We start from the raw sequence: 57,148 nt of genomic DNA on the forward strand, positions 1-57,148 counted from the left end.
GCCATTCGGAGCCAGAATATAGGCCTTATAGCCATCAAGATATTGGAGCAGAGCGATATTGGCCGAACGATTCGGATCATATTCAATGCTCGCGACTTTCGCCAGAACTCCGTCTTTATTGCGTTTGAAGTCGATTACACGGTACATGCGCTTGTGCCCGCCGCCTTGATGGCGCACACTCAGGCGTCCTGCATTGTTGCGTCCGGCTTTGTTTTTCAGCGGCTGCAGCAGAGAGCGCTCAGGCTCCACGCGCGTAATCTCTTCAAATGTTGATACTGTCATTTGACGCCGACCGGGAGAGGTCGGTCTAAATGCCTTCACTGCCATGGTTTTCCCTCCTTTGCACTAGCATTACAGCCCTGCGAATCCTTCGATCTTGTCGCCGGCTTGAAGCTTAACAATTGCCTTTTTACGATCCGGGGTTTTGCCTTTGTAGCGGCCTACCCGTTTCTCTTTTCCTTTAACATTCAAGGTGTTAACGTCTTCAACATGCACCTTGAACATTTTCTCTACTGCAGCTTTAATCTCGATTTTGTTCGCTGCCGGATTAACCCAAAAGGTGTATTTGTTCTCCTCAACGAACCCGACGGACTTCTCGGAAATAACCGGCCGGATGAGAACATCGCGCGCGTCACGCATTAGCCAACACCTCCTCGGTCTTTGCCACAGCATCCTTGGTGATCACCAGGACATCATGGTTCATTAGATCTAGCACGTTAAGACCCTCGACCGTTAAAGCTTTAACACCCTCGATGTTGCGGGCGGAACGCGCTACGGTTTCATCTGGATTAGCGGTTACGACCAGAGCCTTTTTCCCAACATTCAAGGCTTTAAGGACTTTGACCATTTCCCGGGTCTTAGCTTCCGGTAAAGTCAGATTATCGATTATAAACAGGCTGGCCTCGCTCGCTTTTGACGAGAGGGCTGACCTAAGCGCTAATCGACGAACTTTCTTAGGAATCTTAAAGCCATAATCGCGGGGTTTGGGTCCGAAGAGAACGGCACCGCCTCTCCAGAGCGGAGAGCGGCTGCTGCCCGCCCGCGCCCGGCCTGTTCCTTTTTGCCGCCATGGTTTGCGTCCGCCTCCGCGCACTTCCCCACGCAGCAAAGTCGAGTGGGTGCCCCGTCTCAAACTGGCCAGTTGTGCACGCACGGCTAAATGTAAAACATGAACGTTCGGTGTAATCCCGAAGACTTCATCACTTAAATCAATTTCTCCTATCGGAGAACCTTGCATATTCAAGACTTGAACTTTCGGCATTGCTTATTCCTCCTTTCCCGCAAACTACTTCGCCTTAACAGAGCTTTTAAGAATGAGCAATCCCTTTTTTGGTCCCGGGACGGCACCCTTAACCAAAATCAGGTTTTTATCCGCATCAACCCGGACAATCTCGAGGTTTTGGACGGTTACCCGCTCAACTCCCATACGACCGGGAAGGTTTCTGCCCTTGAACACGCGAGCCGGACCTTTCGCGCCGAGAGAACCTGTGCGGTGATGGTACTTTGATCCGTGAGCCATGGGTCCGCGGCGGGCACCGTGACGTTTGATCATCCCGGAAAATCCTTTTCCTTTGGAAGTACCGACCACATCAACTTTCTCTCCGGGGGCAAAGATGTCAGCTTTGATTTCCTGACCGACCTGAAAAGCTTCAGCATCCGCTACACGCAGCTCACGCAGAAAGCGTAAGGGTTTAAGCGATGCTTTTTGGAAGTGCCCCTTAGCCGGTTTGCTGCTAAGAGACTCCCTTTTCTCAGCGAACCCTACCTGAATTGCATGATAACCGTCTGTGGACACGGTTTTCTTCTGCACGACAAAGCAGGGGCCTGCTTCGACCACAGTCACGGGAAGTAAACGTCCATCTTCCGCGAAAACCTGGGTCATTCCGATTTTTCTGCACAGAATTCCTTTCGACACGAATTGCCACCTCCTGAACACTTTGAAGTGCACCGAGAGTATCGGCGCACGAGAGCGTTCTGTTTTTTATTTTTTAGGCGTTTTACCCTTTAGCTATTTTCCACGCCTCCGGGTGTTTCACGCCACAAACATAAATATTTTACCACAAAAGCTTAGATTATGCTAGTATGATTTTAGAGCTTAATTTCAATATCCACGCCTGAAGGCAAATCCAAACGCATGAGCGCGTCAACTGTTTTCGAGGTAGGTTCAAGAATATCGATCAAGCGCTTATGAGTGCGCATTTCGAACTGTTCGCGCGAATCCTTGTTGACGTGAGGAGAACGCAGAATGGTATAGATGCTTTTCTCCGTTGGCAAGGGAATCGGCCCACTCACCTGAGCACCCGTCCTTTTCGCAGTTTCTACGATTCTCTCGGACGACTGGTCTAAGATTTTATGGTCAAATGCCTTGAGACGAATACGAATCTTCTGGCTCATTATAATTACCTCCTTAAAATATTGTCCGTTCATACGGACTCAAACGCGCAAAAATTCCCCGGTCCAGGCGGAGTCACCTGAAGCGGCAACCTTTTGCGTTTTTCCTGGTCCTTAACGCAGGCATTCGGGCCTTAAAAGGCCCGAATGCCGCATTAGGAGAGGGCTTGTTAAGGCCCACCTTATTGCGCTTAAGTTTAGGCAATAACTGAAGCTACAACTCCGGCACCTACTGTGCGTCCGCCTTCACGAATAGCGAAACGAAGTCCTTCTTCCATAGCAATCGGGGTGATAAGCTCTACCTTAATCGTTACACGGTCGCCAGGCATAACCATTTCAATACCTTCCGGGAGTTCAACAACACCGGTAACGTCAGTTGTACGGAAGTAGAACTGAGGGCGGTAGTTGTGGAAGAAAGGAGTGTGACGCCCGCCTTCCTCTTTCGTCAGGATGTAAACCTCACCCGTAAACTTGGTGTGGGGCTTCACTGATCCGGGTTTGGCTAAAACTTGTCCGCGCTCAATATCTTTGCGGTCAACCCCACGCAGCAGAGCACCGATGTTGTCACCGGCTTGGGCTTGGTCAAGCAGCTTGCGGAACATTTCTACCCCGGTGACAACGGTTTTGCGGGGAGCATCCGAAAGACCGATAATCTCAACCTCATCGCCGACTTTAACCACACCGCGCTCAACACGGCCGGTAGCAACGGTGCCACGACCGGTAATGGTAAAGACATCCTCAACCGGCATCAGGAAAGGCTTATCCGTATCGCGTACTGGGGTCGGAATATAGGAATCAACGGCATCCATAAGCTTCCAGATTCCGCCGCACCATTCGCAATCACGGGAACCACAGCCGCACTCAAGGGCTTTGAGGCCGGAACCAGGAATGATGGGAATGTCATCACCCGGGAACTCATACTCATTTAAGAGTTCGCGAATTTCCATTTCGACGAGTTCCATGAGTTCAGGATCGTCTACCATGTCAGCTTTGTTAAGCCACACAACGATGTAAGGAACGCCTACCTGGCGGGCCAGGAGGATGTGCTCGCGGGTTTGCGGCATCGGGCCGTCAGCAGCGGACACAACCAGAATGGCACCGTCCATCTGAGCAGCACCGGTGATCATGTTTTTAACATAGTCAGCGTGCCCTGGGCAGTCAACGTGAGCATAGTGACGGTTGTCCGTTTCATACTCCACGTGAGCTGTGGAAATGGTGATGCCGCGCTCGCGCTCTTCAGGAGCTTTGTCGATTTGGTCAAAGGCAGTGGCCACAGCGCCGCCATGTTTGGACAGAACATAGGTAATAGCTGCAGTGGTGGTCGTTTTACCGTGGTCAACGTGACCGATGGTTCCAACGTTAACGTGGGGTTTGTTACGCTCATACTTTTGTTTTGCCATTGTAAACTTCACTCCTTTAATAAACTAATTCTATTTCCCCGCTGCAACTCGTAAGTCAACAGCGGTAATATACCGGAGGCCGGATGTCAGAGGCCGGATCCACTCGAACCTCGAACTAGCCTTGCCGTTTGGCAATGATGCCCTCAGCAATATTTTTGGGTACTTCTTCATAATGGTCAAATTGCATGACATAGGTTCCGCGTCCCTGGGTGCGTGAACGCAGGTCGGTGGCATAGCCGAACATTTCAGACAGCGGTACAAACCCACGAATCACCTGGGCACCGGCATGGGCTTCCATACCTTCAATGCGGCCCCTACGCGAGTTTATATCCCCGATGACATCACCCATATACTCTTCCGGCACCGTAACCTCTACCTTCATGATGGGCTCCAGAATGGCTGGATCCGCTTTTAAGGCCCCTGCTTTAAATGCCATCGAACCGGCAATCTTAAAGGCCATTTCTGAAGAGTCAACATCATGGTAGGAACCGTCATAGACCGTGGCTCTCATGTCAAGCACCTGATACCCGGCCAGAATACCGTTCTGCATGGCTTCTTCGATACCGGCCCCGATCGGGGAAATGTATTCTCTGGGAATTACCCCGCCTACAATCTTGTTGACAAATTCAAAACCACTTCCAGGCTCAAGGGGTTCAAGCTCAATCCAGCAGTGTCCGTACTGGCCGCGGCCACCGCTCTGGCGTACAAACTTGCCTTCTGCTTTAACCGTTCTACGGATCGTTTCTTTATAGGCAACCTGCGGGCGTCCGACATTGCAGTCGACCTTGAATTCACGTTGCAGACGGTCAACGATAATCTCCAGATGAAGCTCGCCCATCCCGGCGATAATCGTTTGTCCGGTCTCCTGATCCGTATACATCTTGAAGGTCGGGTCTTCTTCTGCCAAACGGTTGAGGGCCCCGCCCATTTTCTCCTGATCCGCTTTCGTTTTGGGCTCGATGGCCACGTTAATAACCGGCTCAGGGAACTGCATGGACTCCAGTACAATCGGACTCTTCTCATCACAGAGAGTGTCCCCGGTAGAAGTATCTTTCAAGCCGACCGCGGCAGCGATATCCCCGGCGCGCACTTCCTCGATTTCCTCACGGTGGTTGGCATGCATTTGCATAATGCGGCCAATGCGCTCACGTTTGCCTTTGCTTGAATTGTAAACATAGGAACCCGAAGTCAGGACCCCCGAATAAACCCGGAAAAACGCCAATTTACCCACATAAGGGTCAGCCATGATCTTAAAGGCTAGGGCAGAGAAAGGCTGACTGTCGTCAGACTCACGCATGTCTTCAGCACCCGTCTCCGGATGTACCCCTTTAATAGCCGGTACATCAAGCGGGGATGGCATATACTCCACAACCGCATCCAAAAGCGGCTGTACCCCTTTGTTCTTGAACGAAGAACCACACAGAACCGGGATAAACTTAAGCGCGATTGTGCCCTGCCTAATCCCGTTGCGGATTTCTTCTTCTGTCAATTCTTCACCTTCGAGATACTTCATCATGAGTTCTTCACTGGTTTCAGCAACTGCCTCAGCCAGTTTCTCACGATATTCGTTGGCCAGTTCGACTAAGTCTCCGGGGATATCGGCAGTGTCACTGGTAGTGCCCAAATCATCAGTGTAAATAGTTGCTTTCATGCTGACCAAATCCACAATCCCTTTGAAGGCATCTTCAACCCCAATCGGGAGCTGGATCGGCACAGGATTGGCACCCAGCCGCTCAGCAATCATAGATACGCCGCGGAAAAAGTCGGCACCCATCCGGTCCATCTTGTTGATATAAGCGATCCGCGGAACTCCATATTTGTCCGCCTGCCGCCAGACTGTTTCGGACTGGGGCTCGACACCTCCTACCGAGCAAAAGACCGCTACCGCGCCATCCAAGACGCGTAAAGAACGCTCTACTTCCACAGTGAAGTCAACGTGCCCGGGTGTGTCTATAATGTTGATACGATGGTTTTTCCACTGGCAAGTGGTAGCAGCAGACGTAATGGTGATCCCGCGTTCCTGTTCCTGCACCATCCAGTCCATCGTTGCTGCTCCGTCATGCACCTCTCCGATTTTATGCACACGTCCTGTATAGAAAAGAATACGTTCTGTTGTCGTCGTCTTGCCGGCATCGATGTGCGCCATAATGCCGATATTCCGAGTCCGCTCTAATGGAAATTGCCTTGCCACAGATAATCCCCCTTTCTGTCAAAGTTACGCGGACAAAATTACCAGCGATAATGAGCAAAGGCTTTGTTCGCTTCGGCCATTTTATGAGTCTCGTCCTTTTTCTTAACAGAACCACCCGTATTATTGGCTGCGTCCAAAAGCTCTCCGGCTAATTTCTCCTGCATGGTCTTTTCTCCACGTTTACGTGAATAGAGCACGAGCCAGCGCAAGCCCAAAGTTTGACGGCGTTCCGTCCGGACTTCAATCGGAACCTGATAGTTCGCTCCGCCGACCCTTCTGGCTTTAACTTCTAAGACTGGCATTACATTTTTAAGGGCTGTTTCAAAAACCTCAACCGGGTCTTTACCGGTCTTATCTTTTATGATATCAAACGCATTATAACAAACGGATTCTGCAATCCCCTTTTTACCATCAAGCATGATCTGGTTAATAAACTTGGTCACGACTCTGTTATTGTAAATCGGATCAGGCAGAATTTCTCGTTTGGCGATATAACCTTTACGCGGCAACAGGTTTCCCCCCTTTACATACTGATATAACTACTGCTTCGGCCCTATTTTTTAGGACGTTTGGCCCCGTATTTCGAGCGGCTTTGATTACGTTTGGCCACACCTGCAGTGTCAAGCGCGCCCCGAACAATATGGTAACGCACGCCCGGAAGGTCTTTAACCCTGCCACCCCGCACGAGCACTACCGAGTGCTCCTGCAAATTATGCCCAATCCCAGGGATATAAGAAGTAACCTCAACGCCGTTAGTTAAACGGACACGGGCCACTTTACGCAAGGCCGAGTTAGGCTTTTTAGGCGTGGTTGTGTAAACCCTGGTGCAAACTCCACGCTTTTGCGGCGATCCTCCCGAGGGAAATTGCTGACGTTTGAGGGCATTATAACCCCATTGCAAAGCAGGAGCTGTCGATTTTTTCTCGACCGCGCTACGTCCTTTGCGGATCAATTGGTTAATCGTCGGCATATCTACACCTCCTTTCCCCGGCAGAAACAATATACCAGGAATTGCTTACCTAAAGCATCAGGCAAGCAATTCCAAAACTTGCATTATGCATCATGCCGATTCGTTAAATCTAATTAGTCTGCGAGAATTGCCACTACCGCTGCTCCGACCTCAATCCCGCAAGCCTTGCCTAATTCGGCCATGCTTGCTACTTTAACCAATTCCACGCGGCGGTTCTGGCAAAGTTCGATAATCGGGCGTACAACAGGGGCTTCCGCGTCTTGAGCAACATAGACCCGGCGGGCGAGCCCTTTTTCCAAGGCTCTTTGCGTCTGTTTTACTCCTACCGTTTTCTGCTTAGCACTTTTAAAGGCTTCATCAAGCACGAAGCTTTCCCCCTTGATCAGAGCTTTCTTTCCTTGTTCTCAAGGACGCACGCTTATATATTCTAGCATTCACTATTAAACGTGTCAAGACTTTACAGGCTCCGCAGCGTCAATTTTGATGTTGCGATAACGCGACATTCCTGTTCCGGCCGGAATGAGCTTGCCAATAATGACATTCTCCTTCAGCCCTAGCAGTGGATCCACTTTTCCTTTGATCGCAGCTTCGGTCAGAACCCTTGTTGTCTCCTGGAAAGAAGCTGCCGACAGGAAGGAGTCCGTAGCTAAGGAAGCCTTCGTAATCCCCATCAAGACCGGGTGCGCAACGGCAGGCTCTCCGCCGGTAGCGATGGTCCGCGCATTTTCTTCCTGAAACTCAAAGACATCAATTAGACCGCCAGGCAGAAAAGCAGTATCTCCCGCTTCTTCAATCTTAACTTTCCTCAGCATCTGACGAACCATGACCTCGATATGCTTATCGTTAATATCAACCCCTTGCAGGCGATAAACACGCTGCACTTCGCCCAGAAGATACACCTGAACGCCGCGGATTCCTTTGACTTTCAGCATATCATGCGGGTTGACACTTCCTTCGGTGAGTTCGTCCCCCGCTTCCACTTTCATTCCTTCTTTCACCTTGAGCCGGGAACCAAAAGGAATGGTGTAATTAACATGCTCATCATTGGGGCCGGAAATTTCCACTTCGCGCCTTCCTTTGACTTCACGCACTGAGGCACTACCGTCTATTTCCGCAATAATTGCCTGCCCTTTAGGCTTACGGGCCTCGAACAATTCCTCGACCCTGGGCAAACCTTGCGTAATATCATCTCCGGCAACGCCACCGGTGTGGAATGTCCTCATCGTCAGCTGGGTTCCAGGTTCCCCAATGGATTGGGCCGCGATAATGCCAACCGCTTCCCCCATCTCAACTTGCCGCCCGGTAGCCAGGTTGCGGCCGTAGCACTTCTTGCACACTCCGTATCTCGTCTTGCACGTGAGCACGGAGCGAATCCAGACATTGTCATAAGCGGCGGCGATTGCTTTGGCCTGGTCTTCCGTTATTTCCTGAGCCGGAGAGGCTAATACTTCTCCCGTCTCAGGATGGAGCAGATCTTCCAGCACGTACCGCCCTACTAAGCGTTCTTCCAGTTTCTCAATGACTTCAGGACCGTCTTTGACATCCTCGACCATGATTCCGTCCCTGGTCCCGCAGTCCTCATCGCGTACGATCACATCCTGAGAAACGTCCACCAGACGGCGGGTAAGATATCCGGAGTCGGCGGTCCTCAGGGCTGTATCTGCCAAACCTTTACGAGCACCATGGGAAGAAATGAAGTATTCCAAAACCGTAAGCCCTTCACGGAAATTCGCTTTAATCGGGAGCTCGATGGTACGCCCGGACGGGTCAGCCATCAATCCCCGCATCCCTGCGAGCTGGCGCAGCTGCTGAATATTACCGCGGGCTCCGGAAGTAGCCATCATGTAAACCGGGTTAAAGCGGTCCAGCGTATCCATCAAAGCCTTAGTTACAGCTTCCGTTGCTTTGGTCCAAGTATCAATGACCAGGTTATAGCGTTCCTCATCCGTGATCAGACCGCGTCGGAATTGCTGCTCAGTCTTGGCCACAAGGCCGTCAGCCTCTGCCAGGATGCGCTTTTTCTCTTCCGGAACCTGAATATCTGATAAACCGACGGTCATACCCGCTTTGGTCGAGAACCTGAATCCCAGGCTCTTGATCCCATCAAGCAGGGCTGCTGTTTTGGCATATCCGCCTAAACGGTAAGTCTTGGCCACGATGTTGCCCAAACCCTTTTTCCCGGCAACTTCATTAATATACCCAACTTCTTCCGGAATGACTGTGTTAAAGATTAACCTCCCCACAGTGGTCTCCAGGAGTCCATTATCACGGCGCACTTTAATCTTGGCCTGCAAGTGAACCGCTTTAGAATTATAAGCCATAACGGCTTCATCATCATCTTTGAAGATCTTACCTTCACCGAAGGCTCCAGGGCGGTCCATAGTAAGATAATACGAGCCAAGTACCATATCCTGAGTCGGGGAAGCCACCGGACGACCGTCTTTCGGATTCAGGATATTATGCGCCGAGAGCATGAGCAAACGCGCTTCCGCCTGAGCCTCCGCCGACAGCGGGACGTGAACAGCCATTTGGTCGCCGTCGAAGTCCGCATTATAGGCTGTACATACCAAGGGATGGATTTGGAGAGCCCGGCCTTCGACCAGAATTGGCTCAAAAGCCTGGATCCCTAAGCGGTGCAGGGTTGGTGCGCGGTTCAGGAGCACCGGGTGATCGGAAATGACTTCTTCGAGAACATCCCACACTTCAGGCCGCACTCTTTCCACCATGCGCTTGGCACTCTTAATATTATGGGCATGCCCTTCATTAACAAGTTTTTTCATCACAAAGGGCTTAAACAATTCCAAGGCCATTTCTTTAGGCAGACCGCACTGATGCAGCTTCAGGTTCGGTCCCACGACGATAACTGAACGTCCGGAGTAGTCAACCCGCTTCCCGAGGAGGTTCTGGCGGAAACGCCCCTGCTTCCCTTTAAGCATATCGCTCAGGGACTTAAGCGGACGGTTCCCCGGTCCGGTAACCGGACGGCCGCGGCGTCCGTTATCAATTAAAGCGTCTACCGCTTCCTGCAGCATTCTCTTCTCATTGCGCACAATGATGTCCGGCGCTCCCAGATCGAGCAGGCGTTTTAAGCGGTTATTGCGGTTAATAACCCTGCGGTAGAGGTCATTTAAATCAGAAGTAGCAAACCGGCCGCCGTCCAGCTGCACCATCGGCCTCAGTTCAGGCGGAATTACCGGAACCACATCAAGGATCATCCAGGTAGGAGAGTTGCCTGACTTCTTAAAGGCCTCCACGACTTCCAGCCTGCGGATGGCGCGGATTTTGCGCTGTCCGGACACCTCCTTTAACTCAGTGCGCAGTTCATCATTGAGCTTTTCGAGATCCATCTCGTCCAGCAAGAGCTTGATCGCCTCAGCACCCATCCCCGCTTCAAAGCGGTCACCGTACTTTTCGCGGTATTCCCGGTACTCAGTTTCCGTGAGCAACTGCTTTTTCATTAAAGAAGTATCTCCAGGCTCTGTAACGATATAAGAAACGAAGTAAAGCACTTTTTCCAGGGCACGGGGGGACATATCCAGGAGCAGCCCCATACGGCTTGGTATCCCTTTGAAATACCAGATATGAGAGACAGGGGCAGCCAGTTCGATATGGCCCATGCGTTCCCGGCGAACTTTGGAACGCGTTACTTCCACACCACAGCGATCGCACACGATTCCTTTGTAGCGAACCCGTTTATATTTACCGCAATGGCACTCCCAGTCCCGCGTCGGGCCAAAAATTTTCTCGCAAAACAGTCCTTCCCGTTCCGGCTTCAAGGTCCGGTAATTGATGGTTTCAGGCTTTTTGACTTCTCCGTAAGACCAGTCGCGGATCATACCCGGAGATGCCAGTCCAATGCGCATCCGGTCAAAGTTGTTGACATCCAGCAAGGTTCGTTCTCTCCTTTCGCCTAACGGGGACTACTCGAGATCATCGACCTCTATAATATCTTCAGTTAAATATTCTTCTTCATCAGAATAGTCATCGTCACCCTCATCCGCAGAGTGCTCTTTGGCAGCGACAGGCGGCTCTTCATGTAAATCAATCCCGAGCTCTTTGGCAGTTTCCGTGACATCTTCGTCTATTTCGCGAATCTCGATCTCTTTATCATCTTCAGAGAGTACACGCACATCAAGACCCAAACTCTGCAATTCCTTAATGAGCACCTTAAATGATTCGGGTACTCCCGGCTCCGGAATATTTTCCCCTTTCACAATGGCCTCGTAAGTTTTGACGCGGCCCACGACATCGTCTGATTTGACAGTGAGAATTTCTTGCAGGGTATAGGCCGCACCATATGCTTCTAAGGCCCAGACCTCCATCTCTCCGAAGCGCTGACCGCCGAACTGAGCTTTGCCGCCCAACGGCTGCTGGGTAACCAGAGAGTACGGACCTGTCGAACGGGCATGGATCTTGTCATCGACCAAGTGGTGCAACTTCAGGACGTACATATAGCCAACTGTAATTTTGCTGTCAAAAGGCTCCCCGGTACGACCGTCATAAAGCATAGACTTGCCTTCATCCGGCAGTCCGGCTTTCTTCAGGGTTTCGAAAACATCGTTTTCCCTGGCACCGTCGAAGACAGGAGTCGCAACCCGGATGCCTAAAGTCTTAGCCGCCCAGCCCAAGTGGGTTTCAAGAACCTGACCGATATTCATCCGTGAAGGGACGCCCAGTGGATTTAACACGATCTCAACCGGAGTACCGTCAGGCATAAAGGGCATATCTTCCTGCCTCATGATGCGGGAGATAACTCCCTTGTTACCGTGGCGACCGGCCATTTTGTCTCCGACCGATATTTTACGCTTCTGCGCAATATAGACACGCACCAATTCATTAACCCCAGGTGCGAGTTCATCCCCATTTTCCCGAGTGAACACTTTGACATCAACGATCTTACCCGCTTCTCCGTGCGGAACCCTGAGGGATGTATCCCTGACTTCGCGCGCTTTTTCCCCGAAGATCGCTCTTAAGAGGCGTTCCTCGGCTGTAAGCTCAGTCTCCCCTTTGGGAGTTACTTTTCCTACCAAGATGTCCCCCGGCCTGACCTCAGCGCCAATCCGGATGATCCCGCGTTCGTCCAGATCTTTCAAGACGTCCTCGCCCACATTCGGAATATCACGGGTGATTTCCTCCGGCCCGAGCTTGGTGTCGCGGGCATCTGCCTCATACTCCTCAATATGGATGGAAGTATAGTAATCTTCCCTCACCAGCTTTTCACTGATGAGAATAGCGTCTTCGTAGTTATACCCTTCCCAGGTCATAAAGGCCACGAGCACATTACGGCCCAGGGCCAGTTCCCCATTGTCGGTGGACGGCCCGTCAGCAATAATCTGCCCGGCTTCCACTCTCTCTCCTTTGCTCACAATCGGCCTTTGGTTGATGCACGTTCCCTGGTTGGAACGCAGGTATTTGAGGAGCTTGTGTTTCTCGGTGGTTCCCCCATCATGGCGGACGATAATTCCGTCAGCCGTGACGCGCTCCACTACACCGGCTTTTTTGGTGATCGCGCATACCCCGGAGTCACGCGCAGCCTTGTACTCGATGCCGGTTCCTACATAGGGAGAATCCGTGCGCAAGAGAGGTACTGCCTGTCGCTGCATATTGGAACCCATAAGGGCACGGTTAGCGTCATCATGCTCCAAAAACGGTATCAGAGCGGTCGCAATTGAGACCATCTGTTTCGGGGATACGTCCATGTAATCAATACGGTTCGGGGCTACCAAGACGAAATCCGCTCCATGCCTGGCGTCAATCTTCTCTCCCAGGAAACGCCCTTCTTCATCCAGGGGGGCATTAGCCTGAGCCACAATATATTTCTCTTCCTCATCAGCGGTGAGGTAATGGATTTCATCTGTAACCATGCCCTGCTCTTTATCCACTTTGCGGTAAGGAGCCTCGATAAATCCGTATTCATTAATACGTCCATACGTACTTAAGGATCCGATCAAACCGATGTTCGGTCCCTCCGGAGTCTCTACCGGGCACATCCGCCCATAGTGGGAGTGGTGAACGTCCCGTACCTCGAACCCGGCGCGTTCCCTGCTTAACCCACCTGGGCCCAGGGCGCTCAGACGCCGCTTGTGCGTGAGTTCAGCGAGCGGATTGGTTTGATCCATAAACTGGGAAAGCTGACTGCTGCCAAAAAACTCTTTGATGGCAGCCACAACCGGCCTGATATTAATTAATACTTGAGGGGTGATAACATCAACGTCCTGAATCGTCATGCGCTCGCGCACAACCCGTTCCATCCTGGACAAGCCGATGCGGAACTGGTTCTGCAAAAGCTCCCCGACCGAACGCAGGCGGCGGTTCCCTAAGTGGTCAATATCATCTTTGTGCCCCTCGCCATTCATCAACTGCAGCAAGCGGCGCATCGTGGCGATAACGTCCTCTTTGGTAAGATGGCGAATCTCAATCGGAATCTCAAGCGTAAGTTTTTTATTTAACTTGTACCGGCCCACTTTGGCCAGGTCATAGCGCTTAGGATCAAAGAACAAAGCATCAAGCAGGGAACGGGCACTGTCCACCGTCGGCGGTTCCCCCGGACGTAAGCGTTTGTAAATCTCAACCAAAGCTTCTTCCACAGACTCGGAATTGTCCCGCTCCAGAGTCATGCGCACATGTTCATTGTCGCCAAACAGCTCTAAAATCTGACCATTGCTGCCATAGCCAAGCGCACGAATCAGGACGGTGGCCGGCAGTTTGCGGGTGCGGTCAACCCGGACAAAAAGGTTGTCATTAATATCCGTTTCGAATTCCAACCAAGCCCCGCGATTAGGAATAATGGTGGCACCGTAAAGCTTTTTGCCACTAGTGTCAATTGATTCAGCGTAATAGACGCCGGGCGAGCGCACAAGCTGGCTGACAATCACGCGCTCAGCACCGTTAATGATAAACGTGCCTTTATCAGTCATGAGTGGGAAGTCTCCCATGAAAACTTCCTGCTCCTTAACTTCTCCCGTTTCCTTATTGATAAGGCGGACCTTAACCCGTAGAGGCGCAGCATACGTTACATCACGTTCTTTACATTCCTCAACCTCGTACTTGGCCTCACCCAAGCTGTAGTCAATAAACTCCAAAACGAGGTTTCCTGTGAAATCCTGAATCGGGGAAATATCACGAAACATTTCGCGCAACCCCTCATCAAGAAACCACCGGTAGGAGTTCTGCTGGATTTCGATGAGATTCGGTATGTCGAGAACCTCACGGATTCTGGAATAACTCCAGCGTTCCCGTGTCCCAACCTTAACTGGATACATTTACGCTTCACCCCTCAAGTGTGATTTCCTCCCAAGGAAAAAAAATAATAACATAAACAGCCAAAAGCAAGGCCTTTTACAAAACCTCGCTTCCCTGTTTATGGATCTCCCTCATAGAGATGCACACATCCAAATTATTATCTCCCCAGTGTGATAAGCTTATGTCTCAGGGTATAAATTTCTAAAGAAAACTTGGCTTGCGCCCGTTAGTCCGTGAAGGACTAACGCACTTGTTAGCCTTAAGGCGCAGGCGGAAGCCTTAGTTGCACTTATGCGCCTTGAGACATATACTTTCTGACTAGCCTTAAAAACTGGATAATCCTTACCAATTACTGACACAGTAACGATTATTAAGTATACCAACACTTAAGGGAAAGGTCAAGCAAAAAAGGACTTTTAGGGTAAATTTTTTTGAGATATTAACAAGAATCCTGTCCAATTCAGCAATGATTGGATTAACGTCAAAGGACTGCCCAGAATATCTTCTGAGCAGCCCCCGTTTATCTCAGTCTAAAATTATCCGCTTACTTCACTTCGACAGAAGCACCAGCTTCGGTAAACTTGGCTTTCAGAGCCTCGGCATCCTCTTTGGAAACCTTTTCTTTTACAGGCTTCGGAGCATTGTCCACGAGTTCCTTAGCTTCTTTAAGGCCTAACCCGGTTACTTCGCGCACTACTTTGATAACATTGATCTTAGAAGCGCCAGCACCGGTCAGAATTACATCGAATTCAGTTTGCTCTTCAACTACAACAGCGGCAGCGGCAGCGGCAGGAGCAGCGGCAACTGCAACCGGAGCAGCAGCGCTTACGCCGAACTCTTCTTCAAACGCTTTCACTAATTCAGAAAGCTCAAGTACGGTTAAGCCTTTAACGGCTTCAATGATCTCAGCAACTTTAGACATTTTAATTTCCTCCTAAAAAATTATTAAAGTTTATTATGCTTCTTTCAGCTTACGCACTTCTTCTAAAGCATAGCCCATCTTGCGAATCGGTCCCTGCAGGACATTGACCAGTCCAACCAGCGGAGCCTGAATTCCGGCAAGCACCATCGCGAGCAGAACCTCGCGTGACGGCAGATCCGCTAAAGATTTAACTCCGTCCGGACCAATTACTTTTCCTTCAAGCACTCCGGCCTTGATCGCAAACTTCTTATTCGTCTTGGCAAAATCGACTAAGACTTTGGCCGGGGCTACCGGATCAGCTGAAAAAGCTACTGCTGTCGGACCTTCCAGGTAAGAATCAAGTCCTTGAATTCCTACTTCATTGGCCGCCCGGCGTACCATCGTGTTTTTGAGTACCCTGTAGTCCACTCCGGCTTGGCGCAACTGCACGCGCAGTTTAGTGACTTCAGCCACAGTCAGGCCGCGGTAGTCTGCTAACACCACCCCGGCAGAGTGTTCGAATTTGTCTTTAATCTCGGCTACAACCTGAGATTTAGCTTCGATATCGGGCATTTGTGTCCACCTCCTTCCGCACGTCAGAACAGAACATTAAAAAACCTCCGCTGCTGCAGAGGTTAAGAACGCCAAGGAAACATAGCAAGTTGCCTGTGCATCCAACCTCGGCAGGAAATATTAAGCCTTAAGGCTCCTGCTGTCTACAGCGGAAAAGTTATTCAGTTCTTTCGAACTATAGTTCTTTCGAAGTATATCTCATCTGGAAAGTGCCGTCAAGGCACTTGCTCAGTGAGCTTTCAAAGGATTGATGCTTACACCTGGCCCCATAGTCGAAGAAACAGTTACACTCTTGACATATTGGCCCTTGGCAGCAGCGGGCTTAGCCTTAATCAGGGTTTCTGCCAACACTCGGTAATTCTCAACGAGTTTGGTCTCGTCAAAAGAGACTTTACCAATAGGGGCATGAATAATCCCGGCCTTATCTGCCCGGTATTCGATCTTACCAGCTTTGACATCTTTAATAGCCCGGGCAACATCGAAAGTAACCGTTCCTGTTTTCGGGTTGGGCATCAGACCCTTAGGTCCGAGCAATCTTCCGAGCTTACCGACCATGCCCATCATGTCCGGAGTGGCAACAGCCACTTCAAAACCAAACCAGCCTTGTTCGATCTTGGCGATCATATCTTCAGCGCCAACAAAATCTGCTCCGGCTTGTTCTGCTTCTTTAGCCTTGTCCCCTTTAGCGAAAACCAAGACACTCCGTGTTTTCCCAGTTCCGTTAGGTAGCACAAGCGCACCACGGATCTGCTGATCGGCATGACGGGTATCAATACCGAGCTTGAAAGCTACTTCGACCGTTTCGTCAAATTTCGCTTTGGCAATCTTTTTGACAATCGCCAGGGCTTCTGCAGGCTCATAGACCGCATCGCGGTCATAGGCCTTAAGAGCATCCTGGTAATTCTTTCCTACTTTGGCCATTCTCTAACCTCCTTGTGGTTAACGGATTACTCCTCCCACTTAATTCCTTAACCTTCGATAATTTCTACACCCATGCTGCGGGCAGTGCCCTCAACCATGCGCATAGCTGCTTCAATACTGGCTGCGTTCAAGTCTTTCATCTTAAGTTCGGCTATTTCGCGGACTTTAGATTTACTCACTTTGGCCACCTTTTTGCGGTTAGGCTCAGAGGAACCAGACTCAATATTAGCAGCTTTTTTCAGCAGCACTGAAGCGGGCGGAGTTTTGGTAATAAAGGTAAAGGAGCGATCTTCAAAAACAGTAATTTCAACCGGAATAATCAAACCCGCTTGATCCTTGGTACGCTCATTGTACTCTTTGCAAAAGGCCATAATATTGACCCCGTGCTGACCAAGCGCCGGACCAACCGGAGGTGCCGGTGTAGCTTTACTCGCCTGAATCGCCAATTTTACCAGACCTACCACTCTTTTTGCCATTCTCTACACCTCCTTGTCAGGGTATACTCTAGTCAAGCTTTTCAACCTGATCAAAATCCAATTCCAAGGGAGTCTCGCGGCCAAACATGGACACAGATACCCGCAATTTACCCTTGTCTTCTAAAATCTGCCGTACGACTCCGATGAAATCCTTAAAGGGCCCGGAAGATACCCGGACATTTTCATCGACGGCAAAATTAATCTTGGTACGAGTCTCTTCAAGCCCCATCTGGCGCATAATGATTAAAACCTCGTGCTGTAAGAGCGGGATTGGTTTGGCACCCGTCCCGACAAAGCCGGTAACTCCCGGGGTATTGCGTACGACATACCAAGAGTCATCCGTCATTTCCATTTCTACCAGCACATATCCAGGAAAGACCTTGCGCTTAGTGATTTTTTTCTTCCCGTTCTTGATTTCGATTTCATCCTCCATCGGCACCAGAACGCGAAAGATTTTATCCTCCATATTCATGGATTCAACACGCTTCTCTAAGTTGGTCTTTACCTTGTTTTCATAACCGGAATACGTATGGATTACATACCAATTCTTAGCCATCTTTTATCTGGGAACCCCCTTGCAGTAGGCCCCAACCCTCCTATGGATTATTGAGAGCCTCATCCATAGACCCTGGAGAAGGCTGCAGACAGCCCGCTGTCAACAATCCAAAGCAGAAAAGCCACAATCGCAACGGAGACAAATACAACTCCGGTATAAGTAAGCAATTGTTGCCGGTTTGGCCAATGAACCTTTTTTAATTCACTCCAAGCCCCACTCAAATAATCTTTGGTTTTGATTGTTGTGCTTTGGGCATTTGCCGGTTTCTTTACTGCGCCCATGACATCACATCCTTATAAACATCGGTGTCCTGCGAAAACCAACAACGCTTCCTGGCGTACAATATAACTGGCGCAAAAAAAAATAACTATTTGGTTTCTTTGTGGACAGTTTGGGTCTTGCAGAACTTGCAGTACTTCTTGACTTCCAAGCGGTCAGGATTGTTTTTCTTATTCTTCATAGTAGAATAATTGCGTTGTTTACACTCTGTACAAGCCAAAGTTATTCCAACCCGCATTTCAACGAACACCTCCCCGGGCACTTGCAGGCTTCTGATATTTAGCACATTGCTCATAATAATTTAGCACAAGATAGTCACGATGTCAAATAAGAAAAAGACAGCCTAGCCGTCTTCTCACGCTTGACATTATTTACTCGCAAATTCACGTTTGAGTACAAAGCCGCAAATCGCGCTTTTACCCTCGAACCACGAATATCGAATATCGAATCTGGTGGGCAGGGATGGATTCGAACCACCGTACCTTTCGGAACAGATTTACAGTCTGCCGCCTTTAACCACTCGGCCACCTGCCCATATTCACCTAAATCGCGCTAACAGATTAGCACATATAACCCTTGGGTGCAAGAGCTGATATGTATTTTCAATCTTCCTCTTTAATCCAACAAGCATTAGCCATCGCGCCGTTCCAAATAGCGTTCGAGCTTTCTTTTGACCCGTTGAAGCGCGTTATCAATCGATTTGACATGACGCCTTAAGTCTACGGCAATCTCCTGATAGGATTTCCCTTCAAGGTAAGCCATTAAAACTTTCCACTCTAACGAACTGAGAATTTCGCCCATCTTTTCTTCGATATCGTCGAATTCTTCCCTGCTGATAATTAGTTCTTCCGGATCGGTAATTCTGGTTCCGGAAATCACATCAAGCAAAGTGCGGTCAGAATCCTCGTCATATATGGGCTTATTCAATGAGACATAAGAATTGAGCGGAATATGCTTTTGCCGGGTTGCAGTTTTAATCGCCGTAATGATTTGTCTGGTAATGCACAGTTCAGCAAAGGCGCGGAACGATGAAAGCTTATCCCCGCGAAAATCGCGGATAGCTTTATAAAGTCCAATCATTCCCTCTTGAATAATGTCCTCACGGTCGGCACCGATTAAAAAATATGAACGAGCCTTTGCTCTGACGAAGTTTTTATATTTGTTAATTAGGTATTCCAGTGATGCAGCATCGCCTTCTTTGGCCAGTTCGACAACCTCTTCATCGATAAAGGTATCGAGTAATTCGCACCCTTCTGGAAGTTCAGGTTGGGCATTAAGACTCAATCAGATCCCCCCTGTTTCTTGGGATGAAGATGGTGCATTCCCGTTACTTCCTTGTCCGCAGGACATTCTAATTATAACTGACGGCAAAGATTAGCGTCAAGGCGAACTTTCAGAGGTTCTGTCGGCCACGCCAAGCCTTCGACTCAACGGGTGGAGGCTCTTACTCTGCAGCTTCTATACCTGACCTTCAGCTCCAGTTCTTCTTCGCTGCCGTAAGGCTTCATACAGCATAACCGAGCCCGCTACACTGGCATTGAGGGAACTGACCTTGCCCAGCATCGGGATGCTTACAATCTCATCACATGTCTCCCGCACCAGACGGCTCATTCCCTGGCCCTCACTCCCAATGACCAATACTCTGGATCCTGTAAGATCAGCACTGTAAATATCTGTGCCGCCAGCCTCTGCTCCCGAAACCCAACAGCCCTCTTCTTTCAGCTCGCGTAGGCTCTGAACCAGATTGCTCACCCTTGCCACCAGCACATGCTCCAAGGCCCCCGCCGAAGTCTTGGCCACAATTGCGGTCAAGGCCACATTGCGCCGCTTCGGAATAATCACCCCATGCGCCCCCACAGCATCTACAGTCCGCAGGAGTGCTCCCAGGTTATGCGGGTCTTCAAGCCCATCCAGGGCCAGAATAAAAGGCTCCTCCTGGCGCGTGCGGGCCAATTCAATAATATCTTCCACCTTGGCATATTCGCGGGCTGCGATGTAAGCCATAATCCCCTGGTGCTTAGCCCCTTCCGTAACCCTGTCCAGAACCTGGCGGTCTACCAACTGAAAAGGAATCCCACGGTCACGCAAACTGTTGATAAGATCATGACTGCGCCGATCCTCTCCTTCTTTTTGGATCAGGACCTTATTTACCGGTTTCCCGCTCTCGATCAATTCTCGGACAGGATTTCTCCCGTACACTATTTCTTCGTTCATGGCTACACTCCCAGAATCTTATTAAGCCAGGGTTCCCTTTCCAGCAAAAGCCCAGCCATCCTTTGCATCATCTCTTTTATCTCCCACTGGGCTCCCGGTGTCAACACCCTCTTCTCATACACATCCAGAAAAGAACGCAAATTTAGAGAAGTAACAAAATTAGTCCCGGCTGACCCTGGCAAGACAAAGCGGGCATCCTCTTTTTTCACGCCCAGGCTTAATAAGCGGTCATAAACCTCTTGGGCTTGCCCCATGGCTTTGCTAAATTCTTCCCGGAGTGCAGGGTTTTGCGTAATTTCCGGCGGCATCACAAAGTCGAACAGACTGCCGCTCTTTTTCCCAGACTGCTCTGACACATAACGCTGGCTTTGCACGGAGAGACTTACCCCAATGCGATGCCGTGAATACTGAGCCAAAAGAGTCCTGGAAACATCTCTCACCGCGAAAGTCATCGTGCAATGCTCCAGCACGCTTAAATGCCTGCTTTTTAGGATATGCTCAGCTATCCTTAGCATCTCATCTGTCGATGGTTCCTGTTCCATCAATTCAATGGGGGACATCGGGCTGTAACATGTCCGCGCTGCCACCCAGATGCTTTTCAAGTAGTGAGGGGAGGTCGTAAGCAGCTTAACTTCCATATATGCCAATCCTCTCTCAAGACAAATTCTATATGCTAAATTTTTTCCGTGTCTTTGCCAAAATATTTAGGTCTTTGAATAGCTATCTTCAGCCATTATCCCTTCTATTTGCCCGAAGGCCCATTCCATCCGTTCGAAACGCTCTGTCAGCTGCCAATACCCGACCAAGGCCTCAAAAGCGGTGGCATGGCGGTATGTCACTACATCTACATTTTTCGGGTGGCTCCCTTTCGTGTTGCGCCCGCGCAGCACGACCTGCTGTTCAACCTCATCCAAATCCGGCCACAGGCTGTGCAGCACTTTGGCTTGAGTGCCTGCCCGCACGTAAGCAACGGTGGCCTTGTGCAGCTCCCGCACTTTCTCATGCCCTTGGTCCAAGAGGTGGCTGCGCACCCACAATTCATAAACAGCGTCTCCCAAGTACGCCAAGCTTAAGGAATTTAATTCCTGCCAGTTACGTTTTCCGCTAAAGATAACCACTCCCTATTTCGATATTCGATATTCGATATTCGATATTCGATTTTGAGCCTAATGCCAGCGTGCTCCTTGGGGTGTGTCCTCGATGACTATTCCGGCTTCCTTCAATGCATCCCGGATGTAGTCTGACGTAGCCCAGTCTTTCTGCTGCCGGGCCCGCGCCCGCACTTGCAGCAGAATGTCCATAACCTGATTCAGTTTTTTGTCATCCTTGGCGCCACTTTGCGCCGGATGTGCCAAATCAAAGCCTAGAACTCCGGCCAGTTCCAGCAACGTGTTATACGCAAGCTGTAGCCCTTCAGAGCGAGCCTGGTTTTCCTGGACATGCGTATTTAGGGCTTTAGCCAAGTCATACAAGGCTGCATAAGCCAATGCAGAATTAAAATCATCATCCATCGCCTTTTCAAAGCTGTGGCGAGTATCTCTTGCGTTCTGCTTTAACTCCTCTTCCTTTTCCTGTGGGGGCAAAGTCCTGCTTTCCCTGTTTAGCGCCTCGGAAGCCAGACGTACGCTTGTCTGCAGGCGTTCTAACCCTTTCTGCGCCATCTCCAGTTTTTCATCATCAAAATCAAGCGGGCTGCGATAATGAGTCCCGAGCAGATAAAAGCGGATCACTTCTCCCGGGTACTCAGCGAGCATTTCTCTGACTGTAAAGAAGTTGCCGAGAGATTTGGACATCTTCTCCTGTTTGACCGTAAGAAAAGCGGTATGCATCCAATGACGGGCAAATGTCCCCCCGCCCAGGTAACCTTCGGACTGGGCAATCTCATTTTCATGGTGCGGAAACACCAAGTCCCCGCCCCCACCGTGAATGTCAAACCCAGCACCCAGATATTTCAAAGACATGGCCGAACACTCAATATGCCAGCCTGGTCGGCCCTGACCCCAGGGGCTCTCCCAGTAAGGTTCCCCAGGCTTGGCTTTCTTCCAAAGCGCAAAATCCATCGGGTTTTCTTTACGCTCGTCCACTTCCACGCGGGCCCCCGCCTGCATATCTTCGAGCGTCCGCCCGGACAGCTTACCGTAGCCGGGAAACCTGTTGACCGCAAAATAGACATCCCCTTCTACTTCATAAGCCAAACCTTTAGCTATTAATCCTTGAATAATCTCGATCATTTCCGGGATATGCTCCGTGGCCTTTGGGTGAATGGTCGCCGGAAGAATATTCAAAGCCTTGGCGTCTTTAAAATACTCGTCAATATATTTACGGGCTAAGGACAACGGCTCCATGCCTTCCTCTTGGCCACGCTTAATAATCTTATCGTCCACATCCGTAAAGTTTTGAATATAGTTGACTTCATATCCCTTATACATTAAATAGCGCCGGATCATGTCAAAATCTACCAGCATACGGGCATTCCCTAGATGGAAGAAATTATAGGTGGTAGGCCCGCAGGCATAGACTCCTACTTTCCCGTGTTCACGCGGCTTAAACTCTTCTTTTTGACGGGTCATGGTGTTGAACAATCTCAAAGACATCGCATCTGTCTCCCTTCTCCTGTAATTCCCGCTCAAGTCTATCTACCCTGTCCATGAGGCACTGTATCATCTCGGTCACCGGGTCCGGAAGAACCTCATGCCTCAGATCAAAATCCCGAACCGATTCGCCCCTTCTGATGACGACCCGTCCCGGAACCCCTACCACTGTGGAATCATTGGGAACAGGCTTAACCACGACTGAACCGGCTCCTATTTTGACATTGTCTCCAATTGTAACCGACCCCAGGATCTTGGCCCCGGACCCTACCACTACGTTATTCCCAAGGGTCGGGTGCCTTTTCCCTTTTTCTTTCCCCGTTCCGCCCAAAGTAACTCCCTGGTAAAGTGTGACATTGTCCCCAATTTCCGTTGTCTCCCCAATCACCACCCCGGTACCGTGATCAATAAAGAAGCCTTGGCCGATCGTGGCTCCCGGATGGATCTCAATCCCGGTCAAAAAGCGGGACAGCTGTGAGATCAGGCGCGGCAGGAGCACAAGCTTGCGCTTATACAGGGCGTGCGCCATCCGGTGCAAAAGCAAGGCATGAAAACCAGGGTAACAGAGGACCACCTCGATGATACTTTTGGCGGCCGGGTCCCGTTCGAATATGACCTGGATATCTTCGCGAACTTGCCGAAACACTTGCCATCACCCCGCTTTTCATTCTCCAAAATATGATTCCCGGTCTCAAGCTAAAATTTTACCCTCATGCATTACACAGGAATAAAATAAAAAAGGAACCCCTCGTGCAGAGACGAAGAATTCCCGTGGTTCCACTCTGCTTGAACAAGATACTTTTGCGCATTGCATCATCAATATGCACGTGCCTGTTCCGCTCATAGCCTTTAACGCAGCTGAGACGGGTTAAGGTACTCACTTCCCCTAACCGGTTCAAGGACGCACTTCCAGAAGTTTTTCGGGACGGCTCTCACCCTTCCGTCCTCGCTGCCGACAAATCCACTTCTGTACTCTTTCCTGTCATCACTTTTACGCACGATAATCTAAGCAAAATCTACATAAACCAATTTGAGAATTGCTTAGTTATATCGTTCAACCTGGAGAACAATTTAGGATTTATTATACGGATTATAACAAATCTTAAGAGGATGTCAACTAAGTCCATCCGCTTAAAAAGAAAATGGCATTGCTTCAATTATGACATGACACAAAATCTTTTTTAGAGAAGTGCCAGAGTTTCAAGCCTATGTAAAACATCGTCAGGGCCTAAGAGGGCTATGATTTTATCGAGATCCGGACCGTGCACCCGCCCGGTTAGAGCAGCCCTTACTGGCATAAATATGAACTTGGCCCCTAGCTTTAGCTCTTTGGTCAGTTGCTTAAGCATTGCTTTGGCATCTTCAGCCGTAACAGGCTTGCTTTCCGCCATCTTACTCTTAAAAGCCTCTAAAACTTGCGGAACCTGTTCCCCTCTGAGGACCTCCCGTGCTTCTTCGTCAGGCTCCAAGGCTTGTCCGCCGTAGAAATAATGGACATAATCCTTGACTTGAGCCAGGTAAGATACATGCTCAATAACAGCCTGCACAAAGGCGCTAGCCCAAGCTCTTTGCTCGGTCGAGATCTCTCCTGTCGGCATCACCCCAGCATCGCGCAAATGTGGCAGTGCAAGCTCAGCCAAGCGCTCAGGGGCAGCCTCTTTAAGATAATGGGCATTGATCCAATTAAGCTTATTAAGGTCAAATACAGCCGGGCTCTTCGACACGCGGTCGAGCGCGAACTTGTCCGCCAGTTCCTCCAACGTGAAAAACTGTTCTTCACCCGGCGGAGACCAGCCCATGAGCACGATGAAATTAATCACCGCTTCCGGCAGGTACCCTTTGTTCTGATAATCTATAACCGCGGTATCGCCATCGCGCTTGCTCATCTTGCGCCCTTCAGTGTTGAGAATGAGAGAGATATGGGCAAACTCCGGCACCGGCACACCCAAAGCCTCGTAAATCAAAACTTGGCGCGGAGTGTTCGAAAGATGCTCCTCCCCCCGAATAACCTGCGTTATACTCATGGAAATATCATCAACCACAACCGCAAAGTTATAAGTAGGGATGCCATCAGACTTGACGATGATATAATCTCCGATCCCGTCACTCTCAAATACCACGTCTCCGCGCACAAGATCCCGAATGAGAATCTGCTTGCCTTCCGGCACCTTGAAACGGACGACCGGTTGGCGGCCCTCAGCCTCGTATGCAGCCTTCTGTTCAGGGGTAAGGTGGCGGCATTTACCTAGATAACGCGGAGTTCCCCCTTTCGCTGTCAACTCCTGCCGCTCCTGCTCCAGCTCTTCCTCAGAGCAATAACAGTGGTAAGCATGCCCCTGGGCCAACAACTTATCTGTATACTCCCGATAAAGCTCAAGGCGCTCGGTCTGGCGGTAAGGTCCATTCTCCCCCCCGACCTCAATCCCTTCATCCCATTCTATCCCTAACCAGCGCAAGGCTTCTAAAATATTATGTTCGGATTCACGGCTGGAGCGCTCTAAGTCTGTATCCTCGCTGCGCACAATAAAAGTGCCGTTATGTTTACGGGCCAATAAATAATTAAACAAGGCCGAGCGCGCGCCTCCAATATGCAGAGGCCCGGTCGGGCTAGGGGCAAATCTTACTTTAAGCTTCATTGTTTTCCTCCCCGGGGTCTGACCCCCTAAAAATTCGACAGACCTCGCTAAATTCTACACGATGCCATTATACTAGGATTTAAGAAGCAGAATAAGCGCCTGGGCGCTGATGCCTTCTTCTCTGCCTTCAAACCCTAAGCGCTCAGTGGTCGTGGCTTTGACTGAGACTTGAGCTTCATCAATATCCAAGGCCCGGGCCAAATTCGTGCGCATTTCAGGTATATAGGGTGCCAGCTTTGGCTTCTGGGCCACAATGATACTGTCCAGATTTCCTACTGTGTACCCTTCTGTGCTAAGGAGTTCCTGCACATGTTTTAAGAGCAGTACACTGGAAATTCCCCGGTAGCGTTCATCAGTGTCCGGAAAATGCTTCCCGATATCTCCCAAGGCCAGGGCTCCCAGCATGGCATCCATAAGGGCGTGAATTAGAACATCTGCATCAGAGTGTCCCAGCAACCCGCGCTCGTAAGGGATGTTTACCCCGCCTAAAATCAAGGCTCGCCCTGGGGCGAAAGCATGAACATCATACCCTAGTCCTACTCTAAAAATTAATATCACCGTCCCTGCCAGCGAGAATCTGTTCTGCCAGGAGCAAATCTTCCGGAGTAGTAAGCTTAATATTCTCCGGCGACCCTTCCAAGACTTTCACCGGATGTCCCAGCCATTCTACGAGAGACGCATCGTCCGTACCGGCAAAACCCTCTAAGGCAGCGCGGCGGTGAGCTTCTCTTAAAATCAAAAGATCAAAGACCTGCGGAGTCTGAACGGCGCGCAGTTCCTCGCGCGCGGGGGTTTCCACCACCCACCCGTTCGCATCGATCCTTGTTATCGTATCCTTCGGCTCAACCGCCATCAGGGCAGCCACAGTCCCTTCCGCTGCTCCTAGGAAACGGTGCAACAACGCCAGAGGCAAAAGAGGACGCGCCCCATCGTGGACCACCACTCTCTTAGCATCCGAATGGAGAGCATTAAGTCCGGATGTTACAGACTCCTGACGTGTTGCCCCGCCAGGAGCTATGTCTTGAACTTTGCTAAGTTTATATTCTGCAACCAGCTCGCGAATCATGGGAATTTCTTCTCTAGCTCCCACAATAACAATCTCCCGAACGAATTCGGAAGATTGAAAAATACGCGCAGTATGCACAAGAACCGGTACCCCTTTAAGCATAAGAAACTGTTTATTTAAGGAAGTCCCCATCCTTGTGCCGCTCCCCGCAGCAGGAATGATGACCCCCACCTCATCCAATCGCATTCACCTCATCATTCGCCAGGGTCATCGACTTTTTTTCAACCATCCCCTTGGGCTTGGCAAAAATCATCCTGCCCGCTGCCGTTTGGAGGACACTGGTTACAAGCACAGTTATATGCTGTCCCATATAACGGCGGCCGGTGTCGACCACAATCATCGTACCATCATCAAGATAAGCAACCCCTTGACCCGGCTCTTTGCCTTCCTTCATGACCTGCACCAGCATTTCCTCGCCAGGCAAAACCACTGGCTTAACCGCGTTCGCTAACTCATTGATATTGAGAACTTTTACTCCCTGCAGTTCAGCCACTTTGTTAAGGTTATAATCATTGGTGAGAACCGGGGATCCCAGAACTTGCCCCAACCGAACCAATTTACTGTCAACTTCCATAATGTCATCAAAATCCTGTTCATGAATATGGACTTTGACCGCCGTTTCCTTGGAGATTTGATTCAAGATATCCAGACCGCGTCGCCCGCGGTTGCGTTTGAGTAAATCAGAGGAATCGGCAATGTGGCGCAGTTCTTCCAGCACAAAACCGGGGATAAGCAGAGTTCCTTCCACAAAACCGGTCTGCACAATATCTGCTATACGCCCATCAATAATGACACTGGTGTCGAGGATTTTATAATTGGGAGAACTCTCAGGCACCTTGGCTGTTCTGGCTTCTTTGTTCTTTTCCCCTTTTTCTCCTTTGTCACCCCTGTCCCGGAATTTAGGGAAAACATTAAAAAAGCTTAAAACCTCTTCTTTGCGTTTGGCACCGAGACTCAGTCCCAGGTATCCTAAGAATAAGCTTAAGAGTATAGACAAAAGTGGCCCCAGAAAAGGAATGCTGATGAAAGAACTGCTAAACAAACTAGCTATAATAAGTCCGATAATGGCCCCCACGGCCCCGCCCATAAGCTCGTGCGTTGGTATTCTCTGCATCCTGCTGTCAACCCAACTGATCAGCACTAAAAAGCCCCGAATGCTGGCCGGAGCGATGAGAAAACCGATAACAGCAAAGAGCACGACCATAGCGACATAAGTCCAGGCAGGATTAAAGCCCCAGCCTAAGGACTGTAGCAGATTGAGCCTGAGCAACACATAGTCTAAATAAAAACCAAGCCCCCCCAATAACAGGGTGATGATAGCGCGGATTAAATTGCGAATCATCGTTTCACCTCCTTACCTTAGTTTGGCAAAAAGCCTCTCCTATTATACCGTGAATTACCAATAATTTTCAAGGCAGGCGTGCTGCGCCGGTGCACTCAAGCAAGTATCCTTAATAGGCGTGCTCGAAGCAAGCCAATTTAGGCCAGTATTTTGTTAAGCCATGTCCGAACCTGTTCTTCCTCACTCTCCTGGGCTAAAACCAGTTCGCTGATTAAGATTTGGCAGGCGTTTTCATACATCTTCTTTTCCCCGGTGGAGAGCCCCTTTTCTTTATCGCGCAGAGCCAAACTCCGGACAACCTCTGCCACTTCTAAAATGTTCCCGCTTTTAATTTTTTCCAAATTGGCGCGATAACGTCGATTCCAAGCGAGAGGCGGCGCAGTCGGCTTAGTACTCAAGACGGAAAGAACCTGCTGAACCTCGGACCGGGAGATAACTTCTCTTAGACCCAAATTACCTACACTGCCAAGAGGTACAAACACTTTCATATTGCCTACGGGCAAGCGCATGACATAATACTTCCTCGTCTCTCCCAGAACTTCTCTTTCCTCAATGGCTTCAATTACTCCAGCCCCATGCATGGGATAAACAACCTTGTCCCCGACACTAAACACTGAGCCCACCCCCTTTCCCTTATTATAACAGGGATTCGGGAAGCGGTCAAAAATTTGTAAATTATATCATATTAAAATAAGGCCTGTCAATGTGTGAATTTCCTTTTTTTCTCTTCGTAATTTTGGCTCCTTTTCCTTTTCAGTTCTGTTGAAAATTGACAACTACGTTCAATGCCCGCTATAATAATAGCAGGCAGAAAGGAGTGAGGATACCGCATTATGGAACAACTCACTAACCAATTTCAAAGTACAGTCAAAGAATTGCTTATCCGTCACCAAAGCATTTTAGATATTTTGACTAAAGGACAAGAGGCTTCAGCACGCGTCAACCGCGCCGTTGTCAAATCAGTCACCAACTGTGGCTGTTTAGCAATTGAAGCTCAAAGACAGCCCATTCCGGAAGATGCGACTTTGCTTGATCTGAAGCAGCTTTTGAACAGCAACCTCAAGGGTAAACTGTGCGACAGCTGCCATGATATTATTGAAGCAGAAATAGGCAAACAGCTTTTCTATATCGCTGCTCTGGCCAACACCTTGGACATCTCTCTGAGCGAGGTCATCGTGAAAGAACAGAAAAAGCTCTCAACCTTAACCATCTTCAACATGACTTAAAAACTATAATCAAAAGATCGAATAAGCGGATTTGAAAGCTCCTTAATTAAGGAGCTTTTTTAGTTCCAACTAGCCCTAACTCAATGGCTTCCTCAACACTCTGCACCGCATAAATCATATTTTCGGCACCCTGGATTTGAGCAATATTGGCCTTAGGAATGATACAGCCCTCAAAGCCAAATTTTAAGGCCTCGCGTACCCTCACTTCCGGCTGGGATACTCCCCGCACCTCACCGGTAAGGCCAACTTCTCCGATAAAAGCCAATGGCCTCAGAGGGATCTCCTTTAAGCTCGAGGTAACCGCCGCAATTAAAGCAAGGTCAGCTGCCGGTTCCTCTACCCTTATCCCTCCGGCAATATTAACATAAACATCCTGAGTGCCCAAGTTGAGGCCAATCTTTTTGTCCAGGACAGCCAGCAACATTAAAAGCCTGTTGTAATCTATGCCGGTAGCAGTGCGCCGGGGCATACCGTACCCTGTAGGTGCCACTAAAGCTTGGATCTCCAGCAAGAGCGGCCTGCTTCCTTCCACTACTACCGCTGCTGCCGAGCCCGGGGAGCCGAGCGAGCTTTCTCCCATGAACACCTGCGAAGGATTGGGTACTTCAACAAGTCCGCTGCCGCGCATTTCAAATACTCCGATTTCATTTGTGGAACCGAAGCGGTTCTTGACTGCCCTGAGCAAGCGAAAAACGTGGTGTCTGTCCCCTTCGAAATAGAGCACTGTATCCACAATATGTTCAAGTACCCGCGGCCCGGCAATCGTTCCTTCCTTCGTGACATGTCCGACCAGGAAAATTGGGATGTCTTCTTCTTTAGCCAGCCGCATTAAATAGGCAGCCCCTTCCCTGACCTGGCTCACGCTGCCTGCAGCAGCCGGAATCTCCTCCAGAACCATCGTCTGAATAGAGTCTACTATCACTATGCCCGGCGGGTTGTCCATTATGGCCTGCCGCACTGCTTCCAGACGGGTTTCCGCCAGCACGTGCAAACGGGCGCTTCTGATTCCGAGACGTTCAGAGCGCAGTTTGATTTGTTTGGCCGATTCTTCTCCCGAGACATAAAGCACATCCATTCCCGCTGCCATTGCTCCCGCCATCTGCAGGAGCAATGTGGACTTGCCGATTCCGGGTTCCCCCCCGAGCAAGACAAAAGACCCGCTCACAACTCCCCCGCCCAGTACCCGGTTAAGCTCACCGCTGCCGCTGTCAATCCTTTCCTCTTCGCTCACGCGAATATCAGGCAAAGGGGTTGCCTTGACCGCAACCCCTTTGCTTTGGTGCGTAAAAGCACGCTCCACCACTTCTTCGACCATACTGTTCCAACTGCCACAGCCTGGGCAGCGCCCAAACCAACTGGCGCTCTCGTGCCCGCACTCCTGGCAGAAAAACTTCACTTTAGCCTTCGCCAAGATATATACCTCTCTCCCTAGTGTTTCGGCAACGCTCACACCGAAAGTACCTGATGCCGCAAACACTTTATCCCTAGCTTAGCTTACTAAACTCCATCTTATCCTCGACAGCTACAACCTGAATTTTGTCCCCAACCTTGAATTTACCTTCGAGGATTTTCTCAGAGAGTTCATCTTCGATCAGACGCTGAATGGCCCGGCGCAGCGGGCGTGCGCCGAAGGTCGGGTCATTCCCTTCTTTGGCAATTAATTCCAACGCACTCTTTGCGACTTCAAGTTCAAACCCCTGTTCTTTGAGGCGTTTATTAACATCTTTCATTAAAATTTCGCTCACTGTGAGCAGAGCTTCTGTCTCCAGGGAATGGAACACAACCAGTTCATCCACTCGGTTGAGAAACTCAGGCCGGAAAGTGCGTTTGAGTTCATCCATAATGTTGGAACGCATCTTCTTATATTCCGCGTCTTCATCACGTTTAGACGCAAACCCGAGCGCTTCCTTCCTAAGAAAAGAAGCCCCCACGTTTGAAGTCATGATAATCACGGCATTGCGAAAATCAACGGTCCGCCCTTTCGTATCAGTCAAGCGCCCGTCTTCAAGCACTTGGAGCAGAATATTGAATACTTCCGGATGCGCTTTTTCGATCTCATCAAGCAGGATTACACTGTAGGGCTTGCGTCTAATCGCTTCAGTAATCTGTCCGCCTTCATCATGCCCGATATAACCGGGAGGCGCTCCTACAAGGCGGGAGACCGCATGCTTCTCCATATATTCGGACATATCGATTCTGATGAGGGCATCTTCATCCCCAAAGAGTGCCTCAGCCAACGCTCGCGCCAACTCAGTTTTCCCGACTCCGGTCGGGCCTAAGAAAATGAAGGAGCCTACCGGTCGTTTTGGATCCTTAAGCCCAGCCCTGGCCCGGCGCACTGCCCTGGCAACCGCCTTCACAGCGTCTTCCTGCCCGACCACGCGCTCATGCAGGATATCTTCCAGGTGCAGGAGCCGTTCACTCTCTTCCTGGGCCAGTTTCTTCACCGGAATTCCGGTCCAGCTGGCCACGATCTGGGCGATGTCATCCGGAGTGACTACAGAACTCTCTTTGTCGCGTTTATTTTGCCAGGCTTCCCGCTGCTCCTGCAATTCCTGGCGCAGCTTGTGCTCTTGGTCGCGGATCTGGGCCGCTTTTTCGAACTCCTGACCGGAGACGGCAGCTTCTTTTTCTTTCTTAAGCCGCTCGATTTCTTCTTCTAGTGACTTCAAATCCGGTGGTGCGGTATAACTCACGATGTGCACTCGGGATGCCGCTTCATCGACAAGATCAATCGCTTTGTCCGGCAAAAAGCGGTCCGAAATGTAGCGGTCGGAGAGACGCACAGCAGCTTCAAGCGCTTCGTCTGTGATCTTGGTGCGGTGGTGAGCTTCATAGCGATCCCTTAACCCCTGCAAAATGTTGATTGCTTCCTCGACAGTCGGCTCCCCCACCTGAATTGGCTGGAAGCGACGCTCCAACGCCGGGTCCTTTTCAATATATTTGCGGTATTCATCAAGGGTAGTGGCCCCGATGCACTGCATTTCTCCCCGCGCCAGAGCGGGCTTTAAGATATTAGCTGCGTCAATCGCACCTTCCGCCGCACCTGCGCCGATGAGCGTGTGAAGCTCGTCAATGAACACGATAACATTCCCCGCTGTACGGATCTCCTCCAATACTTTCTTGAGCCTTTCTTCGAACTCCCCACGGTATTTGCTTCCTGCCACCATCGCCGAGAGATCAAGTGTGACCACCCTTTTGTTGGTCAGGATCTCCGGCACTTTGTTATTAACAATGCGCTGGGCCAGCCCTTCGGCTATGGCAGTTTTACCGACTCCAGGCTCCCCGATCAATACCGGGTTATTCTTGGTACGCCGGCTGAGTACCTGGATCACGCGCTCAATCTCGTTCTCCCTGCCGACTACTGGGTCAAGCCGCCCCTCTTTGGCTTGCACGGTGAGGTCGCGTCCAAACTCATTAAGAGCAGGAGTGTTTCCGGGCAGTGCATTTTTGGTAGTAGAAGCTGCGCTTTGCTGGCTTACGGAGGGCATATTGGTTTCTTCAGGCTCTCCGCCTAAAAGGCGTACAACCTGCTTCCAAACCTTTTCCGGGCTAACCCCTAGATTAGCCAAGACTCGTCCTGCAATTCCTTCCCCTTCCATAATAAGTCCGAGCAGCAAATGCTCCGTGCCGATATAATTGACCCCGTGCCTGGTCGCTTCTTCATTGGCAAGTTCCAGGACTTTTTTTACGCGCGGGGTAAATCCAATCTCTCCGCTGAATGGCTTACCTACACCTACGATCTGCTCAACTTGCGCCTTGATTTTCTCAAGATCAAGGCCAATAGCAATTAAGGCTTTGGCCGCGACTCCTTCCCCTTCCTGGATTAAACCGAGCAGGAGGTGTTCAGTGCCTACTACCTGGTGCCCCATTTTCTTAGCTTCATCCTGGGCTAACACTAAAACTTTCTGAGCTTTTTCCGTAAACCGGCGGTTCATCTATATCACCCTTTCCTCAATTGTAAGCTTGACGGATGAGACGGGCGCGCTGCTCATCTCGCTGACCCGCATCCAGTTCGTGGTTAAGAATATATTGCAAGCACCCCGGGTGGGTGTCCACCAAGAGGGTTGTAAAAGTTTCCTTCCCTTTGGGCAAAATACCCATGTCCGTACCTAGGCGGTCTAAAGACAATAAGTTAATGACATCTTCCGATGTCAGCAAGCGGGCGTTCTGCAAAGTGCCGCGGGCCCGCCACACTTTATCTTCTAAAAACAGACGCACCTGCTGGCGCAAGTTTTCCCGCGCCTGCAGCTCATGTTCCACTATTTGCCCTGTAACTGCTTCCAGGTGGGTCACTATATCTTCTTCACTCTTACCTAAAGTTATTTGGTTTGATATCTGGAAGATGTGCCCATAAGCCTGAGATCCCTCGCCATACAGCCCTCGTACAGCCAACCCAAGATGAGCCAAAGCTCCCAGGACCGGCTGCACTTGGTTTGTCATCGCTAAGGCCGGCAAATGCACCATGACTGAAGCCCTTAAGCCCGTACCCACATTGGTAGGGCAAGCGGTAAGGTACCCTTCCGCTTCCCGGTACGCGAAATCCAGGCTATCCTCAAGGGCATCATCAAGGGCATCGGCCAAGCGATAAGTTTCCGTGAGTTGAAGGCCCGGCATTAACACTTGCAAGCGCAAATGGTCTTCCTCATTAACCATCACCGCCAGACGGTGGTCGCCGGCAAGGGCCAAGCCCCGCGCGCCGCGCATATTAACTAAGGCCGGGCTCGCCAGATGTTTTTCAATCAATACTTGCTGCTCCACCGTTGTCAGGTCGCTTAAGGACAAGTAATTCAGTTTTTCCCCTTCCACTTCAAAGCTGGTCAAAGCCTTGCCCATTAACTCTTCGGCTTCTTTAGCGTCTTCCATGGACAGGGCATGGGGGAAAGGGAAGTTTTCCAAATTACGTGCGAACCTGATGCGGCTGGATAGTACGACTTCCGAGTCCCCGCTCTCCCGCATCCAGGCCCCATGCCTAAGTAAAATATCCTTGCGCTGCATTAATGCTCACCCCCCTGTTTTCTGTTCCAGCTCACGGATGCGGTCCCGCACTTCCACTGCTTCTTCAAATCTTTCCTGTTGAATAAGAGTCTGGAGCTTATCTTTTAATTTCTGAAGTTCTAGCTTTTCCCGTACGGTCGAACCCCGACGCTTTGGCACTTTGCCGACATGCTGGCCTCCCCCGTGAACCTTGCGCAACAGAGGCTGAAGCTCAGTGCCGAATTTTTCATAGCAGGTGTTACACCCAAGTTTGCCCGCCCGGGTGATTTGCGAAAAAGTCATCCCACAGCGGGGGCAGGCCTCTTCCTGCTGGATTCCAGGGGCAGCCGAAGCCGTGCTGAACCCAAAAAGGGCCTGGAGAAAATCCGGGACGCTTACCCCCGAATGAAAGACAAAGTTCACTTCCTGAGTTTTCTTGGCACACTGCTCGCATAGGTGGAGCTCATGTGTCTGCCCGTTAACAGTTTTGGACAGATGCACATTCGCTTCCCGCTGCTTGCAATTCTCACATAGCATAGCTCCATCCCTCCTTATTCCAGATCTTCGCGTGCCAGTGTAGTGAGAATGCGTTTCATAAGACGTGCTCTAATTACATCCGGATTGGCAACTTCTTTGTCTAAGCTTTCCCGAGAGAAAACGGTTTTCAGAACTGCTGCTTCCCGCCCGCTAAGCAGTCCTTCTTCCTGCAGTCTTTCAATTAAACCAAAAGCACGCTCCGGTGTAAGCTGATCACCCACGAGTTGGCGCATTACCTGCTCGAACTGGCCATCGGTACTCAGAACCAAGCGCACAATCCGAAGATGCCCCCCGCCGCCGCGGCGGCTTTCTACCAGATAACCTCGCTCCACCGTAAAGCGCGTGTCGAGGACATAGTTAATCTGAGACGGAGCGCAGGAAAAAACATCCGCCAGTACAGAGCGCTGGAGTATGATATACCCTTCATCTGTCTGCTCCAAAATCCGTTTGAGATATTCTTCGATCCGGTCAGCAAGATTACCCATGGCACGCACTCCCTGATGTTCATTGACTTTATGACCTTCTTTGACCTTCTATCTTTATCATATCCATTTTACGGAGTTTTGCAAACATTATTTTTGTGTAAAGGAAAAAAAGTCCGAGCTGCAGAATATACTAAATGTCTAGCGTCTAACATTTAAGGGCTTACAGAGGTTGTCGGCTGCACAGCCGAAACAGTTCACCTACTGTTTCGCACCACGCGCCGGAACTGTTTACTTGCCGCTTCACCTACCGCGCCCAACCTTAGGGTAATACCTGAAGTTAACCACTGACGCGGCTTAACGCTTCAGCGGCTGCGCTCACGACGCTCCTTTGCTCGGACGGTTCGCTTAGCTTGTGAAGCCTTCCAACCTTTCTAATCCTGTTTTTTTACGTCTCGCCGTGTGCTAGAATCTTATAATAAAAGTTAGGAGATATCCCCCCATGAGTAATACCCAGCCTGTACTACAAACGTTCCAGCTCTCAAAGCGCTTTGGGGAGCTGGAAGCTGTGCAAAATGTAAACTTGCGCCTAAGCCCGGGAGAAATCGTAGGACTCCTAGGCCCCAACGGGGCTGGAAAATCCACTACCATCAAAATGCTGTCAACCCTTCTGCGGCCGTCTGCCGGCAGTGCAGTTCTGGTAGGGTATGATCTAATAAAAGATCCCTTTAAGATCAGGCAGCATATTGGGATTATTTTTCAAGACTCCACCCTGGATAATAGGCTTACCGGCAGGGAGAATTTAGAGTTTCACTGCATGATTTATAAAGTCCCGAAACAGGAACGCCCCGCCAGGATCCAACAAATGCTTGAGATGGTAGATTTAACCGAGGCAGCCAACCGTTATGTCAAGACCTATTCCGGCGGCATGAAGCGGCGGCTTGAGATCGCCCGCGGCTTGCTGCACCGGCCCGCGATACTTTTCTTGGATGAACCCACAGTGGGACTTGATCCCCAGACAAGAGCCACTATCTGGGAGTATGTGCGGCGTTTAGTTAAGGAATATGGCATGGGGGTGCTGATGACGACCCATTACATGGAAGAAGCGGAAAACTGCCGTTACATCGCCATTATGGATCACGGCCGCCTGATTGCTGAAGGCTCTCCGGAACATTTGAAGTCCATGATGGAAGGGGACCGGATTCAGCTGGCAACAGCTGACAACAGTTTGGCTGCATCCTGGCTTGAGCAGAACCGCAGCTTAAAAGTTACAGTCAAACAAGACGGGATCGAATTCGTACTCCCTCACGGTGACACGCAACTCGCCCGTCTCTTAACTGAACTGCCTACGGAGGTGCACCGCTTGACCGTACAGCAGCCGACCTTGGAAGACGTCTTTATTAAGTTGACCGGCCGCCAAATGCGGGACAGCGAATCCGGTCTCATCGACCGCCTGCGCTTCTCAGCGCAACGAAAGGGGAGACTCTAGGTGCACTGGGAAGGAATTTACGCTATTTGGCTGCGGGATCTTAAAGCCATGTTCCGCGAACGCTCCCGCATTTATGGCGCTATCATGCGCCCAATCCTCTGGCTCTTTATCATGGGCAACGGATTACGTCCAGCGATGCAGGGCGTGGGCGTGGAATATACGACCTTTATTTTCCCAGGAGTCGTGGGTATGACTTTGATCTTTTCCTCGATTCAGTCTGCCACCTCAATCATTTGGGACCGTGAGTTCGGCTTTCTGCGCGAGGTGATGGTAGCACCCATGTCCAAAGCGGACATCGTTCTGGGCAAAGCTTTGGGGGGCAGCTCGCAGGCTACGGTACAGGGAACGATTACTCTCCTCTTTGCGCCTTTCGTCGGGATTTGGCCTACTCCTGAGCAGATCGTACGTATTTTTCTGCTGATGATCCTGATTTCTTTTTCCCTCACGTCGCTTGGAATTCTGATAGCTAGCCGCATGTCCAGCTTCGAAGGTTTTGGCGCGATCTCCAACTTTGTGGTTATGCCTATGTATTTTTTAAGCGGGTCAATCTACCCGCTTACGAACCTGCCGCTCTGGCTTAAACTACTCACCGCCATAAATCCTCTTTCTTACGGGGTTGATGCCATGCGCGGGCAAATTATTAATATTTATCATTTTTCGATCTACACAGACTTGGCAGCCATTACAGGCTTCGGCCTTGTCATGTTCAGCCTGGCCATACCTCTGTTTAATAAGCCTTAATGTTAATCATTAGTTAGTGCCACTAAAATACTATTTATTTACGTTAGCGTAATAATAAGTAAAACCACAGGGAAAATGTGAGCAAGCCTGTCCCACTGACCAGGGCGATTACAGGAGTACCTGCAAGGCGAAAGCCTCCGGCTCTCTCCTCCCTATGATCCGGGACAGCTATTTCCTCACGATCTTCTATCCCCGGATTCTCCAACGGAGTACCGCCTTCCGCTGATTGCGTCCTGTCACGCTTATTCTCAAGCCCGCGTTCATGAGCAATACAGGCTGTTTCGTCCCATGTAAGTCTGCCGTCAAGCATTAAGCGGATTTCTTCCTGCGTCAGCCACAGCTCGCTTGTGTTCATGCTTCCATCCTTTCCGTGCTCTTACGTAAAAGTCCCTGCCGCAGCAGGGACTAATCTTATTTAAGGATTATTTGACGATCATTACCGGGATATCAGCCCTTTGCAGCACCCTTTGGCTCACACTGCCCAGGACAGAGCCTACGATAGGCCCATAGCCATGGCTGCCCATCACCACTAGATCAACTTGCTCTTGCTCAATCTGATCGATGGTGACTGTGGCCGGGTGCCCGGCTTCCAGCTTCTGACTCACTTTGAGGCCGCTGAGATCAAAACCAGTCACCGTGGCCTCCAAAGCTGCTTCTCCGTTTTTGTACAAATCTTCCTGGGAAATAGTCAAACCATAGGATATCGTATAACCCCAATAGGCCTGCGGCGTATAACTGACATGAAGCAGAATAACTTCCGCATCAAATGTGCGCGCCATTTCCAACGCAGTGGCAAATGCCCGCCGCGAATACTCGGATGCATCGGTAGGAACAAGAATCTTCTTAAACATATTCCACCGCCCCCTTCGTATTTTTTTCCCTATTATCAGGATATACCGCAAATGCTTATTTGTCTATAACTATTGTGAATTGTGCTGCAAAGTTATAATTATTTTCTGCCTAGATAATCACTATTTCACGCGGCACTGGACACAAATACCGCGCTCCTTCCTGTCCTTCCACGACGACGGTATCTTCCACGCCCACTGCGCCCAGACCCGGAAACACAAGTTTCGGTTCGATCGCTACGACCATCCCCGGCTGTAAAACTTCCTTAGAGCCCTTACTGATTGTGGGTTGCTCATAGGAATTTTTTTGGTCTATCGCTACTACTTTTCCCGCAATTGGCGTATGCTGTGTGTGCAGCCTTTTTTTACAGCGTGCATCCTTGAGCATGCGGCTGAGCGTAGAAGGTGGTAAAGACTGTTGAATATTCAGGCACTTAAGTCCGGGGAAATTCCAAAGCCTATTCTGATTCTAGTCGCAGGCGGATTTATTCAGTCTCTCGGTAACTCCCTGATGTGGCCCTTGAACAGCCTTTTTATGCACAATGTCTTGGGGAGAAGCTTGACTGAAGCCGGATTGATTCTCGCCCTCCAATCAGGAGTCTCGCTCTTGGGCCAGTTTTGGAGCGGAGTTTTGACTGACCGCTTCCTGCCTAAAAGGATTATGCAGGGAGGGATTGCTGCTGCTATCCTGCTTTTGGCGGTGATAGCCCTTTTTCCGGTGTGGTCGGTGTATGCGCCTGCGTTTATTCTTTTCGGATTGGCTCAAGCTTTTATTTTCGTTCCGCTCAATGCTTTGATTCATGCCGCCTGGCCGGAAGGAGGGCGGCGTGGATATAACCTCCTTTACGTTTTTAACAATGCAGGGGTGGCCATTGGAACTGCGATCGGGGGCCTGGTCGCCACGGTTTCTTTCCGCTTCACTTTTATGATTAACGCCTTTTCATTTGTAGTTTATTTTTTCCTGGTATTATGGGGAATTTCCGAGTACCATCCTAGGATTAACGTGCTCCCTGATCAGCGGCATTCCGCGAAATTGAATAAAGAGCCCTCTTTTTCCGTGGTGCTGGCCTTGAGCGCCGGTATCTTCCTGGTCTGGAGCGCTTATATTCAGTGGACAACCGTGCTGCCGGTTGTAATGGGCAACCTCGGCTTCCCTTTGCCTGCTTATAGTATTCTCTGGACCCTTAACGGAGTGTTCATCGTCACGCTCCAACCCTTAACGGGCTGGATCATTAAGGTTTGGGCCTCTGGCTTTGTCAGGCAGTTTTACCTCGCCTGTCTGCTTATCAGTCTTTCTTTTATCATTTTATTAGGGCGTCTTCCCTATTTCTCTTACATCTTGGCCATGCTTATTTTAACCATCGGGGAAATGTTGATCTTGCCCGCTGTTCCGGCCGCCGCTGCCCACCTTGCTCCGCTAGGAAGAGATGGGGTTTACCAGGGAATAGTAGGTGGAGCAGGCTCCGGAGGGAGAATGCTCGGGCCTCTGCTAGGCGGACTCGCCTTTGACCAAGGCGGGGGCTCAGTCGCCTGGTTCCTGGCGCTTGTATTTATGGCTTTAAGCTTTACTGCTTTCGCGCTTTATCACCGGCTAGTGAAGAAACCTATCCTACCTTCACAAACGTAAAAATACAAACTCGAAAGGACTTGATGAAGAGATGTCTATGTTTGCTACTGAATATAAGTATTGCCCCCAGTGCGGGCATTCCTTACAGAACACTGAAGTCGCGGGCCGGGTGCGGGAAAATTGCCCGAGCTGCTCATTTGTGCATTGGGGAGAGTTCTCCTTGGGAGTAGGAGGAGTAGTGTGGAGAGGGGATAAGGTTCTGCTCGTTCAGCGCGCTTACAACCCCGGAAAAGGGGTGTGGACAATCCCCGGAGGGTATGTCGACCAAAACGAGCGCATCGAGGATGCTATCGCCCGTGAAATCCAGGAGGAGACTGGAATTCTTGCTGAACCTGTATCGATTATAGCGCTCAGGGATCGCCCCGGAGATAAGCACGACGCCTATATAGTTTTTCTGATGCGGGATTTAGGCGGAACCTTACAGGCAGAGCCTGCAGAAGTAAGCGACATCGGTTTCTTCACGCTGGAAGAGTACCGCCAGCTTAAGATTGCCGCTCTCAGCCTCAGTGTTATCGAAGCGTCTGACTCTGTTAACCAAGGGCTTTCGCTCAAGACAGGCGTGCAGCTTATCGGGGAACTCGCGACCCTCTATTCTGTTAAGTAGGTACTCAGGAGTCAGAAGTCAGGAGTCAGGAGTCAGAAACGTTAGTCTCCAGTGACAAGAATCTCCGGTGGAGATTCTTGCCGAAGGCGAATCTTCAAAGAAAGCCTGCCGCCTGAGGATGACTAACGCCGTGAGGCCAAGCCGTTAACGAATGCTTATGGCCGAACGGAGCAGAATGAGAGAATCGACGAAAGCATTTGAAGACTTATTGGTATGGCAGAAGGCGCATGTGTTCGTGCTTGCGGTTTATCGGCTTTCATATTCCTGGGAAGCATTCTGAATACTGAATACTGAATTCTGAATGCCTTAGCCGTAAAGAAATCATTGGCTAAAATACGAGTTCCTTTCCATGCTCCCGAAGCCACTTTTTCCAGACCTTATACTCGGGCATTTCTTGAGCCACTACTTTCCAAAAATCAGGAGAATGATTCATATGCTTCAAGTGAGCCAATTCATGAATGATTACATAATCCGTCACTTTTTCCGGAGCCCTGATGATTTGCCAGTTAAGGTTGATATTCCCCTTACCCGAACAGCTCCCCCACTTCGTCTTTTGTTCTTTAATGCGCACTTGCCCGTACCTTACTCCCATTGCAGCAGCATAATGCGCTAATTTAGCCTGGAACACCTTTCTGGCCTCATTTTTGTACCAATAAATCAGAACCTCCCTGATCAGGTGAGAGCGCTTCTCCGAGCTGGAACTTTCCGGCAAGTAAATATCTAAAGAATGCTCACTAAACTCAAGCCCAATATGGGTTTGTTTTTGTATATAGGTCTGATAAGAGACAGTGCCTTCAAGATAAGGAATCGTCCCTTGCATAGGGACTGAGGGCATCTCTGAATGTACTGTCCTGGCTTCTTGTTTCTCTTGGAGGTTTAACCAATGCTCTAAAATCCGCTGCTTATTGGCGTTTACAAATTCTTGTACTTTTTTGCTCGTTGCCCCTCGGGGCACAGACACGCGCACTTTGTCCACAAATACCGTGATGATGATGCGTTTGGCTCGCACGCTTTTCCTTTCCTCGTAAGGAATCACTTCCGTGCCGATCACGAGTTGGTTCACTATAATCTTCCCACCCTAATCTGTTAAAGTTATGCAAACAGTTAAACTCGATACACTAAGGCATAACGGTGTCCTCTTTCAACTTCAAGGGATTTCACTTTACCTTCTTAACGTAGCCACTAACCTGCGGGAGTTGAGGAGTAGACCTAAGGCATTCCGGATATCCTTAACTGCAATATCAGAACTCATGAGAGCCGCCGTGGCTGCTCCTTCAGAACCTATTACTGCTATCCCTAAAGCTGCCCGCTCCAACATCAGGCGATCATTAGCCCCATTACCCACTGCTGCCACCTCATCTTGTCCCAACTGTGCGATAAAATCTGCTTTTTCCTGTGTATGTTCTGCGCTCTCCAATACGTGCACGCGCACAGGCAGGCTGCGGCATTGTGCAGTTACACTGCCATAGGTATCTGAGGTTAACACATATATCTCTAACATCTCAGCCAAACGAACAATCTGCTCTCTTACCCCGTCTAACAAAACTCCGTCCACGGCCAGCGTCCCGTTATAGTCTAATACAAGCGCTTTGATGCTTAAAGACTCTCTGCCGGGAATATTAACCTCGAGCACACAAACAACTCCTTCCTTCATCTCACCAACCAGCGGCAATTCATTGATATTGTGTATCATTCAGAATCACTTTTTTACTTTTATCACATGCAAGATTTTTACCAGACAGGGCATTTTAAAAGCACAAGGAGGGATTTATCATGGCCAACGAATCTAAAAAGAAACCGTTCCCGCATCGCGAAAGCCAGCCGGGCGAGCATGTGCCCGATAAAGACGGCCGTACGGATTATGGCAGGGACGGCGAGACTACCTATAAAGACTAAAGATTAAGAGGATCAGGACTAAGGTTATTATCCTCCAAGGCTTTTAGCGCCAGCTTAGCTGTCCCTATATTCGTAGCGACAGGTATTGTGTGGACATCGCAGATCCTGATTAAAGCATTAATGTCAGGTTCGTGCGGTTGAGCGGTCAAGGGGTCGCGGAAAAACAGCACCAAGTCTACCTCTCCGTTTACAATTTTGCTCCCTATTTGCTGGTCCCCGCCCAAAGGTCCTGATGCAAGGCACGCTACCTTAAGTCCGGTTGCGTCCGTTACCCTGCGCCCGGTAGTACCGGTTGCTAAGAGATTTTGGCCGCGAAAAAACTCTTGATGTTTTCTTACGAACTCGATTAGTTCATCCTTTTTATCGTTATGGGCAATTAGGGCAATATTCATGATACATCTCCTCGCTTTGCATTTATTCAAGCGTAATCCTCATTAACTTCCATTCTCTACGGTGAAAAACCTCCTTGGCACACAAGGAGGTTCGTTGATTATATCCTAAGTTATTGCTTAATTTTGGCCCAAGAGTCCCTTAATGGCACCGTGCGGTTAAAGACCAGATGCTCAGGTGTTGATTCCACACGGTCGAGACAGAAATAACCGTTTCTTAGAAACTGGAAACGGCTGCCCTTTTCAGCTTTAGCCAGACTGGGCTCCATTTTACAGGCAACAAGTCTTACCAAGGAATCAGGGTTTAAGTTTACCTTCCAGTCCTGACCCTCCTCAACTTCATCCGGATTCTCCTTCACAAAGAGGTGGTCATACAAGCGCACTTCTGCCTCTATCGCATGAGCCGCCGACACCCAATGAAGCGTGCCTTTGACTTTGCGCCCGCTGGCCGGCCCCCCGCTCTTGGTATCAGGATCATAAGTGCAGCGAAGTTCGCTTATGTCCCCTGTCTTCTGATCTTTAACCACATCGACACACTTGATTATATAAGCGTGCTTGAGGCGCACTTCCTGACCTGGCGACAGACGGAAAAACTTCTTCGGCGGATCTTCCATAAAGTCATCCTGTTCAATATATATTTCCCGTCCGAATGGAAGCTGGCGTGTGCCCATGTCTGGGTTTTCCGGATTATTCTCTGCCTCCAGCCATTCCACCTGGCCTTCCGGGTAATTCTCGATCACAACCTTGAGCGGGTGCAGTACGGCCATAACGCGTGGAGCTCTGGTGTTAAGGTCATCCCGAATGCAGTGCTCAAGCAGGGCAATGTCCACAAAACTATTGCTCTTGGCTACGCCGATGCGGTCACTGAAGTCCCGGACAGCCTCCGGGGTATAGCCGCGCCTGCGCAGACCAGAAATTGTCGGCATACGCGGATCATCCCAGCCATTAACATATCCCTTTTCAACCAACTCGCGCAGCTTGCGTTTGCTCATTATCATATGACTAAGGTTCAAGCGGGCAAACTCAATCTGCTGCGGCCTCGCTTCTGTTTGTGCCGCTTGAATCACCCATTCGTACAGGGGGCGGTGATCTTCAAATTCCAAGGTGCAAATAGAGTGCGTCACACTCTCAATCGCATCCGAAAGCGGGTGAGCATAGTCATACATAGGATAAATGCACCAGGTATCCCTCGTTCGGTGATGGGATGCTTTAATGATCCGATAAAGCACCGGATCGCGCATATTCAGATTGGGAGAAGACATGTCAATTTTAGCCCGCAGAACCCTGGAGCCTTCCTCAAATTCCCCCGCTCTCATCCGTTCAAACAGATTAAGGTTCTCCGCAACTGAACGGTTGCGGTATGGGCTCTCTTTCCCCGGTTCTGTTAAGGTTCCCCGGTGATCTTTAATCTCCTGTGCGCTCAGATCACAGACAAAGGCTTTACCGTTTGAAATAAGGCTGACAGCATACTGATAGAGTTTTTCGAAATAATCGGAGGCGTAGAATTCCCGGTCATCCCAGTCAAAACCCAGCCAGCGCACATCCTCCCGAATTGAATCTACATATTCCATATCTTCTTTGCTCGGGTTGGTATCATCAAAGCGGAGATTGCACAGCCCTTTAAATTTGGCTGCGATCCCGAAGTTTAGACAGATAGATTTAGCGTGACCGATGTGAAGATAGCCGTTAGGTTCGGGTGGGAAGCGGGTGTGGACCCTTCCTTCATTTTTGCTCTGCTCAAGGTCTTCTATAATTATGTTCTCAATAAAGTTAGCTGGCGTAAATTCAGTAGTAATGGCGGTATCCCCCTCTTTAAGGTTCTAGTTATTATTTTCAAGGTTTAGGCCCGTCTTGTCAATGTTTGCACATTAATTAAAGTATTGCCTGTTTTCAAGAGGCTAACCCTGTGCCACACCAGAGTTCCTCTTAACTGCCGTGGTCATGACTGCCTTAAGCATGTTTCTTTTCCCAGCGCGTAAAGATCCAGGAAAAGGCCAGCATTTGCAGGGTTACGACAGTAGCAACGCGCTTGCATGTTAGCTTAATCTACACTACACTCTAAACAACTACAATCTATTTTCTATTATAGCTAAAACTTCGGGATTTTGTTGCCTGAGGATAAGTTAGCAAAATTAAAGTTCTTAAGCTGTCCGATGCTTTATGTAGTATAATTGGAAGTACTAGCCTAGCAGAAAGAGCTTTGGCAACATTTCCCCCAGTTGCTGGTTTGGGAGTAGTTGTGAGACCTCGAATTTTGTACTGGGAAAATAATAGTGTACGTGGAGGTTGCGCATGAAAAGAATTGCCTTGGTAACAGACAGTACGGCTGACCTAACGGAAGAATTGAAAAATCAGTGCGAAGTCCATATTATTCCGTTAAAGGTTAGGTTCGGGGAACAAGAATATTTTGACACTGAGATTAGCAATGAAGAATTCTATCAGAGTTTAGCTGCGGAAAAAGAACTCCCCAAGACATCACAGCCTTCTCCTGAAGAGTTTACCAGCTTATACCGCAAGTTGCTGGATAATTATCATGAGGTTATTTCTATTCATTTATCTTCCGGCCTAAGCGGCACCTTGAACGCTGCCCATCTGGCTAAAGAGAAGTTGAAAGGGAAAATTCACATCATTGATTCTAAGACGATCAGCCTGGGCATGGGTTTAATGATAATTGAAGCAGCCAAAAATATTAAAGAAGGTCTGGATTCCTCCCAAATCGTCGATAAGCTTGCCCAAGCAAGGAAAAACATCGAAACCATTTTCACCCTTAATACTATGGAATATCTGCAAAAAGGCGGACGAATTGGTCGCGCCCAGAGTCTGATGGGAGCGATTCTAAATATTAAGCCAATCGTTAGGGTCGGAGACGATGGAATATATCATACGTACGGAAAAGCCCGCAGTCAGGACAAGGCACTGGAAACCATAGTTACAGCCTTGCAGGAATTCACTAGAGGCAAAAAACACATCCGCTTAGCGGTTGCCCACGGAGCCGCTCACCAGGCAGGCTTGTATCTTAAAGAAGCCTTAGAAAATACTTTTGAAATGAAGACCAGCATCTTTACTCAGGTAGGACCGGTGATAGGTGTTCATACAGGACCGGGAACAATAGGGGCCGCCATCCAGTTTGAGTGAACAAGTAAAATAAAAAACCTTCCCCAGATTAAATCCGGGGAAGGTTTGCCAGCTCTTACTTACCAGCTGCGACGGCTGCGTGATTGATAGCAGTCGCGGCAGTATACCGGTTTGTCGCCAGTCGGTTGGAACGGAACAGTGGTTTCCTTGCCGCAGGAAGAACAAACAGCAGGATACATTTGGCGCTCGCCACGGTCATATCCTCCGCCTCTATTTGATCTAGTTTGTGCCTTTCTGGCAGAGCGGCATTCAGGGCAACGTCCCGGCTCGTTGGTAAATCCTTTTTCAGCATAGAACTCTTGTTCTGAAGCTGAAAAGACAAACTCACGACCGCAATCTTTGCATGTTAAAACCTTGTCACTAAACATTTGAAAAACCTCCGATTTGTTTTTTACTCGTTCCGGGAAGACATTCATTACTCCCGGAGCCAGGGCAATCGGAAGGTTTCTGTTACTTCACCAGTATTAACGAGTCTAATTTATTATAAGGATATAATCGGAATAAATCAAGTGGAAAATCGAAACTAATTGTGTTAACATCTCCCATTAGAGGCTTATTAACCGCTTTTACACCTTTTTACTTAAAAAAACTAGGCCGGAGGTGTTCACATGCCCGAAATTCCGGAAATGGAAACCTACAAGAGGTTTTGCTTACCTTAATTTCATTAAATTACAAAGGGGTTATTATGAGAATCAACGGCGAAACGGAAGGCCTGAAAAATTCAGTACTGGCAGAACTGGATGCCCTATTTGATCTGCTTATTCCCCAGGACTCCCTGTGGACAGAAGAGCTACTCCTGAAAATCTCTTATATATCAGCGGATATCAACCGCGAACTCGCGCTCTACCTTGACCGGAAGGGACATATTATCGACGTAAGCGTCGGCAACAATAGTACTGTAAGTTTATCAGCGGTCGAGGGCAAACGAAATATCAGTCGTCTTTCCGGTACCCGGTGTATCCATACCCATCCGAATGGAAGCGGTCTGTTGTCTGCTCCCGATATTAGTTCTCTCAAGATTTTGCGGCTTGATGCCATGATTGCCGTAGGGGTACGGAATCGAAGCCCACAGGACATATATGTAGGAATACTTTCAGCGCTAAGCCCTGACGAAGTTGAGATGATCGGGCCTTATAGTCCCGATCATCAAGATTTTGCCATCTTGCTCGAACGGATCGCCGATGCTGATAAAACTCTACGGAAAACGATAACTTTAAACAAACATAAGGAAGAGCGCGCCATTTTAGTTGGCCTGTATACGCGAGACTCTCATCATCAGAGCAGTGTCGACGAGGCAGATGTTTCAGTCTTTGAACTTGAAGAACTCACCCACACCGCCGGAGCAATTGTAGTCGGGCACCTTAGGCAAAAACGTGAAACCCGTAATTCCACCACAATCGTGGGTCAAGGTAAGATTGAGGAACTACGGCTACTGGCCCAAACGACGGAAGCAAATATTGTAATTTTTGATGAAGAATTGACCGGCGCTCAACAGCGTAATGTCGAGAAAGCGGTCGGACTGAAAGTATTGACCCGGACCAGCTTGATTCTGGATATCTTTGCCCAGCGGGCCCGTTCACGGGAAGGCATCCTGCAAGTGGAACTGGCACAAATGGAATACCAGCTTCCCCGGCTCATGGGAGTCGGACAAGCTCTTTCCCGTCTGGGCGGGGGCATCGGAACACGCGGCCCCGGAGAAACTAAATTGGAAACCGACCGCCGCACCCTACGCAGGCGCATCGCATACCTAAAGGAACAGCTTTCAGATATCCGTCGCCAGCGGGAAGTGTTGCGCAGTTATCGCAAGAAGAGTGGCATCCCGGTTGTATCGATCGTAGGTTATACCAATGCAGGTAAATCAACTCTGCTAAATACCCTGTGTGGGGCAGATGTACTCGCTGAAGACAAACTTTTCGCGACACTCGACACGGCCACACGCAAGTTAGGGTTGAACAACGGCAGTACGGTACTACTCACCGACACGGTCGGATTTATCCGCAAGCTCCCGCCCAACCTCCTTGACGCTTTCAAATCCACCTTAGAAGAAGTGGCACTGTCCGATCTCATCCTGATCGTTGTTGACGCGTCCGACCCTCAAGTAGAGGACCATGTGCATATCGTAGATAAAATTCTTGCTGAGCTCGGCGCGGGTTCGAAACCGGCTATGGTCGTATTGAACAAGACTGATAAGTCGACAGCAGACAACCCCGTCATCCTGCTGCATGAAGATCGCCAAATTGTCGAGATCTCCGCTAAACATGGCACAGGACTTGATAAACTTAAGCAGGCTATTGAAAGTGCACTCTACACCAACCGTGTCCAAGTTCAGTTATCTGTACCATTTTCAGATGGGGCGATAATTTCATGGCTCTACGCTCATGGCAATGTCCTTGATGTAGCCTATAGCCACAGCGCGACTTTGGTTAAAGTGGAATTGGACAAGCAGCTGCTGGTAAGGGTTGGAGCTTACCTTAGCAGTGAGTAATTTTGGAACCTCATGTCAATGGATTTTCCTTTTCGAAGCGAAATAAGCTTCAAATAATACTTCAAATCCAATTGCAACAATAAATACTATCTTATGAGAACTTCCATTCCTAATTAAATTTTGTACTGTCCGGTCAGTTTACCGTTAGTTATGATCTAAAATAATTGAGAACCCATTCAATATTATTTTTATCGGTTAAATCTGCATGTAATGCTCCAAAAAATGTTTCTTGTAATTCAACAACGACTTGTCCCTCACTACTTAGTGCTTGATATGCTTTTTTAATTTCATCTTCGTTCTCGAATTGTAAAATTATTTTTACGTTCTCACCTTTAGAAAATACCTTGCCCATAGAATCAGCAAAATGGATTAGGCTACTGCCTAAATGTAATTCGGCATGCATAAGTTTTCCAGCGTGTTCATTAAGAATTTTAACTTCTCCGCCAAAAATATTTTGATAATACTCAATTGCTTCTTTACAATTGTCAACAATCACAAAAGGACTTGCACTTTTCATGTTTTCCTCCTGGTCTTTACCCATAAATAGTTGGTCCTTTACTCTTTCTTTTCAAAAGACTCCTTAGTTGCTCCACATTTGGGACACTTCTGTGGCCTGCATCTTCCTTCCTTTTCTTCACCACACTGAGAACATTTCCATGTTGCCATTTTTTCCACCTTCTTCTCATAACATTTTTAGATTCATCTATTTCCGCTCGACGCGTGTAGGCCCTGAATGATAGCCGCTATCCGTGTCTTCGGTTTCCTATTCCTCATCCTTATCCAACTTGTCGCAGGGCCAAATTCCAGTATTTTGCAAGGTACGGGTCTGAAGTTGTGTTTACAAAGTGACATCACAGCCCTCCATTTATATGAATTCGGCAACCAATCGGTATCATATAATTATATGACACCATCGATTTTCACGTCAAGATTATTGGATTATTATTCCCGATGCGTCCCAACCTCATCCTCACACTTAAAAGAATAAACGTTAGACAGGAATGCTTAATTGGTATTTGGAACAGTATTGGAAGAACTTTTTCTTATACCATTTAACAGCTAAATAAAAATGATACCAGTGAGAATTCATAAAGTCATCCGCCAATTGAACTCCTTCTACTTTCCGACGATCAAAAACTTGCGGATTAAAATTAGCAAAAGCTTCTTTCAGCCATGTGTTTTCCTCGTAGATTATCAAATCAAGGTCATCCTTATTAAATAGTCCATGCTCTATTAGAAATGTTATCCAATTCTCTTCCCTTATTTTATCCGTGTTTTCCAATACAAGCGTATCCATAAGCATATCAAAGTTTCCAAACTTCAAAGTACTATCAAGATATTGATTATGTTTAATTAAATATACGTCTAAATGTTTTTTAATACTATTAAATGCTCGTTTAAATCTATCTTTATTATCTATCTCTACCATCGTATAAGAACCATTAAATTCATCACTATAGTCATATTCATACGACCACATCAAATAGGGTATATCTGGGAATTCCATTGCTTGTCCATGTCCGTAGGCAGGCATAATACGATCAAATAATTCCTCATATTTATCCTGACTAAATTGCCTAAGTACATACATAATTCTGTCGATTAACCCTAAGCGTGCTTCCGTTTTTGCTTCACAATACTTAATATCATTTACTTTACTTAATATCCCACTAAAACCTTGGTGAGAAAATGTATCTGCGTATGCGTGCAAAACGATACCTAGCTTAATTAAGTCATCCACAAGGAATACATCGTTTAATATATCTAAAATTACCGGTGATTCTTCCTTGCAACGAAGCTTTTTCGTGAAGTTCTCACCTTTACACCCTGGCACAAAATGAAAGGCACTTGTATTGTTTACCATAGCCTCGTAATTAAATGTTTTAATCCGAAAGTAAGAATGGCAAGTGGCCATATTAAAAAAAGCAGGCCGATTTTCAACAATATCATACTCAATATTAATTTTTGAATGATTAAAAAACATAAGATTTATTTTAGCATCATCCACAAATTGTGAAGCATACGCAATGACATGAGCACTGACTTTGTTAAAACCACAAGCTCGACATAATGCCAGAATAGCATAGTAATGGGCATCTCTTTTCATATGTGCCCTCCTCGTAACTTTTATCAGGGATTTATGTCAATTTACATAACAGCTTGGCATTCACGACGCCGATGAGCCGAACCCATGAGGAATACCCCCGGGGTGCTGTTAATTTCGTAGAAACATGTTTATTCCTTTCTAATGGGTGAACCATTTAATATATAAACCAATAATATATATTAAGGGGGCGACTAGTTATGTTCGTTCATACAATAAAAAAGTCTAAAGATAGAAAGCTTATCGTTAATCGCATGATTCTCTGTAACAAAATCATCTGCTATTTCATTGTAGTTATGGTCTAAAACTTTACGCCTGATAACGTTATGGCGCATGTACCCTCCCCACCATTCCTGGTTTATTAAATGTTCGCTCTCATAGATCTTATATTTGAATGGGCATGGTTGCTCACATCGCCATTCGCCCTCTAAGTCCGAATCTCCAACCCTGACTAAAAGTTGATAATTATGTGGTGTATCATCCTTGATCTGTAAATCCACATAATTGTGAACAACGGTTGCACCACTTCCGAATGGCTGAGTCCGATTTGCATCAGGAAAAACATCATGTGTGTGCCTCCAACGTTCCGTGACCGTTAACGGCGTGTGAAGGGCCATCCAATAGATGAGATTTGAAAGTTGATATAGGCCGCCGCCTACTCCAGCGGTAAATGAACCATTTGTTAGAACCATCCCGTCCAAAAAACCTTTTCTTTTTGTTGGTTTCCCAACCAAACGCCAGAAGGAAAATGTCTCTCCGGGTTTTAGCATGATCCCGTTAAGTTTTTCAGAAGCTAACTTGAGGTTAGTTACTTTATTCTCTTGTAACCACATATCAACGTTACGCAGCCGTCTGTACAATGGAGTTTTATGAGATGTCACTATGTTAGGAAGCTCTATCGTTCTTGAAGTGGATGCATATCTTATTGACCGATTAAATTTCCATATATAATAACGACGCCAGGTGAAGTATAACTTCCCCAGAAACATGCGAAAATTGGAACGAGATACTGGCCTTTCAGATTGATAGTTGTACTTTAATGCCAGAATAATCCACTCCTTCTGCTATATGTGCGGATATAGCATATAACGTTCCGCGCATTGCCAACGCGCCCGAACCACATACATCTTGGGCTAAGTTGGGAATTCTCGATGGAAAGGCCTTCTCCGGACTCCTTCGTAAACATACTGACTACAATCGACTTTGAGATTATAATTAAAGGCAAGATTAATGTTGAAATGGGGTTAATGCATGAAAGCTTTTATCAATCCACCAAGGAAAATACCATTCTATTTGAGAATAGGGATTTGGATTACCAAACTTGTTACAGGAAAGGACCTTCTTCCGCCTAAACTTCTTGCCTGGTATCCAAAAACCGCGATCGGTTCGGGAATCCTTGAATCCCTTGTGGCTGATGGTAAAAAGGATTTAGACAAGCGGATACTTAAGCTAGTTCGGTTACAATCGTCATTTACAGTTTCATGCCCCTTCTGTATTGACATAAACTCCTTCGAATTTGATAAGGTCGGGATAACCGAGGAAGAAATGTCAGTCCTCCAAGGACGTACTGAACAAAGTAAAGTAAAAACGTTTTCCGACCGTGAAAAACTTGCGATGGAATATGCAAAATGTGTATCAAAAAGTCCCCTTTCCTTTCCCGCACCCCTAATCGAGGAACTTAGGAAGAACTTTTCCGAACGGGAAATTGTTATACTAGCTTCTACTGCTGCACAGGTCAATTATTGGGCCAGGTTGATCCAGGCCTTAGGAGTCCCACCGGCTGGTTTCTCCGATAAATGCACTCTATAACCCTACTATGTCCTCAAAATAATGAGACGGGCGGTATTCGGCGGCCCGCTAAAACCAAGAAAGGCAATCGATACCTCAAAGCTATTTTGACCCAGTCTTGGTTATCCTTTTACAACTAGAATATCAAAGACAATACCACTAAAGCGTTCGGTTTTTATCCATATCATAGGCGTTGCTTACATCGATGACCCGTTAAAAATACAAGAAATATACACGGAATTTTTCTTTGTGAATCTGTAAGACCTCTACCAAGGGGGTCTTTTCTCATTCTCCAAAGACATTTCACACAAACTAGACCACAAAGCAGTTCAGGCATAACTAATTCAGGATTACGTGGGTAGGATATTTCGGCTAACATTCTGAGCATTCCCGACACGTCCCAACCGCTTGCATATTGGCAAAATGTTGCAAACACTCTGTTCGAAGCCGAACGCCCCCAAAGCTAGAGGCCGCCATGGACGGCGGCCCCTATAGCCGTCTCAAACGACTTGTTCGCTAATTCGACTTAATATTTCCTATGGTATATTGCAACAAAAAGGAAATATAGAACGGGCATCAATATCAGTGTGAAGATTGCAAACTCCTGCATTGACACGTTAACGGCATTGCTAAATACTGAAGCAAGGAAGATATACCAGTAGGAAATCCAAAAAGCCGTATGACCAGCTTAGAGTTAATATAGATATTCCGCTCCTCTTGTTCAAGTTGTAAGTTCCTAGCTGAACCCGGGTGCTTCTTGGCTATTTGATAAATTAAAAGCATACCTACTCCAGTTGGAATAAATCCGATTGCAAGTCCAAGCATTATCAATTGGCAAGTTAAAAACTCTTGAGATCTTATAAGCAACCTCTCATTAAAAGAAATGAGCCTTTTCTTTAAGATTAAAAAGGGGATAAACTCCCTTCTGTCGAAAATATAAAAAAAGTTCGACCGGTGGTGAACGCTTACAGTGATACAGTCGGGGCAATCTCTCCTCTTCACGACAAACTCTTCCCTTTATCAAGACACATACCAAGCTCAAGTGCGGGCAGTCTTTCCTGATCGAATCGAATTACTCCTTTCCTTGTATCGCGGTTATCTCCTTTTGCTACCCGTTGGTACGGAAATTCGTTGGTTATCACCCGGGCTAGAACACTGTGTTTCTACGGTTCTGTCCAGAGAAACCCAAAGTTGGAGCACCACTCTGCCTCAAGCCGTTTCTGCTCCTCACGCTACCAAAGTCGTTGCCGTGGGAAGTGGTAAAGGCGGCGTGGGTAAAACGACCTTTTCGATTAATTTTGGCCTGGCCCTAAGTCAATTAGGCCATCGCGTCATCCTCCTCGATGCTGATCTCGGCATGGCTAACATCGATGTACTTCTTGGACTTGAGAGCTCTCTAAACCTTGGCCATGTCATTGCCGGAGAGTACACCTTAAAGGAAATTCTTCAAAAAGGCCCCGGTGGACTCCAAGTTCTGGCTGGCTCCAGTGGTATTAGTAGTTTAACCCGGTTAGATCCCATTCAATTTAATCGTCTTTCAGCGGGCTTTCGAGATTTGGAAGCAGACTGTGATGTCTTAATATTGGATACAGGTGCTGGAATTTCAGAACTGGTTCTTATGTTTCTTGGCGTGGCTGATGAATTCATTCTCCTCTCTAATCCAGAGCCCCATGCACTAATGGATGCCTATTCCTTATTAAAAGCCTTAGCCTATCAGAATCCAGGGATTCGACCCCATATTGTCATGAATCGCTGTGAATCAGAATCTGAGGCACGAAAGTGCATTCGCTCACTTATGGATGCCTCAAGGCATTTTTTGAATTTGGAACCCGTTACCTTAGGCTGGCTCCCCGTTGACCCATGGATTACCCGTTCTATTAAAGAGCGCTTTCCTCTCTTTCTGTCCCATCCACATTTGGATTTTTCTCGTCGTATCCTCCAAATGGCCCAAACTCTTGGGGGAAAAACGTCTCAGCCTGTACCCAACGAAGGGATCCTTTCTTTTTGGGATAAACTTCGAAAACGTCTAGGGGCGCATTAAATAAACCTAAAGCCGTTAAAAATATCTCTCCAAAGCGTTCATCCGACCGTATTAAAAAAATATCTTCAGCCTGAAACTTAGTACAATTATTAATATAATTAGGCCAACGATAATTGGATTTTCTAAAGAAATTCTTTGCAAATTTGTAACCACATGCATCTTGGCTTAGTGTTAGGACGTCGGCAAATGCCTACTTGCACAAATCCATTTATACTTTTACACAGATTTCCCGAACCACACTAAACGTACCCACTCCTAGTGCAAACTTGTACTGTTGCTGATTTGTTCAGTCCGTCTAAGTATTGACTAGTTTTAGAAGTTTATCATTTTGCAGATTTCTTGCCTTTTTGGGCCTTAGAAGGCTTATTCTTGGATGCCAATAGAGCTTTCCGAGCCCAATCCGATAACCGCTCTTTGTTTTCTATAATCTCAACAGGTACTTCGTAATATGGCATTACCATGGGTTTGTCAGGAAATGGTTGGAATTGTTCCATTCCAGCTTGTTCATAGTCTGATTTATTGGAGTCGTTCACCTTAAAATACAGGACGTCATCTGCAAGTAACCCGAAAATTAAACCATCATAGTAAATACCGGCACCACCGAACATCTTTTTGATTGTAACGCAACCCAACTGTTCAAGTTGGTCGACGACGTAATCTTTGAAACCTTCACTTACTGCCATCCTTATTTCCTCCACAAATTAGTAGTGTCAAGTGTACGCAACTGCAAAAAGCGTGTCAGATACATACGAAGCCGAATAAGCCTCCAACCGCAACCATAAAAGGCGCGTCCCGAGAGGACTACCCTATAGGATCCGCTTTTAAGGCTCCTTAATACCTTGAAGTAATTTATCAATAGAGTTCCTAAGTCTCCTATCCCTTGTTTCCACTTTTTTCGCAGTTGTAATCCACTGTACATACTCTTTTCGATTGGTAAATGACAACTTATCGAAAAACATTTTGGCCTCCGGATTTTGGTTTAACAGCTTTTCAAAGTCCTCTGGTAATTCCACCGTCCTAGGCTCCACATCCTGTTTAATAACAACATGAACTCCTTCACCAGGGTTTTTACCAATTTCGGCTCTAACCTTCTTTGTTAAACCGATGAGGTGACAGTGGTGTCCCATTCTTGCCAAGGATCCCCTATACTCGTATCCATCGAACGTAGCAATTACCTTAACCTGTCCCCTGGTTCCGAACTCTGTTTCCACGTCAAAGGGAAATTCAACGTATCCCCAATCAATTGTCCCATCCGTTTTAAATCGTTGCGTCAAATTCATAAATCTTCATTTATTACGCTTCTCCACTAATTAATTATTCAACTATATTCCTTTTATTTACATACCTTTTTTAAGCTTACATTATGTAGGCCAGTTTTGCTATACCTTATTTTTCTTTCCAATAGCCTGAAGAAACTTTTCCTTGACAGCAATTAGCTGGTTTATGCGAAGTTGGACACCCCAAAGAATATCTCAAGTACAATATCTCGTGATTAATTGTCCCTTGTCTCTGAATATCTCCTTATATCCGGCTGTTATAAAAGAGGAACCAATTCCTGTATATCCTTTACATCCTGACAAATCCTCTGTCGGATCTATTGGATATGCCTCCACAATCTTAGCTCCCTGAGAAATGGCATATTCTGTCGCAGCACGGATTAGTGGTACCATTAGCCCTTTACGTCTAAATGACTCTCCAATAAAGAAACAGACAATCGCCCAAACTTCGTTATCCTCAGCCTTTTCTAACAGAAGATTACTATTATGTAACTGTGGAAAATTACTTCTAGGTCCGAGCGAGCACCAGGCAGCAGGTTGCTCCTCTACATATGCTAAGATCCCTGGAATAGTCCCTGTTTGTACTAACTCCTTCATGGCGTTTTTATTTCCATCTCCGAGTTGTTCTTCGAACTCCTTTTCCGGAATCCTCCACCACATACACCAACAACCTTCATATGCACCATGCTCTCCAAACAGACTCACGAAGTTCTCCCAATTTTCGGGTTTTAAAGGATGAACCTCAATCTTTTTTCCTTGCATTTCGTACATACTAATATCATCCTTTCCGTCCAATTTCCCATAACGTTCTGCGTATTCCCGACGCGTCCCAACCACATGCATCTTTACCAAGTGTTGGGAATACGCTGTTATGTGCAGTAACGGGCCCCCAAAAAACTGCTTTCACCTATAAGCTGTTTATCCCCTTACGATTTTCCTCATCTAACGCTTTTTTAAAGATTTTTGATGCCATGTAAGAAATAAAAAAACCTATAATTCCCACGTTAAATACAGCACCAAACATATATTCAAAAAATGGAGCAAAATTCTTCAACGACTCAAACCCCATGCTAGAAGTTGATAATGAGTAAAAATTTAATAAGCCTAATTGAATTATCGTCAAGAGATTAACCAAGTTCAATGAGTTATACTGCTGTATATTTGCGAACAACTTGAAAATCTCATTATTTTGCAGGTAGAAAAATCCGAAATGTAATCCTATGGCTAAAAGATCATACACGTATACGAGAAGAAGGTTTGCTACACAAAACCAAATATGTTCAAAACCATCAATAATACTCTTTAAGAAATAAACTGAGAAAATAATAGTTGTTAATAGAGAAAAAATAAAAAATACATCGTTACTTGGATATTTAAGATACCCAACAAAAAAGCTTAAACTATAGATCGCAAATATGCATAACTTCAAGAAATAAAAGCCAATTTTATCAAAGTAGTATCCGTAATAATTCCGACCTAAAAATTTTGCTAATCCTAATAGAGTAATTACCACACAAAAAAAACCTAACCAAGTGGTGAATTTACTAAAGCGCAAAATACTAGGAGGAATACTTAATATTACCGATATCGGAAATGCATAGAATATAATACGTCGTTTTACTTTAGAGTCTAGAGTGATTAAATCAAGGAAGAAAGTGGTTACCTCCTCTCGCTTCAATGTCTTGGCTTTTTCCATAAAAACTAGGCGGTGATTGGGACTAATCTTTACGCTCCTTATCTTAGCTAACAATTTACGTCCAGATAGCCAAGTCTGTAAGCCGTAAAAATATGCCGAGTAACTAACGGAAATTAG

The 57,148-nt window shown here is 48.0% G+C and carries 61 protein-coding genes, 1 tRNA gene and 2 other annotated features (2 of these 64 cut by a window edge); of the genes, 10 read left to right on the forward strand and 52 right to left on the reverse strand.

Annotated features, from left to right (window positions below; translation table 11 throughout):
• The 31 genes from rplB to ACYQ2N_RS09045 all read right to left on the reverse strand — a co-directional run.
• Positions 1-327, reverse strand: the start of a protein-coding gene (gene rplB, locus ACYQ2N_RS08895; RefSeq protein WP_459998891.1) for a 50S ribosomal protein L2. It extends 501 nt beyond the left edge of the window; only the first 327 of its 828 coding nucleotides appear in the window; the start codon lies at positions 325-327; its stop codon lies off the left edge, out of view.
• A gap of 24 nt (positions 328-351) precedes the next feature.
• Positions 352-639, reverse strand: coding sequence for a 50S ribosomal protein L23 (gene rplW / locus ACYQ2N_RS08900; protein ID WP_459998892.1), 288 nt, complete (start codon positions 637-639; stop codon positions 352-354).
• A complete protein-coding gene (rplD, locus tag ACYQ2N_RS08905; RefSeq protein ID WP_459998893.1) occupies positions 632-1,261 on the reverse strand; it encodes a 50S ribosomal protein L4 in 630 nt (209 codons plus the stop codon). Before rplD ends, rplW begins: the two co-directional genes overlap by 8 nt.
• Before the next feature lie 24 nt (positions 1,262-1,285).
• Positions 1,286-1,915 (reverse strand): 50S ribosomal protein L3, encoded by a 630-nt coding sequence (rplC, locus tag ACYQ2N_RS08910; RefSeq protein WP_459998894.1) that lies wholly within the window; start codon positions 1,913-1,915, stop codon positions 1,286-1,288.
• A 173-nt stretch (positions 1,916-2,088) separates the two neighbouring features.
• Positions 2,089-2,394, reverse strand: a complete 306-nt coding sequence (gene rpsJ / locus ACYQ2N_RS08915; RefSeq protein ID WP_459998896.1) for a 30S ribosomal protein S10 — start codon at positions 2,392-2,394, stop codon at positions 2,089-2,091.
• 194 nt (positions 2,395-2,588) lie between these two features.
• The gene (gene tuf / locus ACYQ2N_RS08920; protein ID WP_459998897.1) at positions 2,589-3,791 is read right to left on the reverse strand and encodes an elongation factor Tu; all 1,203 of its coding nucleotides are present in this window, start codon (positions 3,789-3,791) and stop codon (positions 2,589-2,591) included.
• 115 nt (positions 3,792-3,906) lie between these two features.
• The gene (gene fusA / locus ACYQ2N_RS08925; protein WP_459998899.1) at positions 3,907-5,982 is read right to left on the reverse strand and encodes an elongation factor G; all 2,076 of its coding nucleotides are present in this window, start codon (positions 5,980-5,982) and stop codon (positions 3,907-3,909) included.
• Positions 5,983-6,020: 38 nt separating this feature from the next.
• Positions 6,021-6,491, reverse strand: a complete 471-nt coding sequence (gene rpsG, locus ACYQ2N_RS08930; protein ID WP_459998900.1) for a 30S ribosomal protein S7 — start codon at positions 6,489-6,491, stop codon at positions 6,021-6,023.
• A 44-nt stretch (positions 6,492-6,535) separates the two neighbouring features.
• A complete protein-coding gene (gene rpsL, locus ACYQ2N_RS08935) occupies positions 6,536-6,952 on the reverse strand; it encodes a 30S ribosomal protein S12 (protein WP_459998901.1) in 417 nt (138 codons plus the stop codon).
• A gap of 113 nt (positions 6,953-7,065) precedes the next feature.
• Positions 7,066-7,317 carry a ribosomal L7Ae/L30e/S12e/Gadd45 family protein gene (locus ACYQ2N_RS08940; RefSeq protein WP_459998902.1) on the reverse strand — a complete coding sequence of 84 codons (252 nt, stop codon included), beginning with the start codon at positions 7,315-7,317 and terminating at the stop codon, positions 7,066-7,068.
• A gap of 84 nt (positions 7,318-7,401) precedes the next feature.
• Positions 7,402-10,842: a DNA-directed RNA polymerase subunit beta' gene (gene rpoC / locus ACYQ2N_RS08945; RefSeq protein WP_459998904.1), complete on the reverse strand. Its 3,441-nt coding sequence runs from the start codon at positions 10,840-10,842 to the stop codon at positions 7,402-7,404.
• Between the two features lie 30 nt (positions 10,843-10,872).
• Entirely contained in the window at positions 10,873-14,214 is a 3,342-nt protein-coding gene (gene rpoB / locus ACYQ2N_RS08950) for a DNA-directed RNA polymerase subunit beta (protein WP_459998906.1), read from the reverse strand.
• A 524-nt stretch (positions 14,215-14,738) separates the two neighbouring features.
• Positions 14,739-15,116: a 50S ribosomal protein L7/L12 gene (gene rplL, locus ACYQ2N_RS08955; protein ID WP_459998907.1), complete on the reverse strand. Its 378-nt coding sequence runs from the start codon at positions 15,114-15,116 to the stop codon at positions 14,739-14,741.
• A gap of 33 nt (positions 15,117-15,149) precedes the next feature.
• The gene (gene rplJ, locus ACYQ2N_RS08960) at positions 15,150-15,668 is read right to left on the reverse strand and encodes a 50S ribosomal protein L10 (protein ID WP_459998909.1); all 519 of its coding nucleotides are present in this window, start codon (positions 15,666-15,668) and stop codon (positions 15,150-15,152) included.
• A 28-nt stretch (positions 15,669-15,696) separates the two neighbouring features.
• Positions 15,697-15,835 (reverse strand) — a sequence feature (ribosomal protein L10 leader region).
• A gap of 61 nt (positions 15,836-15,896) precedes the next feature.
• Positions 15,897-16,589 carry a 50S ribosomal protein L1 gene (rplA, locus tag ACYQ2N_RS08965; protein WP_459998910.1) on the reverse strand — a complete coding sequence of 231 codons (693 nt, stop codon included), beginning with the start codon at positions 16,587-16,589 and terminating at the stop codon, positions 15,897-15,899.
• A gap of 47 nt (positions 16,590-16,636) precedes the next feature.
• A complete protein-coding gene (gene rplK, locus ACYQ2N_RS08970; RefSeq protein WP_459998911.1) occupies positions 16,637-17,065 on the reverse strand; it encodes a 50S ribosomal protein L11 in 429 nt (142 codons plus the stop codon).
• Positions 17,066-17,093: 28 nt separating this feature from the next.
• The gene (gene nusG / locus ACYQ2N_RS08975) at positions 17,094-17,621 is read right to left on the reverse strand and encodes a transcription termination/antitermination protein NusG (RefSeq protein WP_459998912.1); all 528 of its coding nucleotides are present in this window, start codon (positions 17,619-17,621) and stop codon (positions 17,094-17,096) included.
• 59 nt (positions 17,622-17,680) lie between these two features.
• Positions 17,681-17,902, reverse strand: a complete 222-nt coding sequence (gene secE, locus ACYQ2N_RS08980; protein WP_459998914.1) for a preprotein translocase subunit SecE — start codon at positions 17,900-17,902, stop codon at positions 17,681-17,683.
• Positions 17,903-17,988: 86 nt separating this feature from the next.
• Entirely contained in the window at positions 17,989-18,138 is a 150-nt protein-coding gene (gene rpmG, locus ACYQ2N_RS08985) for a 50S ribosomal protein L33 (RefSeq protein WP_459998915.1), read from the reverse strand.
• Between the two features lie 212 nt (positions 18,139-18,350).
• A tRNA-Tyr gene (locus ACYQ2N_RS08990) sits at positions 18,351-18,434 on the reverse strand.
• A gap of 96 nt (positions 18,435-18,530) precedes the next feature.
• Complete coding sequence (gene sigH / locus ACYQ2N_RS08995) at positions 18,531-19,184, reverse strand: RNA polymerase sporulation sigma factor SigH (protein ID WP_459998917.1); 654 nt, start codon at positions 19,182-19,184, stop codon at positions 18,531-18,533.
• 174 nt (positions 19,185-19,358) lie between these two features.
• Positions 19,359-20,114: a 23S rRNA (guanosine(2251)-2'-O)-methyltransferase RlmB gene (gene rlmB / locus ACYQ2N_RS09000; protein ID WP_459998918.1), complete on the reverse strand. Its 756-nt coding sequence runs from the start codon at positions 20,112-20,114 to the stop codon at positions 19,359-19,361.
• A gap of 2 nt (positions 20,115-20,116) precedes the next feature.
• Entirely contained in the window at positions 20,117-20,752 is a 636-nt protein-coding gene (gene thyX, locus ACYQ2N_RS09005) for an FAD-dependent thymidylate synthase (protein ID WP_459998920.1), read from the reverse strand.
• A gap of 66 nt (positions 20,753-20,818) precedes the next feature.
• Positions 20,819-21,226 (reverse strand): Mini-ribonuclease 3, encoded by a 408-nt coding sequence (locus tag ACYQ2N_RS09010; protein ID WP_460000496.1) that lies wholly within the window; start codon positions 21,224-21,226, stop codon positions 20,819-20,821.
• Positions 21,227-21,280: 54 nt separating this feature from the next.
• The gene (gene cysS, locus ACYQ2N_RS09015; protein ID WP_459998921.1) at positions 21,281-22,708 is read right to left on the reverse strand and encodes a cysteine--tRNA ligase; all 1,428 of its coding nucleotides are present in this window, start codon (positions 22,706-22,708) and stop codon (positions 21,281-21,283) included.
• Complete coding sequence (cysE, locus tag ACYQ2N_RS09020) at positions 22,659-23,351, reverse strand: serine O-acetyltransferase (RefSeq protein WP_459998922.1); 693 nt, start codon at positions 23,349-23,351, stop codon at positions 22,659-22,661. Before cysE ends, cysS begins: the two co-directional genes overlap by 50 nt.
• A gap of 105 nt (positions 23,352-23,456) precedes the next feature.
• Positions 23,457-23,700: a binding site (T-box leader), on the reverse strand.
• A gap of 186 nt (positions 23,701-23,886) precedes the next feature.
• Positions 23,887-25,341: a glutamate--tRNA ligase gene (gene gltX, locus ACYQ2N_RS09025; protein WP_459998923.1), complete on the reverse strand. Its 1,455-nt coding sequence runs from the start codon at positions 25,339-25,341 to the stop codon at positions 23,887-23,889.
• Between the two features lie 72 nt (positions 25,342-25,413).
• Positions 25,414-25,890, reverse strand: coding sequence for a 2-C-methyl-D-erythritol 2,4-cyclodiphosphate synthase (gene ispF / locus ACYQ2N_RS09030; protein ID WP_460000497.1), 477 nt, complete (start codon positions 25,888-25,890; stop codon positions 25,414-25,416).
• Complete coding sequence (ispD, locus tag ACYQ2N_RS09035; protein WP_459998924.1) at positions 25,883-26,593, reverse strand: 2-C-methyl-D-erythritol 4-phosphate cytidylyltransferase; 711 nt, start codon at positions 26,591-26,593, stop codon at positions 25,883-25,885. The genes ispF and ispD overlap by 8 nt, the downstream gene beginning before the upstream one ends.
• The gene (locus tag ACYQ2N_RS09040; RefSeq protein ID WP_459998925.1) at positions 26,580-27,749 is read right to left on the reverse strand and encodes a PIN/TRAM domain-containing protein; all 1,170 of its coding nucleotides are present in this window, start codon (positions 27,747-27,749) and stop codon (positions 26,580-26,582) included. The genes ispD and ACYQ2N_RS09040 overlap by 14 nt, the downstream gene beginning before the upstream one ends.
• 137 nt (positions 27,750-27,886) lie before the next feature.
• Entirely contained in the window at positions 27,887-28,363 is a 477-nt protein-coding gene (locus ACYQ2N_RS09045) for a CarD family transcriptional regulator (protein WP_459998926.1), read from the reverse strand.
• 219 nt (positions 28,364-28,582) lie between these two features.
• Between ACYQ2N_RS09045 and ACYQ2N_RS09050 the strand changes: the two genes are divergently transcribed.
• Positions 28,583-28,975 carry a nucleoside triphosphate pyrophosphohydrolase family protein gene (locus tag ACYQ2N_RS09050; RefSeq protein ID WP_459998927.1) on the forward strand — a complete coding sequence of 131 codons (393 nt, stop codon included), beginning with the start codon at positions 28,583-28,585 and terminating at the stop codon, positions 28,973-28,975.
• A 46-nt stretch (positions 28,976-29,021) separates the two neighbouring features.
• Here the strand turns inward: ACYQ2N_RS09050 and radA are convergent, their stop codons facing one another.
• The 5 genes from radA to ACYQ2N_RS09075 form a co-directional block, all read right to left on the reverse strand.
• Complete coding sequence (gene radA / locus ACYQ2N_RS09055) at positions 29,022-30,386, reverse strand: DNA repair protein RadA (RefSeq protein WP_459998928.1); 1,365 nt, start codon at positions 30,384-30,386, stop codon at positions 29,022-29,024.
• Positions 30,387-30,459: 73 nt separating this feature from the next.
• The gene (locus ACYQ2N_RS09060; RefSeq protein WP_459998929.1) at positions 30,460-32,913 is read right to left on the reverse strand and encodes an ATP-dependent Clp protease ATP-binding subunit; all 2,454 of its coding nucleotides are present in this window, start codon (positions 32,911-32,913) and stop codon (positions 30,460-30,462) included.
• Between the two features lie 16 nt (positions 32,914-32,929).
• Positions 32,930-33,973 carry a protein arginine kinase gene (locus tag ACYQ2N_RS09065; protein ID WP_459998930.1) on the reverse strand — a complete coding sequence of 348 codons (1,044 nt, stop codon included), beginning with the start codon at positions 33,971-33,973 and terminating at the stop codon, positions 32,930-32,932.
• 6 nt (positions 33,974-33,979) lie between these two features.
• Complete coding sequence (locus ACYQ2N_RS09070) at positions 33,980-34,489, reverse strand: UvrB/UvrC motif-containing protein (protein WP_459998931.1); 510 nt, start codon at positions 34,487-34,489, stop codon at positions 33,980-33,982.
• A gap of 14 nt (positions 34,490-34,503) precedes the next feature.
• Positions 34,504-34,974: a CtsR family transcriptional regulator gene (locus tag ACYQ2N_RS09075; protein WP_459998932.1), complete on the reverse strand. Its 471-nt coding sequence runs from the start codon at positions 34,972-34,974 to the stop codon at positions 34,504-34,506.
• Positions 34,975-35,413: 439 nt separating this feature from the next.
• Here ACYQ2N_RS09075 and ACYQ2N_RS09080 point away from each other — a divergent pair, with 439 nt between their 5' ends.
• Positions 35,414-36,400 carry an ATP-binding cassette domain-containing protein gene (locus tag ACYQ2N_RS09080; RefSeq protein ID WP_459998933.1) on the forward strand — a complete coding sequence of 329 codons (987 nt, stop codon included), beginning with the start codon at positions 35,414-35,416 and terminating at the stop codon, positions 36,398-36,400.
• Positions 36,401-37,141 carry an ABC transporter permease gene (locus tag ACYQ2N_RS09085; RefSeq protein ID WP_459998934.1) on the forward strand — a complete coding sequence of 247 codons (741 nt, stop codon included), beginning with the start codon at positions 36,401-36,403 and terminating at the stop codon, positions 37,139-37,141.
• A gap of 43 nt (positions 37,142-37,184) precedes the next feature.
• On the opposite strand, the gene ACYQ2N_RS09090 is transcribed toward ACYQ2N_RS09085, so the two are convergent.
• From ACYQ2N_RS09090 to ACYQ2N_RS09100, 3 genes are all read right to left on the reverse strand, one after another.
• A complete protein-coding gene (locus ACYQ2N_RS09090; protein WP_459998935.1) occupies positions 37,185-37,496 on the reverse strand; it encodes a hypothetical protein in 312 nt (103 codons plus the stop codon).
• Between the two features lie 67 nt (positions 37,497-37,563).
• Complete coding sequence (locus tag ACYQ2N_RS09095) at positions 37,564-37,992, reverse strand: universal stress protein (protein ID WP_459998936.1); 429 nt, start codon at positions 37,990-37,992, stop codon at positions 37,564-37,566.
• Positions 37,993-38,101: 109 nt separating this feature from the next.
• Positions 38,102-38,377 carry a M24 family metallopeptidase gene (locus tag ACYQ2N_RS09100; RefSeq protein WP_459998937.1) on the reverse strand — a complete coding sequence of 92 codons (276 nt, stop codon included), beginning with the start codon at positions 38,375-38,377 and terminating at the stop codon, positions 38,102-38,104.
• Positions 38,378-38,407: 30 nt separating this feature from the next.
• Between ACYQ2N_RS09100 and ACYQ2N_RS09105 the strand changes: the two genes are divergently transcribed.
• Together ACYQ2N_RS09105 and ACYQ2N_RS09110 are read left to right on the forward strand one after the other, a co-directional pair.
• A complete protein-coding gene (locus ACYQ2N_RS09105) occupies positions 38,408-39,616 on the forward strand; it encodes an MFS transporter (protein ID WP_459998938.1) in 1,209 nt (402 codons plus the stop codon).
• 31 nt (positions 39,617-39,647) lie between these two features.
• Positions 39,648-40,220, forward strand: a complete 573-nt coding sequence (locus ACYQ2N_RS09110) for an NUDIX hydrolase (RefSeq protein WP_459998939.1) — start codon at positions 39,648-39,650, stop codon at positions 40,218-40,220.
• A gap of 328 nt (positions 40,221-40,548) precedes the next feature.
• Here the strand turns inward: ACYQ2N_RS09110 and ACYQ2N_RS09115 are convergent, their stop codons facing one another.
• Positions 40,549-41,283, reverse strand: a complete 735-nt coding sequence (locus ACYQ2N_RS09115; RefSeq protein ID WP_459998940.1) for a M48 family metallopeptidase — start codon at positions 41,281-41,283, stop codon at positions 40,549-40,551.
• A 99-nt stretch (positions 41,284-41,382) separates the two neighbouring features.
• Positions 41,383-41,853, reverse strand: coding sequence for an HAD family hydrolase (locus tag ACYQ2N_RS09120; protein WP_459998941.1), 471 nt, complete (start codon positions 41,851-41,853; stop codon positions 41,383-41,385).
• 140 nt (positions 41,854-41,993) lie between these two features.
• Here ACYQ2N_RS09120 and ACYQ2N_RS09125 point away from each other — a divergent pair, with 140 nt between their 5' ends.
• A complete protein-coding gene (locus ACYQ2N_RS09125) occupies positions 41,994-42,116 on the forward strand; it encodes a hypothetical protein (protein ID WP_459998942.1) in 123 nt (40 codons plus the stop codon).
• On the opposite strand, the gene ACYQ2N_RS09130 is transcribed toward ACYQ2N_RS09125, so the two are convergent.
• Both ACYQ2N_RS09130 and ACYQ2N_RS09135 read right to left on the reverse strand, forming a co-directional pair.
• A complete protein-coding gene (locus ACYQ2N_RS09130; RefSeq protein ID WP_459998943.1) occupies positions 42,113-42,508 on the reverse strand; it encodes a methylglyoxal synthase in 396 nt (131 codons plus the stop codon). The two genes, ACYQ2N_RS09125 and ACYQ2N_RS09130, sit on opposite strands and share 4 nt — an antisense overlap.
• Positions 42,509-42,618: 110 nt before the next feature.
• Positions 42,619-44,301, reverse strand: coding sequence for a glutamine--tRNA ligase/YqeY domain fusion protein (locus tag ACYQ2N_RS09135; protein WP_460000498.1), 1,683 nt, complete (start codon positions 44,299-44,301; stop codon positions 42,619-42,621).
• Between the two features lie 496 nt (positions 44,302-44,797).
• Here ACYQ2N_RS09135 and ACYQ2N_RS09140 point away from each other — a divergent pair, with 496 nt between their 5' ends.
• On the forward strand, positions 44,798-45,640 hold the full coding sequence (locus ACYQ2N_RS09140; protein ID WP_459998944.1) for a DegV family protein: 843 nt from the start codon (positions 44,798-44,800) through the stop codon (positions 45,638-45,640).
• Positions 45,641-45,699: 59 nt separating this feature from the next.
• Here ACYQ2N_RS09140 and ACYQ2N_RS09145 read toward each other — a convergent pair whose 3' ends face one another.
• The gene (locus tag ACYQ2N_RS09145) at positions 45,700-46,008 is read right to left on the reverse strand and encodes a zinc-ribbon domain containing protein (RefSeq protein WP_459998945.1); all 309 of its coding nucleotides are present in this window, start codon (positions 46,006-46,008) and stop codon (positions 45,700-45,702) included.
• Positions 46,009-46,325: 317 nt separating this feature from the next.
• Between ACYQ2N_RS09145 and hflX the strand changes: the two genes are divergently transcribed.
• Positions 46,326-48,125 carry a GTPase HflX gene (gene hflX, locus ACYQ2N_RS09150; RefSeq protein ID WP_459998946.1) on the forward strand — a complete coding sequence of 600 codons (1,800 nt, stop codon included), beginning with the start codon at positions 46,326-46,328 and terminating at the stop codon, positions 48,123-48,125.
• 148 nt (positions 48,126-48,273) lie between these two features.
• On the opposite strand, the gene ACYQ2N_RS09155 is transcribed toward hflX, so the two are convergent.
• From ACYQ2N_RS09155 to ACYQ2N_RS09170, 4 genes are all read right to left on the reverse strand, one after another.
• A complete protein-coding gene (locus ACYQ2N_RS09155; protein WP_459998947.1) occupies positions 48,274-48,642 on the reverse strand; it encodes a VOC family protein in 369 nt (122 codons plus the stop codon).
• Positions 48,643-48,680: 38 nt separating this feature from the next.
• Positions 48,681-48,791, reverse strand: coding sequence for an RCKP-type rubredoxin-like domain-containing protein (locus tag ACYQ2N_RS09160; protein WP_459998948.1), 111 nt, complete (start codon positions 48,789-48,791; stop codon positions 48,681-48,683).
• Positions 48,792-49,116: 325 nt separating this feature from the next.
• Positions 49,117-50,232 (reverse strand): DUF6765 family protein, encoded by a 1,116-nt coding sequence (locus ACYQ2N_RS09165; protein ID WP_459998949.1) that lies wholly within the window; start codon positions 50,230-50,232, stop codon positions 49,117-49,119.
• Between the two features lie 191 nt (positions 50,233-50,423).
• Positions 50,424-51,218, reverse strand: a complete 795-nt coding sequence (locus tag ACYQ2N_RS09170) for a VanW family protein (protein WP_459998950.1) — start codon at positions 51,216-51,218, stop codon at positions 50,424-50,426.
• Between the two features lie 262 nt (positions 51,219-51,480).
• On the opposite strand from ACYQ2N_RS09170, the gene ACYQ2N_RS09175 reads away from it, so the two are divergent.
• Positions 51,481-52,038, forward strand: a complete 558-nt coding sequence (locus ACYQ2N_RS09175) for a carboxymuconolactone decarboxylase family protein (RefSeq protein WP_459998951.1) — start codon at positions 51,481-51,483, stop codon at positions 52,036-52,038.
• A gap of 949 nt (positions 52,039-52,987) precedes the next feature.
• Positions 52,988-54,058, forward strand: a complete 1,071-nt coding sequence (locus ACYQ2N_RS09180) for a MinD/ParA family ATP-binding protein (protein ID WP_459998952.1) — start codon at positions 52,988-52,990, stop codon at positions 54,056-54,058.
• Positions 54,059-54,381: 323 nt separating this feature from the next.
• Here ACYQ2N_RS09180 and ACYQ2N_RS09185 read toward each other — a convergent pair whose 3' ends face one another.
• From ACYQ2N_RS09185 to ACYQ2N_RS09200, 4 genes are all read right to left on the reverse strand, one after another.
• Positions 54,382-54,741: a TfoX/Sxy family protein gene (locus tag ACYQ2N_RS09185; protein ID WP_459998953.1), complete on the reverse strand. Its 360-nt coding sequence runs from the start codon at positions 54,739-54,741 to the stop codon at positions 54,382-54,384.
• A 138-nt stretch (positions 54,742-54,879) separates the two neighbouring features.
• Complete coding sequence (locus ACYQ2N_RS09190; RefSeq protein ID WP_459998954.1) at positions 54,880-55,338, reverse strand: YdeI/OmpD-associated family protein; 459 nt, start codon at positions 55,336-55,338, stop codon at positions 54,880-54,882.
• A gap of 192 nt (positions 55,339-55,530) precedes the next feature.
• Positions 55,531-56,106 carry a GNAT family N-acetyltransferase gene (locus tag ACYQ2N_RS09195; protein WP_459998955.1) on the reverse strand — a complete coding sequence of 192 codons (576 nt, stop codon included), beginning with the start codon at positions 56,104-56,106 and terminating at the stop codon, positions 55,531-55,533.
• A 136-nt stretch (positions 56,107-56,242) separates the two neighbouring features.
• Positions 56,243-57,148, reverse strand: the 3' portion of a protein-coding gene (locus tag ACYQ2N_RS09200) for a hypothetical protein (protein WP_459998956.1). Its footprint extends 42 nt past the window's final position; only the last 906 of its 948 coding nucleotides appear in the window; its start codon lies beyond the right edge, outside the window; the stop codon is at positions 56,243-56,245.

Source organism: Paradesulfitobacterium aromaticivorans (assembly GCF_054657415.1).

Excerpts from the sequence above, each read along its gene's own strand:
- rplW (WP_459998892.1), bottom strand. The coding sequence starts at position 639 with ATGCGTGACGCGCGCGATGTTCTCATCCGGCCGGTTATTTCCGAGAAG.
- rplD (WP_459998893.1), bottom strand. The coding sequence starts at position 1,261 with ATGCCGAAAGTTCAAGTCTTGAATATGCAAGGTTCTCCGATAGGAGAA.
- rpsJ (WP_459998896.1), bottom strand. The coding sequence starts at position 2,394 with ATGAGCCAGAAGATTCGTATTCGTCTCAAGGCATTTGACCATAAAATC.
- tuf (WP_459998897.1), bottom strand. The coding sequence starts at position 3,791 with ATGGCAAAACAAAAGTATGAGCGTAACAAACCCCACGTTAACGTTGGA.
- rpsL (WP_459998901.1), bottom strand. The coding sequence starts at position 6,952 with ATGCCGACGATTAACCAATTGATCCGCAAAGGACGTAGCGCGGTCGAG.
- rpoB (WP_459998906.1), bottom strand. The coding sequence starts at position 14,214 with ATGTATCCAGTTAAGGTTGGGACACGGGAACGCTGGAGTTATTCCAGA.
- rplL (WP_459998907.1), bottom strand. The coding sequence starts at position 15,116 with ATGTCTAAAGTTGCTGAGATCATTGAAGCCGTTAAAGGCTTAACCGTA.
- rplJ (WP_459998909.1), bottom strand. The coding sequence starts at position 15,668 with ATGCCCGATATCGAAGCTAAATCTCAGGTTGTAGCCGAGATTAAAGAC.
- rplA (WP_459998910.1), bottom strand. The coding sequence starts at position 16,589 with ATGGCCAAAGTAGGAAAGAATTACCAGGATGCTCTTAAGGCCTATGAC.
- rplK (WP_459998911.1), bottom strand. The coding sequence starts at position 17,065 with ATGGCAAAAAGAGTGGTAGGTCTGGTAAAATTGGCGATTCAGGCGAGT.
- nusG (WP_459998912.1), bottom strand. The coding sequence starts at position 17,621 with ATGGCTAAGAATTGGTATGTAATCCATACGTATTCCGGTTATGAAAAC.
- secE (WP_459998914.1), bottom strand. The coding sequence starts at position 17,902 with ATGGGCGCAGTAAAGAAACCGGCAAATGCCCAAAGCACAACAATCAAA.
- rpmG (WP_459998915.1), bottom strand. The coding sequence starts at position 18,138 with ATGCGGGTTGGAATAACTTTGGCTTGTACAGAGTGTAAACAACGCAAT.
- rlmB (WP_459998918.1), bottom strand. The coding sequence starts at position 20,114 with ATGAACGAAGAAATAGTGTACGGGAGAAATCCTGTCCGAGAATTGATC.
- thyX (WP_459998920.1), bottom strand. The coding sequence starts at position 20,752 with ATGGAAGTTAAGCTGCTTACGACCTCCCCTCACTACTTGAAAAGCATC.
- cysS (WP_459998921.1), bottom strand. The coding sequence starts at position 22,708 with ATGTCTTTGAGATTGTTCAACACCATGACCCGTCAAAAAGAAGAGTTT.
- gltX (WP_459998923.1), bottom strand. The coding sequence starts at position 25,341 with ATGAAGCTTAAAGTAAGATTTGCCCCTAGCCCGACCGGGCCTCTGCAT.
- ispD (WP_459998924.1), bottom strand. The coding sequence starts at position 26,593 with ATGCGATTGGATGAGGTGGGGGTCATCATTCCTGCTGCGGGGAGCGGC.
- ACYQ2N_RS09040 (WP_459998925.1), bottom strand. The coding sequence starts at position 27,749 with ATGATTCGCAATTTAATCCGCGCTATCATCACCCTGTTATTGGGGGGG.
- ACYQ2N_RS09050 (WP_459998927.1), top strand. The coding sequence starts at position 28,583 with ATGGAACAACTCACTAACCAATTTCAAAGTACAGTCAAAGAATTGCTT.
- ACYQ2N_RS09060 (WP_459998929.1), bottom strand. The coding sequence starts at position 32,913 with ATGAACCGCCGGTTTACGGAAAAAGCTCAGAAAGTTTTAGTGTTAGCC.
- ACYQ2N_RS09065 (WP_459998930.1), bottom strand. The coding sequence starts at position 33,973 with ATGCAGCGCAAGGATATTTTACTTAGGCATGGGGCCTGGATGCGGGAG.
- ACYQ2N_RS09070 (WP_459998931.1), bottom strand. The coding sequence starts at position 34,489 with ATGCTATGTGAGAATTGCAAGCAGCGGGAAGCGAATGTGCATCTGTCC.
- ACYQ2N_RS09075 (WP_459998932.1), bottom strand. The coding sequence starts at position 34,974 with ATGGGTAATCTTGCTGACCGGATCGAAGAATATCTCAAACGGATTTTG.
- ACYQ2N_RS09080 (WP_459998933.1), top strand. The coding sequence starts at position 35,414 with ATGAGTAATACCCAGCCTGTACTACAAACGTTCCAGCTCTCAAAGCGC.
- ACYQ2N_RS09090 (WP_459998935.1), bottom strand. The coding sequence starts at position 37,496 with ATGAACACAAGCGAGCTGTGGCTGACGCAGGAAGAAATCCGCTTAATG.
- ACYQ2N_RS09095 (WP_459998936.1), bottom strand. The coding sequence starts at position 37,992 with ATGTTTAAGAAGATTCTTGTTCCTACCGATGCATCCGAGTATTCGCGG.
- ACYQ2N_RS09100 (WP_459998937.1), bottom strand. The coding sequence starts at position 38,377 with ATGCTCAAGGATGCACGCTGTAAAAAAAGGCTGCACACACAGCATACG.
- ACYQ2N_RS09110 (WP_459998939.1), top strand. The coding sequence starts at position 39,648 with ATGTCTATGTTTGCTACTGAATATAAGTATTGCCCCCAGTGCGGGCAT.
- ACYQ2N_RS09125 (WP_459998942.1), top strand. The coding sequence starts at position 41,994 with ATGGCCAACGAATCTAAAAAGAAACCGTTCCCGCATCGCGAAAGCCAG.
- ACYQ2N_RS09130 (WP_459998943.1), bottom strand. The coding sequence starts at position 42,508 with ATGAATATTGCCCTAATTGCCCATAACGATAAAAAGGATGAACTAATC.
- ACYQ2N_RS09140 (WP_459998944.1), top strand. The coding sequence starts at position 44,798 with ATGAAAAGAATTGCCTTGGTAACAGACAGTACGGCTGACCTAACGGAA.
- ACYQ2N_RS09145 (WP_459998945.1), bottom strand. The coding sequence starts at position 46,008 with ATGTTTAGTGACAAGGTTTTAACATGCAAAGATTGCGGTCGTGAGTTT.
- hflX (WP_459998946.1), top strand. The coding sequence starts at position 46,326 with ATGAGAATCAACGGCGAAACGGAAGGCCTGAAAAATTCAGTACTGGCA.
- ACYQ2N_RS09155 (WP_459998947.1), bottom strand. The coding sequence starts at position 48,642 with ATGAAAAGTGCAAGTCCTTTTGTGATTGTTGACAATTGTAAAGAAGCA.
- ACYQ2N_RS09160 (WP_459998948.1), bottom strand. The coding sequence starts at position 48,791 with ATGGCAACATGGAAATGTTCTCAGTGTGGTGAAGAAAAGGAAGGAAGA.
- ACYQ2N_RS09165 (WP_459998949.1), bottom strand. The coding sequence starts at position 50,232 with ATGAAAAGAGATGCCCATTACTATGCTATTCTGGCATTATGTCGAGCT.
- ACYQ2N_RS09170 (WP_459998950.1), bottom strand. The coding sequence starts at position 51,218 with ATGTTTCTGGGGAAGTTATACTTCACCTGGCGTCGTTATTATATATGG.
- ACYQ2N_RS09175 (WP_459998951.1), top strand. The coding sequence starts at position 51,481 with ATGAAAGCTTTTATCAATCCACCAAGGAAAATACCATTCTATTTGAGA.
- ACYQ2N_RS09185 (WP_459998953.1), bottom strand. The coding sequence starts at position 54,741 with ATGGCAGTAAGTGAAGGTTTCAAAGATTACGTCGTCGACCAACTTGAA.
- ACYQ2N_RS09190 (WP_459998954.1), bottom strand. The coding sequence starts at position 55,338 with ATGAATTTGACGCAACGATTTAAAACGGATGGGACAATTGATTGGGGA.
- ACYQ2N_RS09195 (WP_459998955.1), bottom strand. The coding sequence starts at position 56,106 with ATGTACGAAATGCAAGGAAAAAAGATTGAGGTTCATCCTTTAAAACCC.